The sequence below is a fragment of the Achromobacter agilis genome (assembly GCF_900496965.1).
GTDB classification, from domain to species: domain Bacteria; phylum Pseudomonadota; class Gammaproteobacteria; order Burkholderiales; family Burkholderiaceae_B; genus Achromobacter; species Achromobacter agilis.
In genome coordinates, this window is the sequence record NZ_UFQB01000010.1 from 55,690 (window position 1) to 112,985 (window position 57,296).

The window sequence follows — 57,296 nt, forward strand, 5'->3', positions numbered from 1 at the left end:
GCGGCGGCCAGACGGGACGCCATGGCGCGTTCGCGTTCCCCGGCGGCGGCCGCCTCGCTTCGGGCGGCGGCCAGTTCGGATTCGTGGCGCGCACGGGTTTCCTGGGCGTCGGCGCGCAGCGCCTGCGCACCCTCCTCGGCCCGGCGCCGTTGTTCTTGTTCGTCGGACAGCGCCTTGCGCGCCTGGGCCTGTTGTTGCTGGCTGGCGCTCTGCGCCTCTTCCAGCCGGGCCTGCAAGCGCTTGACCGTGCCGCGCTCGCTATCCAGTTCGTTCAGCCACCGGCGTTCATGGGCGGCGTGGCGGGATTCCAGGGCATCCAGCGCTTGCGCATGCTGGCTGCGCGATGTTTCGGCATCCGCCAGCAGGGCCTGGACGGCGCCGCGGGCGTCCGCGAGCTGCCGTTGCTGCTGTTCCAGCCTTTCGTCGCGCTGGCGCAGCTGCAGTTCGGCCGCCTGCAGGCGTTCCTCGGCGGCCGCCAATTGCGACGTGGCGACCTTGAGCGCCTCTTGCAGGTCCTGCTCGCGCTGCGCCACCCCGGCCTCGCGCAATTGCAGCTGTTCCGCGTCGGCGGCAAGCCTTTCGCCTTCCTGCGCAAGCGCTGCCAAGCGGTCGCGATAGGCCTCGGCCTGTTCGGCCCGAGCCTGGGACAGGGCGGCTTCCCAGAAATGGGCCGCCGCCTGGGCGACGGGGTCCGGGATGGCGGGCGCGGCGGCGAACGCGCCGGGATCCTTGATGCGCGCGCCCAGCGAGCGGAACCAGGTTTCCAGATGCGGGCTGACGGTATTGGGCGAGCCGCGCCCGATCTTCTGGCGCACACGTTCGATCGTGGGCCGGGCGCCCTCGAGCAGCAAGGCGTCGGCGGCGCTCCAGACGTCTGTTTCGGTAATTCCGGTGGCCATGGCCGCACTCCGTCGATTTTTTCGTATCTGTCGGACAATTACCCACGATAATGGAACCTTATCGTGAGTAATTTGATAATCATGTTAGATATCATACAGCATATGTATCTTTAAATATAAATCACAGGTTGAGCCGGAATGTTCGGGTTCGCCTGACGCGAAAAGCCAGAAATGATGCCCCTGACCCTGCAAGCGGCGCTCCCTGCGCTGGATCCCCGAATGCTCGACACCCAGGCGGACGCCGCCGTGCGCGACCTGATGCGAGAAGGCAGTTCCGCCAATACCGCCGCGAGCTACCGCGCCGCGATCCGATACTGGACGGCCTGGTTCGAACTGCGCTATGGCGAGCCCTTCGCCCTGCCCCTCCCCGAAACGGCCGTTATCCAGTTCGTGGTGGACCATGCCCAGCGTTCGACCGAGCACGGATTGAAATGGGAGCTGCCGCTGGCGCTGGACCAGGAACTGGTGCGCCTGAAGGCCAAGGGCAAGCTGGGTCCACCCAGCCTGAACACGCTGCTGCAGCGCCTGTCGGTGCTATCCAAGGCGCACGAATTGCACGGCCACCCCAACCCCTGCCGCGGCGCCCGGATGCGGGAACTGGTGGCCAAGACGCGCCGCGCCTACGCCCGGCGCGGCGTGGCGCCCGCCAAGAAGGTCGCGCTGACGCGCGAACCGCTGCAGGCGCTGCTTGCGACCTGCGACGATTCGCTGCGCGGCGTGCGCGACCGCGCCCTGCTGCTGTTCGCCTGGGCCAGCGGCGGCCGGCGGCGCTCCGAAGTTGCGCGCGCCACCGTCGAGAACACCCCGCGCACCGCCGACGGCTTCCTGTTTTCCCTCGGACAATCAAAGACCAACCAGGCGGGCACAACCCGCGCCAACGACCAGAAGCCCATTGTCGGCATGGCGGCGCAGGCGCTCGATGCCTGGCTGCGCGCCAGCGGCATCGCGCAAGGCCCCCTGTTTCGCCGCGTGCGCCGCGGCGATGTCGTGGGCGAACCGCTGGCCGCCGCCGCCCTGCGCGACATCGTGCAAGAGCGCTGCAAGCTGGCGGGCCTGCAAGGCGACTTTTCGGCGCACAGCCTGCGTTCGGGTTTCGTGACCGAGGCGGGCCGGCAGAACGTGCCGCTGGGCGACACGATGGCCTTGACCGGCCACGCCAGCGTGGCGACCGTCATGGGCTACTTCCGCGCGGGGGCGGCCGCCCAATCGCGGGCCGCCCGCCTGCTGGATGAGCCGGATTCCGGCCCACGTTAAAATTCTGCCCTGCTTCCCCTGCCCCGATCCGGTCCCTTCATGCGAATCCACCTGCGCGGGCTCGTGCTCGCGCTCACCATATTCAGCGCCGTCGTTGCCACCGCCAACGCGCTCTACGCCAGCTATCGCGTCCAGCGCGAACAGCTCATCGCGAACACGCTCGAAGCCAATCGCGTCTACGCGGCCAAGCTCGCGGAGAGCGCCGGCGCGTTCCTGAAGACGGCCCAGCGGCAGCTGGAATACAGCGCCCGGCACCTGGCCGCCCGCTTCGAGGTTCCCGACATCCTGGCCGCCGAGGCCGCGCGCCTGCAGGAGCAGACCGACAGTTTCAACTCGGTTGCGATCATCCGCGCCGACGGCACGGTGCTTGCCGCCTCGCAGAGCCTGCGGGGTTTCGTGGGCACCCGGGTCGACAACGACGGCAGCCGCGCGGCGCTGCAAGCCCGCAAGCCGCTGATCAGCAAGCCCTACGTCTCGCTGTCCGGCAACCTGCTGATCAATGTTTCCCATCCGATCCATGCAGACAATGGACGCTATCTGGGTTATATCGCGGGCACGATATACCTGCGCAGCGAAGGCGCCTTGCACATGCTGCTGGGCAAGCACCATTACCAGGATGGGTCCTATCTCTATGTGGTCGACCAGGAAGGCCGGCTGATCTATCACCAGGACACCGCCCGCATCGGAGAAGACGTCAGGTCCAACCCGGTTGTGACGGCCGTCATGCGGGGCCAGGCGGGCTCGCAACGCCTGGTCAATACGCGGGGCGTGGATATGCTGGCGGGATATGCCAGCGTCCCCTTGAGCGGCTGGGGCGTGATCGCGCAGCGTCCCGCCAAGGCGACGCTGGAGCCGCTGGACGACCTGATCTGGGCACTGGTCAAGTACGCCGCGCCCTTCGCCCTCGCCTTTCTTCTGGCCATCTGGTGGTGCGCGAGCAAGATCTCGCAGCCGCTGTCGCAACTGGCTACCAACGTGGAGCATCAGGAAGTGTCCGTCGCGATGCAGCGGGTCCAGTCCGTGAAGGCCTGGTATTTCGAGGCCCAGCGCCTGAAGCGCGCGGTGATCCGGAGCTTCACGAACCTGCAGGATGAAATCGGCAAGCTGAACCAGGCCAGCATCACCGATCCGCTGACCAGCCTGCACAACCGGCGCGGCCTGCAGGCCGCGGTGGAGCGCCTGGAGGCCGCGCGCGCGCCCTTTGCCGTGGTGGCGCTGGATATCGACCATTTCAAACAGGTCAACGACACCTATGGCCATACGGTCGGCGACGAAGTGATCCGCGGCGTGGCGCAGCTGATGCGCGATTGTTCGCGGCCGTCAGACGTGCTCTGCCGCAATGGCGGTGAGGAGTTCCTGATCCTGCTGCCCGCCGCCAGCAAGAAAGAAGCCGCCAACGTGGCCGAGCGCCTGCGCAAGCGCCTGGAAACGCACCGCCTGCATGGCACGGCGGGCATTACCCTTTCGGCCGGAGTGGCGCAATGGCCATCGGCCGGCCCGGAGGTGCACGCGGCGTTCCGGGCGGCGGACGAAGCGCTCTACGTGGCCAAGCAGCAAGGGCGCAATCGCGTGGTGACGCACGCGGCATAGCCCAGGCGGACACCGCGTTCAGTCCAGCAGCGGCCAGAGTCCGGGCGCGACGCGCGACCACAGGTCCGCGCTCATGGCCTCGGGCCTGCGCGCAGGCAGGCCTGTGCGGCGCTTGAGCTGATCCCCCTTGCAGGCGAACACGATGCGGTGGGCCAGCGAGGTGTCGCTGACTTCGATGACGGACCCGGCAAAGCGCTGCCGGATGCGGCCCAGGTAGCGCCGGTAGTTGAAGTTCAGCGCGTGGAAGTTGCACACCATCAAGCCGCCGGCGGCCAGCGCGCCGAAACAGCCGTCGTAGAACCCATCCGACGTGAGCTGCGCCGGAATGCCGTTGATGTCGTAGCCGTCCACCAGGATCGCGTCGTACTCGTCCTTGTGCTTCTGGATGAGTTCGGCGCCGTCGCCCTGGATCACGGCGAAGCGATCATCGTCGTCGGGCACCAGGAATGAGTCGCGCAAGGCGATGACGTGGGGATTGATCTCGAAGACGTCGATCCGGGCCGACGGCAGGTAGCGATAGCAGAACTTCGCCAGCGACCCTCCGCCCAGCCCGACCATGGCGATCCGGCGGGGTTCGGGATTCAGCAACAGGAATCCCATCATGATGCGCGTGTATTCCAGGTTCAGCGCATAGGGATCCTTGGTCCACATCCGGCTTTGTATTTCGCCGTGCGAGAACATCAAGGACCGCGACGTCGTCGTGGCATAGATGAAGGGTCTGACCGGCTGGCGGCTCGAGGTGCTTTCAGGCATTCCAGGTACTCGCTATCAGGAAGGTCGCGGCCGGGGTGGTCCCGGCGCGCAGACGCAAGCCATCGTCCGGCGCGGCGCGCGGACGGAAACGGCAAAGGACAATGTGCGGAAAAGCAGGACGGCCTCGGACGGCGCGCAAGGTGCGCCGCCGGAGGCCGGTGAGGGAGGCGCCGCGCCCAGATGCGGCGCGGTCAGGCCTTATGCGGAGGAATGCAAGGCTTCGGTGTCTTCGGTGGATTCGACGTCCGCCGGCACGGAGTTGATGTCAGCGTCTTTCTTGGCCTCGGGCGCCTTCCAGTCCAGCGGGGGGATCTCGAAGCGCGATTTCTTGCCGACCAATTGATGAGACATGAGCGTTCTCCCATTCAGAGCGCATGGCTTCCCCCGCACAAGCGCGATACGCAGGATTCAAGCGTGCCTTCGATGCGGTTCCATTGCTGGATACGGGGGGACATACGCGCGGGCGACGCTGGCAAACACGCAGCCGGGAGGTGTGCCCCGGCTGCAGCGAGGCAGCATGATTATGTTGTTTTTGCTGCCAATTGTTGTATTTTAGCATAATTTTGAATGAAATAGCCAGCGGATGCCGTGAATGTGATATCGGCACCCAATTGCCCGCCTGTTTTCTTCCGCTCTTGTCGCGCCACCGCCGTGCTCTGCGCGCGGCTTTTTTGCCTGTCGCAATCGACCCCGCATTGTGTCGCGATCGCCACTGCTGCGGCGGCTGGCGTCCCAATACACTGGTTGCTCCCCCCTACCCCCGGAGACCCATCGTGACTGCGCTACCCATCGAAGGCGGCTGCGACTGCGGCGCCGTCCGCTACCGCCTCTCCAGCCCGCCGATGTTCGTGCATTGCTGCCATTGCACGGTATGCCAGCGGCATTCGGGCACTGCGTTCGCCATGAACGCGCCCATCGAGTCCGACCGTTTGAAGCTGTTGCAAGGCGAGTTGAGCCGGCATCCCGCCGGCAAAACCGCGAACGATGGAGAGACTGTGGTCGTGGTGCGTTGCGCGGCCTGCGTCGGGCTGCTGTGGAGCTACCACCCGGCCTATGGCGAAGCCGTGGCGCTGGTGTATGCGGGCACGCTGGATCGCGCCGCGGACTTCCCGCCCGGCGCGCATTGCTTCGTGCGTTCCAAGCATCCGTGGCTGCGTCTTCCCGACGATGTGCCCGCCGCCGACGAGTTCTATGACATGGATGCCAGTTGGCCCGACGCCAGCAAACAGCGCCTTGAAGCGGCGCTTGCGCATGCCGACCGCAAGCCCTGGATACCGAAGGCCTGAGCCGCCGCCAGGAACCGGTGCGAGGCGCCGCGTGTTCCTAGGGATTTCCCCCGTTTTGTGCAGAAATAATGCGGTCCGGCGTTCCTTCCGAACTGTCTGAAAGCTGAACGGAAGTTTGGATTTCTAGACTCCCGCATTCATTGCACAGTCAGTTTTCGTTCAGACAAACGTCAGTCGAAAGCACAACAACGGGAGGAGAGACCATGCAATCCAAACGCAGCGCCGTGCGGCGCGAGGCGTGGGCCGCGGGCACGATGATCGTGCTGGGCCTGGGCGCTACAGCTGCAGTTCCCGCTGTTCCGCTGGGGTTGAGCCATGGACATACTGAACAATCTGATGCATGGGTTCTCCATTGCCTTCGCGCTGGACAATCTGATGTGGGCTGTTTTCGGCGTCTTCATGGGCAACCTGATCGGCGTGCTGCCCGGCATGGGCGTGCTGGCCGCGATCTCGATCCTGCTGCCGCTCACCTACACCATGCCGCCCACGGCGGCGCTGGTGATGCTTTCGGGCATCTATTACGGCTCGCAGTACGGGGGCGGCATTACGTCCATCATGCTGAACCTGCCCGGCACCGGTCCGACCATCGCCTCGTTCATTTCCTATGCGACGGAAAAGAAGGTGGCGCGCGAGCCGCGCCGGTTCGGCCGCGGCGCGATCGAAGGCATCGCGGGCCCGGAGGCCGCTACCAGCGCTTCTACGCAGACCAGTTTCATCCCGACCATGAGCCTGGGCATCCCCGGCGATCCGGTGATGGCGCTGATGCTGGGCGCGTTGATCATCCACGGCATCCAGCCGGGGCCGTAGATGATGGTGGAGCACGCCGACATGTTCTGGGGGCTGATCGCGAGCTTCTGGGTGGGCAACGTGCTGTTGCTGCTGTTGAACCTGCCGCTGATCGGCATGTGGGTGCGCCTGTTGACCGTGCCGTTCCGCTACCTGTTCCCCGCCGCGCTGTTCTTTGTCTGCGTCGGCGTCTACAGCACGAACAACAACCTGTTCGACGTTGCCATGGTCACGGTGTTCGGCGCGGCCGGCTATGCGCTGATCCGCTTGCGCTTCGAACCGGCGCCGCTGCTATTGGGTTTCGTGCTCGGGCCCATGGTCGAAGAGAACTTCCACCGCGCCCTGCTGCTCTCGCGCGGCGACCTGTCGATCTTCGTGTCGCGGCCGATCAGCCTGGGGTTCATCGCGGCGTGCGCCTGGCTGATCGCCCTGCTGGCGGTATCCGCGGCCAGGCAGCGCAAGGCTCGAGGCGGGCTCAGTTCGGAACCGGCCGCCTGATGATCAGGCGTCGGGATTGAACAATGGGCCGGCGCTGTGGCCGTCGATATGGCCCAGCGGCCGGCCCGGATCGAGCCGGTCGCGCACGCGCTGCTTCAGGATCTTGGCTTCAGGAAAACCGCCGTCGCTCTTGCGGTCCCAGATGAGGTCGCCGTTGTAGGTGATCTGGAACACGCCGCCGGTGCCGGGCTGCAGCACGACTTCGGCCAGGTCGGTCGAAAAGGTGGACAGCAGTTCCTGCGCCATCCAGGCTGCGCGCAGCAACCATTGGCATTGGGTGCAATAGAGGATGACGATGCGGGGTCGGAGGGCGGGCGCGTTCATGCAAGGAATTCTACCTCCCCTTCATGGATAATATCGGGTTTTCCCGGGTTCCCCATGAACCCCGAGCCCTGCCCATGAAGTCTGCATTATCTCCCCGTGGCCAACGCTGGCTGATCGGCCTCCTGATGGGGCTGGTCACGCTCACGCCGATGGGCATCGACATCTACCTCCCCTCGCTTCCCGCCATGGCGGAGGATTTTGGCCGGCCCGTCACCGCGCTCCAGGCCAGCATTACGCTGTTCATCTTCGCCGTGGGCGTGGGCCAGATGCTGATCGGGCCGCTTGCCGACCGCTACGGCCGGCGCCCCGTGGCGCTGGGCGGCGCACTGGCCTATCTGTTGGGCTCGGCGCTCGGCGCGGCCGCCAGCTCGCTGGACGTGTTCTACATCGCACGCGTCATCCAGGGCCTGGGCGCCTGCTCGGCATCGCTCGTTGCCTTCGCCGCGGTGCGCGACTGCTTCAGCCCGGCCGTGGGCGCGCGCGTCTACAGCTATCTGAATGGCGCGTTGTGCACCGTGCCCGCGCTGGCGCCCATGGTGGGCGGCGCGCTGGCGGTGCACGCGGGCTGGCGCAGCACCTTCATCTTCATGGTGGCGTTCGCGCTGGCGCTTGCGGGCCTGCTGGCCGGCCGTTTCGAGGAAACGCGGGCGGCCCCGGCCCGCCCGCAAGGCACGCTGTACAGCCTGCGCCGCTATGCGCCCATCGTGGCGAGCGGACGCTTCCTGTATTTCGCGGCCTTCGGCATGGCCGGCATGGCGATGATCCTCGTCTTCGTGTCGGCGGCCCCGGTGGTGCTGGTGCAGCAGCTGGGCTATTCCGAGCTGGGATTTTCCGCCTGGTTCGGCGGCAACGCGGCCATCAATATCGGCGCCTTCTTCCTCGCGCCCGCCTTCATCGCGCGTTTTGGCCGCCACACCATGGTGCGCGTGGGCATGGCCGCCCTGCTGCTGGCCGCCGCCATGCACCTGGCGGCCTGGCTGTGGCTGCCGCTGTCGGCGTGGATTTTCATGCTGCCGGTCGCCGTGCTGACGGTGGGCTTTTCGCTGGCGCTGGGCTCGGGCCTGAGCCTGGCCCTGGAACCCTTCGCCGAACGCGCGGGTACCGCGGCGGCGGTGTATGGCTTGTTCCAGATGAGCGGATCGGCGCTCATCGCCACGGTCCTGCTCGATAGCGGCATGCCGCCCCAGGCGGCAATGGCGCTGATCGGTGCGGCCGTCGTGGCTCCGCTGCTGTGCCTGTCGGCGGGCATGTCGCGCAAGCTGGCGGCGGGCTGATGCACGCGGCCCGGCCGGTTCCTTTTGATGGGAACAGGCCGTAGTATCCAGGGATACCCCATCCTGGAGGCAATATGAGCATCGAAGAAACGGCGGAACAGCCGATCCTGGCGCGCACCGACGAGGGCGGCGTCGTCACGCTGCGCTTGAACCGGCCCGGCCAATTCAACGCGCTTTCCGAGGCCATGCTGGCTGCCCTGCAGGCCGAGATCGACGCCCTGGCGCGCGACGCCGACGCGCGCTGTGTCGTGCTGGAATCCACGGGCCGGGCATTCTGCGCCGGCCACGACCTACGCGAAATGCGCAGCCAGCCTTCGCTGGATTACTACCGGGAGCTCTTCAGGAAGTGCGGCAGCGTCATGCAGGGATTGCAGGCGCTGCCCGTGCCCGTCATCGCCAAGGTGCGCGGCATCGCCACGGCGGCGGGCTGCCAGCTGGTGGCCAGCTGCGACCTGGCCGTCGCCGCCGACACGGCAACCTTCGCGGTGTCGGGCATCAACGTCGGGCTATTCTGCTCGACGCCCGCGGTGGCCTTGAGCCGCAACGTGTCGGCCAAGCGCGCGTTCGAAATGCTGGTGACGGCAAGGTTCATCGACGCGGCCCAGGCGCAGGACTGGGGCCTGATCAACGACGCCGTGCCGGACACGGCGCTCGACGGACGCGTGCAGGCCCTGGCGGACGACATCCTGGCGAAGAGCCCAAGCGCCATCCGCTACGGCAAGCGTATGTTCTACAAGCAGCGGCAAATGGCGCTGGCCGACGCGTATGACTACGCGGGGGACGTGATGGCCCGCAACATGATGGAGGCCGACGCTTGCGAAGGCATCGATGCTTTCCTGCAGAAGCGCCGGCCGCGCTGGCAGGCGCTAGGCCAGCAGTCCTAGCGCCCATCCGCCTGCGGCGGCGGCCAGCACCACCCACACGGGCGACCAGCGTGCGTAGACCAGCAGCGCGAACAGCAGCAGCGCCAGGGCAAAGTCGGCGCGGCCCAGGATGCCGCTGACCCAGACCGGGTCGTACAGGGCCGACAGCAGGATGCCCACCACGCTGGCGTTTACCCCGGCGATCATGTTGCGCACGGCGGGCCGCAGCCGCAGGCTTTCCCAGAACGGCAGAGCCGCCGCCACCAGCAACGCGCCGGGCAGGAAGATCGCGATCAGCAGCGCCAGCGCGCCCATCCAGCCGGACAAGGGCCCGGACGACATGGCGCCCAGGAACGCGGCGAAGGAAAACAGCGGGCCGGGCATGGCCTGCGCGGCGCCGTAGCCCGCCAGGAAGTCCCCATTGGACACCATGCCGCCGGCCACCGAAGCGGATTCCAGCAGGGGCAGCACTACGTGGCCGCCACCGAATACCAGGGCCCCCGCGCGGTAGAAGCCGGCCAGTTGCGCAGCCAGCGGCTGGCCGCTGAGTGCAGCCCAGGCTGGCAGCACCGCCAGCAGCAGCACGAACAGCGCCAGGGCAAGATAGCCCGCGCGGCGGGACACGCTTTGCTGTTCGGCGGCCAAGGAGGGCCGTGCCGGCACCTGGAGCGCGGCGGCCCCGATGACGGCGCCCAGCAGGATGGCGCCCAGCTGGCCCAGGGCGGTCGGCAGCGCCACGGTGATCAGCGCGGCGGCGATCGCCAGCCCGGCGCGAGGTCGGTCCGGACAGAGCGACCGGCCCATGCCCCATACCGCCTGCGCGATGATGGCGACCGCGGCGACCTTCAGGCCGTGGATGGCGCCGGATCCGGACAGCCAGCCGAATTGCGCCAGCCCCGCCGCGAACAGCACGAGCGCGAACGCGCTGGGCAGCGTGAACGCGATCCAGGCGGTAAGCATGCCCGCCCAGCCGGCGCGCTTGAGCCCGATGGCCATGCCGACCTGGCTGCTGGCCGGTCCGGGCAGGAACTGACAGAGCGCCACCAGATCCGAGTACGCGTAATCGTCGAGCCAACGGCGGCGCTCGACGAATTCATTGCGGAAATAAGCCAGATGCGCCACTGGCCCGCCGAAGGACGTCAGGCCCAGGCGCAGGAAGACCAGGAAAACTTCCAGACAGGAGCCCGGGCCGGACTCGACGCGGGTGGACGCCGCCGACTGGCTGGCGACATGTTCGTCATGGGGAGGAGGCAGCGGCATGGGACTTGGCTTCATCAACAGGCGGGGCATGCAGATCCAGCCCCGCTTCAAAGTTATAGCCGGGCGGCGTTGCAGATTCAACCGTCTGGGCGCCAAACATGGCCCAGATCGAAACACCATTCATGGCACTTCTGCACTAGGCCAACTGCCCGCATCCTGTCGGTTCGCAAGTTCTTGCGGCAACACCGATAGGTAGGAACATGACCCAACGATTGAATTACTTCGACATTTCGCCGGAAATCTCCAAGAAGTACCTGGACTTCAGCATCGCGCTGAAGCAGGCCCCCGCGGTCCGGGAGTTCGGCCATCTGGTCGACATCCGCGCCTCGCAGATCAACGGCTGCGGTTTTTGCCTCGACATGCACGTCAAGCAGGCCAAGATCGCGGGCGAGCGCGAACTGCGCCTGCACCACGTCGCCATTTGGCGCGAATCCACGCTGTTTTCGCCGCGCGAACGCGCCGCCCTCGCCTGGACCGAGGCCGTGACCACTCTGGCCGCGGATGGCGTGCCCGATGATATCTACCGCGCGGTGCGCGAGCAACTGTTGGAGACCGAACTCTCGGACCTGACGCTGCTGATCGTCGGGATCAACGGCTGGAACCGCCTGAACGTGGCATTCCGGACCGTGCCCGGTTCGGCCGATGCCGCCTACGGCCTCGGCAAGGCCGGGCTGCAATAAGCGCGCCCCGCGCGCCGGCCGGCGGCGCTACATCAAGGCCCGGATGCGCAGGCCCAGTTCGCGGGCCTGCGCCTCGGATACGATATTGGTGAAGCTGAGCAGCAGCGCCGATTGCCCGTCCGGCTCCGCGTACCAGCGCGACAGCGCTTCCCCGAACAGCCCCTGCTCCAGCATCCGCGACGCCAGGCGCCGGTCGGCCAGGGGCTCTTCCAGCCGCGCCACCAGGTGCATGCCGCCCGGTTGCGGCTCGATCCGCATGCGCGTCCCGAGCGCGGCCGCCAGGCCCGCGGCGGCGGCGTCGTGCCGCTCCGCGTAGAGCCTGCGCATGCGCTGGATATGGCGGCCGAAATGCCCCTCGGCCATGAACGCGCCCAGGATCGCCTGCGTCAGGCCCGGCGCGCCGCCAGTCAGCCAGCAGATCTGCTCGAAGCGCGCGGCCTGGGCCTCGGGCACCACCAGATAGGCCAGCCGCAGGCCAGGAAACAGCACCTTGCTGAACGTTCCCGCGTACAGCACGCGCCCTTGCGTATCCAGGCTCTTCAAGGCGGGCAAAGGACGGCTGACGTAGCGGTACTCGCCGTCGTAATCGTCCTCCACGATCCAGCTCCCGTTGCGTTCCGCCCAATCCAGCAGCGCCTGCCGCCGCGGCAGCGACAAGGACATACACAGCGGGCTTTGATGGGCGGGCGTCACGACCGCCCCGCGGGCCCGCGGCGCCCGTTCGATGCCTGCGCCCACGACAAGGCCGTCGGAATCCACGGGCACGGGCGCCGGCCGCAGGCGCGCCTGTTCCAGCAGGAACCGCGTCGGCGGATAGCCTGGATCTTCCATCCACACCTGGTCGCCCGGCTGGAACAGGGCCTGCAGGACCAGCCGCATGGTGTGGTTGTAGCCCGATGTGATGAACACCTGCGAAGGCTGGCAATGAATGCCGCGCGCCACTTGCAGGTAGGCCGCCGTCGCGCTGCGCAAGGCCGGCAGCCCGCCGCTGGGCGGATAGGTAAGCGCCGGCGCCTGCAATCCCCGCAATTGCCTGGCCCCGAGCCGAGCCCAGAGCTTGCGCGGAAACGCGTCCAGGGCGGGCAGCCCCATCTGGAAAGGCAGGATGCCCGACGAGCGCGGCCAGGCGAGTTCGTCGCGCACGGGCGCGGTGGACGGCTGCGCGGCCGGCGCGGCAGCCTGCGGCTGCAGGTCGGGCGACACCACCGTGCCGGCCTGCCCGCGCGCCTGGATATAGCCCTCGGAGGCGAGCAGCGAATACGCGACTTCGACCGTGCCCCGCGCCACGCCCAGTTCCTTGGCCAGCGCCCGCGCGGACGGAATGCGGTCGCCCGGCTTGAGGGTGCCGTGGGCGATGGCGCCGCGGAATCGCTCATAGACCTGGCGGTACAAGGGGTCGGCGCCGCCGGCCGGCGGGATCTCGGCAATCGCTTGGATCATGGCATAGTCAAAAATTCATTTTATGGCCCTTCAAATTATGGCATGCGTTGCCTACCATGGCTTCCATGACACACGACAACGACACCCCCCTGCGCCATCTCGAAACACCGGAAGCGCTGCGCGCCTGCCTGCCGCTGATGCGGGAACTGCGGCCCCACCTGACGGACGACGCCGATTTCGTCGAACGCATCGGCCGCATGCGGCATGAACGCTATCGCGTGCTGGCCGCCATGCACGAGGGCCAGGCCGTGGCGCTGGCCGGCTACCGGTTCCAGGAAAACCTGATCTACGGCCGCTTTCTCTACGTGGACGATCTGGTGGTGTCTCCTGCCCGCCGGGGCGAACGCTGGGGCGCGCGGCTGCTGGAGGCCCTGGAGGATCTCGCGCGCGGCGCCGGCTGCACCCAGCTGGTGCTGGACACCGGCCTGGGCAACGCCCTGGCGCAGCGCTTTTATTTCCGGCAAGGTCTGTTGACCCGCGCCATTCGATTCAGCAAGCAACTGGGAACATCCGCAGCATGAGCATCCTACGCATCGTTTGCAGCCCGCGCGGCCGCGCCTCCGAAAGCTATCGCCTGTCGCAATGCATCGTCGACCGGATCGCCGGCGCGGCGCCAGGAAGGCCGCCGGCCGTGATGGACATCGACGCCAACGCCCTGCTCCACGTCGACCCGGACTACGCCGCCGCCTTGAGCTCGCCGCTGGACCCGGCGGCCGCAACGCTCGGCCGCGGCGCGCTGGCCCAGTCGGCGGGCCTGATCCAGTCCCTGCAAGACGCCCGCCACCTTGTCATCGCCACGCCGATGCACAACTTCACCGTGCCTTCTTCCTTGAAGGCCTGGATCGATCACGTCGTGCGGGTGCGCCATACCTTCCGCATCACGCCCGAAGGCAAGATCGGCAACCTCGCCGACCGTCCGGTATATGTCGCGATCTCGTCGGGCGGAGAGTTCTCGGGCGACGGCGCGCAGCGCCAGCCCGACTTCCTGACGCCGTATCTCAGGCACGTGCTGGGCACGATCGGCCTTGCGGACGTGACATTCTTCTCGGTCGAGGGCACTGCGCGCGGCCCCGCCGCGCTCGCAGCGGCGCGCGCGAAGGCCGAGGCCGACATCGCGGCGCACGCGTTCGGCGCACGCGCGATCGCGGCGTAGTACGGGCAGGCCATTGCGCGCTCACCAGGCCGGCCTCATCCCTATGGATACCCCCTTCGTGCAAGCGGATCCGGCCGTTTGCTGGATTTAATCGGGGCGCATTGACACTGCCGAATGGCGGGCACTACGCTTTTTTGCGGAACGCCTTCCTGCTCTGGATTGCGGCCTATTCCGTCATTCCGACTTTCGTGCGGGAGCGTGCCATGACCTTGCATCGACCGGGCCTTTTCGTTGCCGCCGCCCTGGCGCTGTATGCCTTGGCTGCGCCGCGCGCCGACGCCGCTTGCAACGACAAGAAAATAATGGCCATGGCCAAGGACGGGCGTTCGGCGAAAACCATCGCCAAGGCCTGCGGCATGCCCGCCGCCAAGGTGCGCGGCGTGATCGAAGCGCAAGCCGAGGACGACGCGCCGCCGGCCGCTGCCCCGGCTCAGGCCGAGCGAGCGCAACGGACCATCCCCGCGCAACGCCCGGCAAAGACCCAGCAGGCCGAGGCGGCCGACAAGCTGCCGTCCGGCAGCGGCCTCGCGCTCTGCGATTGCCAGGGCTCAGTGCCTTATGGCGACAAGGCGCCGGAACTGCGCTGCCGCAGCGGCACGTCCATCGCGACGCCATGCGCGGGATACTGCCCGCCCAGCGGCATCGCGCCGTGGCGGCGGATATGCAGCTAAGGCCGCGAGCCTGCCGCGCTGCATGGCATTGCACGGCCTCTAGCGGCCGCTGCCGGGCATGAACCACCGGTAATACGCATTGCCGCCGTCGTCGCGCGCGTTCCAGTTCGATATCGGCGCGCAGGCCATCCGCCGCGCCTCGCACTGGCGGCTCGGTCCGCAGGGTTACCCAGGTCGCAAGCAAGGCCCCCGCCGACGGAATGCCCGCGGCCTTGAGCGCCGCGGCGGTATCCGGCTGGCCGTAGCGCGCCTGGATGCGCGCGGCGTCGAGCTCCAGGGGCTGCAGAGATCCGACCAGCAGCATTTCGTGGAGCTCGCTGGTCCACAACTGCGCATGGGGAAAGACGTCGATAAAACTCGCTACCAGCGCGCGCGTGTCCTCTTCGTTCTGGGTGGGCAGCGGCAGCCACTGCGCCACGCTGCCCTGCGGCGCCAGCCGGTTCGCGGCCAGGCGGTAGAAGTCGCGGGAATACAGGTTGACCACGCCCGCGGCGGATGGCGGCGGCGGCTCCAGCGTGATCAGGTCCCAGCGTTCGGCGCTGGCCTGGAGTTCGCGCCGGCCGTCGCGCAGGCGCTTGTCCAGCCCGGGGTCCGTCGCGGCCTGGAACCGCGGGGCGGCGCGCAGCACGGCCGGCAGCATTTCCGCGGGGAAGCGACGCCGAGGGGGCCGCGGTCAGCCTGCCTGGACGGCCCCTTGCTCGATCGGGCTGGCGCGGACCTGGTCAATACGCAAACCCTCGCGGCGGGTCACTTCGAAGCGCCAGTCCCGCCACGCAATCGCATCGCCCGTTTCGGGGATCCGGCCGCCTGCGCGCAACAGGCAGCCAGCCAGGGTGGCGTCCGGGTAGTCGTCGGCCAGCGCGGGCGCTTCCAGCAGGCGCGCGGCTTCACCCACCGCCAGCCGTCCGTCCAGCAGCCACGAACCGTCGGACAGCTGCAAGGCCTCGGAATGGTCTTCCTGATGCTCGGGCAGATCGCCCGCCACCGCGGTCAGCACGTCCATGGGCGTGACCAGGCCTTCGCATACTCCGTGCTCGTCCACCACGATCAGCATGTGATCGCACGAGGCGCGCAGCGCGTCCAGCACCTTGAGCACCGGCATCGTCTCCATGACATAGCGCGGCTCGCGCGCAAGTTCCACCAGGTCGATCGGGCCCGGATTCTGCAGCAGCGGCAGCACGTCCTTGAAATGCAGCACGCCCAGCACGTTGCCCGGCTCGCCCGCGCACAGCGGCAGGCGCGAGTGGCCGGAGCCGAATTTGCGCACGATGGCCTGCGGCGTGTCCGCCACGTCCAGCCAGGTGATGTCGCCGCGCGGCACCATGATGGAACGCACATCCCGTCCGCCGATGGACAGCACCCGCTCGATCATGGTGCTTTCCTCGGGCGCGAACGCGGGTTCGTCGTCCGCGCCGTCGACCAGCGCGACGACTTCGTCCACCTGCCCGCCCGCCTGGCCGGCGGGCTTGGCGCGCAGCAGGCGCAACACGGCCTGCGCCGTGCGCTGCCGGCGTCCCAGGGCATGCGTGCCTTTGGCCCGGTTGCGGCGCGCCAGTTGATTGAACAGTTCGATCAGGATCGAGAAGCCGATGGCGGCATACAGGTAGCCCTTGGGCACATGGAACCCCAGGCCTTCGGCCACCAGGCTGAAACCGATCATCAAGAGCAGGCCCAGGCACAGGATCACGACCGTGGGGTGGCGCGCGACAAACCCCATCAGCGGCCGGCTGGCCAGCATCATGACCGCCATCGCCACCACCACCGCAATCATCATGATGCTCAGGTCCTGCACCATGCCTACCGCGGTAATCACGGAGTCCAGCGAGAACACGGCGTCCAGCACGACGATCTGCAGAATTACCTGCCAGAACACCGCATGCTGCGGCTTATTGCCTGTGTCGTGGGCGGCGCTGCCCTCCACGCGCTCATGCAGTTCCATCGTGCCCTTGAAGAGCAGGAACAGGCCGCCCAGGATCAGGATCAGGTCGCGGCCGGATATCTCCGCGCCCAGCAGCGTGAACAGGGGTTCGGTCAGCGTGACGACCCAGGCGATGCTCGCCAGCAGGCCCAGGCGCATAACCATTGCCAGCGTCAGGCCGATCAAGCGCGCGCGGTTGCGCTGCGCCGGCGGCAGCTTGTCCGCCAGGATGGCGATGAACACCAGGTTGTCGATACCCAGCACAATTTCAAGCACGACCAGCGTCGCCAGGCCGAGCCAGGCGGTGGGGTCGGTCATCCAATCGAAAATCATCAAAGTTCCACGGAAAGCGTGACAGGAGGCGGCGAGACGCCGTCTGGATCCACAGGCAAACGATGCGGCGGGCGCGGCCGCGCAACGGCGGCGGCCCGCGGGGCGGCGAGCGGCGGAGCGCGGCAACCCAGGCGCGGCGTGACCGCCGTGGACAGGAGGGGATCGTTGGACAAGCACGCGGCGCAGGCCGGGGCTTTGCGGGGATGGGGTATTGGGCGCCAGCGGGGTCGCGGCGCCGCCCTAGGTGGGGGGTCTTCGGTCATAGATGGCGGACGGCCCGGGCTGCCGGGGCAGCATTGCGGCGGCGCATCCACCTTGCTCTCTTTCTTACTGGAACCTGAATCTTACCTGAAATCAGTCAGGGACCGCATGAAGGCCCGCCGCAAACCTCATGATTTTGTTGGTATTTACCCTAATGGCCGGTATACTCGCCGCACTTTCAACCCCCTAGAGATCAACGTGGACAACGACGGATGTAGTCGCAACACGACTGCAAGCGCCGCTTGACGCAGGATCCGCGGACCTGATCCGCGCCGGTCCTGCCCAAGCCAGGACCCGGCACCGCGGCCTCGATGCATTCGGCATCCCGGCCGCCAGCCCTTCCCTTACCGCTTACCGACGCGATACGCCGGCATTGCCGCGCGCGTATCCGGCGGGTCCGGCGGCGCATGCATGCGGACCTTCCCCGTGCTCCCCCACCAAGGAGACGATCATGCGCGCCCAGCAATTCCTTTCTTGCCAATTCACCATTGTGAGCCTGTGCCGGCAACACAAGGCCGGCGCCTCCATCGCGGCGCTGGCCGCCTGATCCCCGCCCCGGCAAGGAGAACACAATGAAAAACTTCGAAAGCATCCAGTTCCTGCCGCTGGCCAATACGCTGGTCAGCCTGCTCACCGCCTTCGTCCTGGGCGCCGTCGTCGGATTCGAACGCCAGTTCCGGCAACGCACGGCCGGGCTGCGCACCAACGTGCTGGTCGCGGTGGGCGCGGCGATCTTCGTGGACATGGCGTTTCGGGTGGGCGGCGCGGACGGCGGATCGCGCGTCATCTCCTACGTGGTGTCGGGGGTGGGTTTCCTGGGCGCGGGGGCCATCATGCGCGAAGGCGGCAGCATCCGCGGACTGAACACCGCGGCCACCCTCTGGGGGTCGGCGGCGATCGGCGCCTGCGCCGGCGCGTCGTTGATGCTGGAGGCCGTGGCGGCCACCGCATTCGTGCTTGCGGCCAACACCTTGCTTCGCCCGGTCGTCAGCTACGTCAACCGCCAGCCGGTCGATTCGCAGACGACGGAAGTCACCACGGTCGTACACCTCATCACGAATACGGACCAGCGCCAGGCCGCCATGATGGTGCTGGAGGACGTGCTGGAGTCCGAGCAGCTGCCGCTGTCGGAACTGAAGATCGACCAGTTCGGCGAGAACGAAGTGGAAATCGAGGCGGCCCTCAGCGAGGCCTCCGTGGACGAACTTGACCTGGACCGAGTGGTCGCCAGCATCGCCGCCTCGCCCGCCGTACGCACGGCGTTCTGGGCGGCACGCGCCGTGTGAGTGCATAATAGGCGCCGATCATGCGCCGCCCCTTGAACCCCTACGCCCGGAACACCGCCAGTTTGTGGCTGGTCACGGTGCTGTTCATGCTGAAGGCGCTGGTGCCGCAAGGCTTCATGCCCGCCACCCAGCAAGGCGGCACGTTGATACAGCTGTGCTCGGCCGCTGGCCCGATCTGGGTTGCCGGCCCCGGCAAGCCGGCTGACGCGCCGGACGAGCGCCACGCGGCGCAGGCCGCCAGCTGCCCCACGGGCATGGCGCTGGCGGCGGTCGCTCTGCCGCCTTCTCCGGTCCTGGTGGCCGCGGCCGCGTCCATCATGGCCCATCCGCTGGCGCCGCGCGCGCCGCCGGCCCAGGCCCAGTCTTCCGCCTTCGGCGGGCCCCTGGGGGCCCGCGCCCCGCCCTTCCTCCCGGTATTGCGCTAGGGCCTGTGCAGCGCGCCATGCGGCGCGTGCGGGCCCTGGATCACCGCCGCCTTCCCTGGCGGCAATCCTTGGCTTACCGAGAGCAACCATGTCTTCTACCTTCGCCAGGACGCAACGCGTCCTGAAGCGCCGCGCGGCCGTCTGGACCGCGCTCGCCTTCATGCCCGCGCTGGCTCCCGCGCACGCCCAGAACGCGCCCGTCGCCACGCTGCCCAGCATCTCCGTTTCCGGCGACGCCGATCCCCTTACGCTGCTGGAATCGACCGGTACCGGCACGCTGCTGGGGTTGACGCCCTTCGAAACGCCGGCCAGCATCGACATCATCAGCAATGAACAGCTGCGCGAGCGCGGCGCCGTCACCGTCACCGACGCGATCACCCAGGCCGCCGGGATCAGCGCCATGCGCCACCCGGGCAACGGCGGCTCGTCGCTGTCTTCGCGCGGCTTCACCGATTCCAACTCGGTCGCCCAGCTCTACGACGGGGTGCGCCAGTACGGCGGCGTCGGCCAGACCTTCATCTACGATCCCTGGGCCGTGGACCGCATCGAAGTGCTGCGGGGACCGGCCTCCGTGCTGTACGGCGAAGGCGCCATCGGCGGCGTGGTCAACGTCATTCCGAAGAAGCCCACCCGCGGGCCGATCGAGAACGAGATTCAGGCGACCGTGGGCACGCACGATACCCAGCGCTTCGGCTTCGGCAGCGGCGGCGCGCTGGATGATAAGTGGTCGTACCGGCTGGACGTCAGCGGCAACCACAGCGACGCCGGCATCAGCCTGGGTGGCTCGCGCGACGCCGCCATCACCGCCGCGCTCCGGCTGGACGTGTCGCCCGCGCTGAACTTCACGCTGACGCAGGCCTATGCCTGGCAGGAGCCCACCCGCTATTTCGGCACGCCGCTGGTGGATGGCACGATGGATTACTCGCTGCGCAAGCAGAACTACAACGTGGCCGACAGCAAAATCATCTACCGTGACAGCCGCACGGAGTTGAAAGCGGAGTGGTCGCCCAACCCGGCGGCCCTGGTGCGAAGCCGCGTGTATTACATCGGCAGCGACCGCGACTACCGCGATGTGGAGAACTACGCCTGGGTGCCGGGCGGCATGATCCAGCGCACCGGCTATACCGAGATCGGCCACGACCAGGAACAGGCCGGCGCCATCACCGACGCCACCTTCGACGGCCATCTGCTGGGCCTGGCGAACAAGGTGGCGGTGGGTTTCGAACTGAACCGCGCGTCGCTCAAGCACACCAACAACTCGCCCTATTCCGGGACGTCGCTGGTGGACCCGTATGACGTTGACCACGGACGCTTTATCAACATCGCGGGCACGACGCCGCGTTACCGCAATACCGCCACCCAGTATGCGCTGTTCGCGGAAGACCGGCTGATGCTGACGCCGTCATGGTCGTTGCTGGGCGGCGTGCGCTACGACCACATCGACCTGAAACGGCGCGACCTGGTTGCGGACGAAACCGCCTTCCGCACCACCTTCACCAACGTCGGCTGGCGCATCGGCACGGTCTACGACGTGCTGCCCACCCTGTCCGTCTACGGCCAGTATGCGCAGGCCGCGGACCCTATCGGCAGCCTCCTGCTGCTATCGCCCGCCAACAAGAACTTCGATCTGTCGGAAGGCAAGCAAGTGGAAATCGGCGTCAAGCAGACGTTCTGGGACGACAAGGGGCAATGGACGCTGGCGGCCTACCATATCCGCAAGAACAATCTGGTGACGCGCGACCCGAACGATCCGTCGCTGCGCATCCAGGTCGGCGAGCAGTCCTCGCGGGGCCTGGAAGCCACCCTGGGCGTGGCGCTGTCGCCCGCCTGGCGGCTGGATCTCAACGCCGTGGCGCTGCGGGCGCGCTACGACGATTTCAGCGAATCGGTCAACGGCGTCAGTGTGTCGCGCAACGGGAATGTGCCCACCGACGTGCCCGAACGCGTGGCCAACGCCTGGATCAGCTGGAAGTTCGCGCCCCAGTGGACGGCCAGCGCCGGCCTGCGCTACGTGGGCAAGCGCTACGCGGATGCCGCCAACCGGCTGGAAATGGCGGGCTACACCACCACCAACCTTGCGTTGCTGTGGGAGCCCCGCCGCGATCTGAGCCTGGCCCTGCGCGCGTTCAACGTGTTCGACCGCGAGTACGCGGAAACCGCGTACTACAACCAGACGCAATGGCTGCTGGGCGAAGGCCGGCGCGTAGAGCTGAGCGCGAACTACCGCTTCTGACGCGGGCCGGGGCCGGCCCCAGGATTCAGGCCGCTGCGCGCAGCGCGACAGCGGCCGGATCCCAGCGGCGACCCGGCACGGCGGCCAGCAAGGCCTGCGTATAGGGATGCGCGGGCCGGTTGAACACCTCGGCGCACGGCCCGGCTTCCACCACGCGGCCGTTCTTCATGACGGCGACGTCGTCGCAGACCTGCGCGGCCACCCGAAGGTCGTGGGTGATGAACAGGATGGACAGCCCCAGCTGTTCGCGCAGACGGGCCAACAGGGCCAGCACCTGCGCCTGGACCGAGACGTCCAGCGCGGACACCGGCTCATCCGCGATCAATACTTGCGGCCGCATGGCCAGCGCGCGCGCCAGGCCGATGCGCTGGCGCTGCCCGCCCGAGAACTCATGCGGATAGCGCTGCAAGGCGTCGGGCGACAGGCCGACGAGTTCGAACAATTCCCGCGCGCGCGCCAGCGCCTCGGCGCGCGGCGTCCCATGCACGATCGGCCCGCGCGCCACGATGTCGCCCACGCGCTGGCGGGGATTCAAGGAGCCGTAGGGATCCTGGAACACCATCTGCACGCGCCTGGCATGGGCACGCCGCGCTGCCGCGCCCTTGAACGCCAGGGGTTCCCCGGCCAGCGTGATGCCGCCCGCATCGGGCGGCGCCAGGCCGAGCAAGGCGCGCGCCAGCGTGGACTTGCCCGAGCCGCTTTCCCCGACGATGCCCAGCGTGGCGCCTTGCCGCAAGGCCAGCGTCACGCCGTCCAGCGCCCGGGTCTCGCGGCCCGGGCGGCCCAGCCAGCCGCGCTTCCGGTAGGTCTTGGTCAGGCCTTGCGTGTCCAGGATGATAGGGGTGCCGGCGCCGGGCGCAGGCCTGGCCGTGGCGACGGACAGCGGCGGCACGGCGCCGATCAGGGCGCGCGTGTAGGGATGCCGCGGATGCTCGAGCACCTGCTGCGCGGTTCCGCTTTCCACCAATTCGCCCCGTTGCATCACCGCGACACGATCGGCGATTTCGGCCACCACGCCGAAGTCATGCGTAATGAACAGCACGGCCGTGCCCTTGCGGCGCTGCAGGTCGTGGATGAGGCGCAGGATCTGCGCCTGCGTCGTTACGTCCAGCGCCGTGGTGGGCTCGTCGGCGATCAGCAGCGCCGGTTCCAGCGCCAGCGCCATGGCGATCATGGCCCGCTGGCGCTGCCCGCCGGACAGCTCGTGCGGGTACGCGCCCAGCGCCTGGGCGGGGTCCGGCAGGCGCACCGATTCCAGCAGTTCCAGCGTGCGCCGCCGGATCTCGGCGCGCGGCAGGCGCGCATGGGTGCGGAAAACCTCGCCGATTTGGTCGCCGATCGTACGCAAGGGGTTCAGTGCCGTCATCGGCTCCTGGAAGATCATGCCGATGCGCTTGCCCCGCAGCCGCCGCAGCGCGTCCGGCGGCAGCCGCAGCAGGTCCTGCCCTTCCCACAGCACCTGTCCGGCGCTGGCACGCACGCCTTGCGGCAGCAGCCCGAGAATGGCGCCGGCCGTCAGGGACTTGCCCGACCCGCTTTCACCGACCACGCACAGGATTTCACCGGCGTGCACCGACAGCGATAGCTTGTTGAGCGCGTGGGGCCGGTCCGCGCCGAGCGGCAGGTCCACGGTAAGGTCGTCGATGCGCAGCAATTCGGCCATGAGCGTTCCGCAGGAAAGAGCAGCGGATGATAGGCCCGCGCGCGCGGGCCTGGAAATTCCCATTTCTCATTTGCTCATGCGCTATGCGACGCCCGCGGAAAATCGCCTGGGGCGGCCCGGCGCGTGTTACGCGCGTTTACGTATCGGGCACACGGTTTGCTCCGCTCATTGGAATACGCATTTCCCGGAGCCTCCATGCCCGCCTCGCACTATATAGACGCCACCACGCTGACCGTGCTGACCGTCAATACCCATAAGGGCTTCACCAGCTTCAATCGCCGCTTCATGCTGCATGAACTGCGCGACGCCCTGCGCGCGGCCGGACCGGACATCGTCTTCCTGCAGGAGGTCCTGGGCGAACACCAGGGGCACGCCGAGCGGCATCAATCGTGGCCCGCCCTGTCCCAGTACGAATTCCTGGCCGACACGCTGTGGACGGATTACGCCTACGGCCGCAACGCGGTGTACCCGGCAGGCCACCACGGCAACGCCATCCTGTCGCGCTACCCCATCGAACGCTACGAGAACCACGATGTCAGCGTGAACGGCCATGAACGCCGCGGCCTGTTGCACTGTGTGCTGCGGCCGCCCTCGCTGCGCGCTCCGGTGCACGCCATCTGCGTGCACCTGGGATTGCTGGAACGGCACCGCGGCCGTCAGCTGGCCCGGCTGTGCGAGCTGGTGGTCGATGGCGTGCCGGCCGACGAGCCGCTCCTGATCGCAGGCGACTTCAACGATTGGCGGCTGCGCGCCGACCGCGTGATGCGCGACTGCGGCACGCGCGAGGTCTTTACCTCCAGGCTGGGCCGGCCGGCCCGCACCTTCCCGGCGCGCTGGCCCTTGCTGCGGCTCGACCGCATCTACGTGCGCAGCGTCCGCGACTGGCAGCCGGTGCCGCTGGCCTCTCGCGTCTGGTCGCGCCTGTCCGACCATGTGCCGATCTGCGCGGAGATCGCCCTATGAACCTGCCCTGGCGCGAACACAACCGGTATGCGCTGCTGGAGAACGGCACCGGCTACTTCCCCGCCGTGCTGGAAGCCATCGCCAATGCGCGCAGCGAAGTGCTGGTCGAGACCTTCATCCTGTTCGACGATAGCGTGGGACAGGAGATCCAGCGCGCGTTGATCGAGGCCGCGTGCCGGGGCGTAAGCGTGGACCTGACCGTGGACGGCTATGGTTCCGACGAACTCGGCGAGGCCTTCGTCGGCGCCATGACCGAAAGCGGCATCCGCGTGCATATATTCGATCCGCGCCCGCGGTTCCTGGGCGTGCGGACCAATGTATTCCGCCGCATGCACCGCAAGATCGTCGCCGTGGACCGCCGCTGCGCCTTCGTGGGCGGCATCAACTTCTCGGCGGACCACCTGCCCGATTACGGCCCTGACGCCAAGCAGGACTATGCCGTCCGGATCGAAGGCCCTCTGGCCGCGGACATCGCGGACTACGCCCGCGCCGCGCTGGCGGGCGGCCGCCCGAGGCGCCTGGGCCGGCGGCCCGCGCGTTGGGACCCCATGCCCGCGGGCGACGGCGGCGGCCGCCTGGTCGTGCGCGACAACCAGGAGCACCGGACCGATATCGAGCGCTATTACCGGGCTGGCGTGCGGGCCGCCCGCCACGACGTGCTGATCGCCAACGCCTACTTCTTCCCCGGCTACCAGCTGTTGCATGATCTCGCCAACGCGGCGCGGCGCGGCGTGCGGGTCAGGCTGTTGCTGCAGGGGGAACCCGACGTGCTGGTCGCCCGGCTGGCGGCGACCACGCTGTACGACTATCTCATCGACGCCGGCGTCGAGATCTACGAATACTGCAAACGGCCCCTGCATGGCAAGGTCGCCTGCGCGGACGACGATTGGGCGACGGTGGGCTCCAGCAATCTGGACCCCTTGAGCCTGGCGCTGAACCTGGAAGCGAACGTCGTCGCCCGCGATACGGGGCTCAATGCCGCGCTGCGCCAGAGCCTGGACCGGCTCATCGAACAGGATTGCCAGCGGATCGAACTGCCGGCCGACTCGAATCGGCGACTGCGGCGCCTCTGGATCGGCGTCGTCGTGTTTCACTTCCTGCGCCGCTTTCCGGCGTGGGCCGGCAGCCTGCCCGCCCACAAACCCCGCCTGAGGTCCTTGCCGCCCACGGGAGAAAGGGAGACGGTATGAGAGTATTCCGATCCACGCTGATGCGGACTTTGCGGCATCGCTGGCCCCGGCTCAAACGCGTCTTGCCCGCGCTGGTGCTGATCGTGGTGGCGGGGCTGCTGATCCACTTCGGCCGCGCCGTCGACTGGCCGCAGGTGTGGATCTCCATGCGCGCGATTCCGGCTTCCACCATCGCGCTGGCCGCCGGCCTGGTCGTTGCCGGATACCTGGCCTATGGCGCCATGGACCTGCTCGGTAAACGCTATGCGCGCCATACGCTGCCCTGGCCCAAGGTGCTGGGCGTGGCCATGACGAGCTACGCCTTGAATCTGAATCTTGGGGTGCTGCTCGGCGGCCTGGGCGCGCGCCTGCGCCTGTACGCCCGCCTGGGCTGCCGCAAATCGGTCGCGACCCGGGTCGCGCTGTTTTCGGCCGCATCGAACTGGATCGGCTACGGCTGGCTCGCGGGAGCGTTGTTCGCCTCGGGCGCCGTGCCCGTGCCGGAAAGCTGGGGCGTGGGCTCGGGCGTGCTGCGCCTGGCCGGGGCGGCGCTGCTGGGGCTGGCCGCGGCCTATCTTGCCTTCTGCGCATTGGCGCGCCGCCGGACCTGGACGTGGATGGGCCAGCACGCGGCCCTTCCCAGCGCCCGCATGGCCATCGCGCAAAGCGCCGTGGCGGCAACCTCCTGGGCGCTGATGGGCGCCATCGTCTATGTGCTGCTTCAGGGCAAGGCGAGCTACCCCACCGTACTGGGCGTCTTGCTGTGCACCAGTTTCGCTGCGGTCGTCATCCGCGTGCCCGGCGGCCTGGGCACCACCGAGGCCATCTTCGTCGCGGCGCTGGCGCCGCAGATCCCGGCTCCCGAAGTACTGGGCGCCGCGCTCGTCTACCGCGCGCTCTATGCCTTCGCGCCCCTCTGCCTGGCGCTGTCGGCGTTTCTGCTGGTCGAGTTCCGCCTGCGGCACACACGGCGCCCGGCGCGGGCTCGCGCTGCTCCCGTCAAGCCGGACGATCCGGAAAATCGGAACAATGCCTCGTTCAGGGCGTTGGACTGAGCAGGTCCGACAAAGCGTTTCCCAGCTCTTTCACCGCGCCTGTCACGCCCTCGGCCGCACCCTCCGCGCCCACACCGATCGCATGCGCGAAGCCCTGCGCCACCTGGGCGGAAAAGCCCCGGGTCACCGAGAATTTCGGGTTGTCGAGATTGCCGGACAGCGCGAAATCGAACCGCAGCACGCCTGTGTTGTCCTTCAGGGCCGCCAGCACCGCCTTGCGCGGCAGCGAAAACAGCGAGCCTTCTCCGCCGAACTTGAGGCCGCGCAAGGCCACGGTGCCGGACGCCCGGAGTTCGCGGTCGGCAATGGCGGTGTCCATGTCCAGGTCCATCGCGCCCGCGGCGAGCGATCCCGCGCCATTCTCGGCCAGGTACGGCGCCGCATGCCGGATGCCCATGCCCCGCACCGTGACCTTGATGTCCGCATCCGTGCCGCCCACCACCAGCCAGCCTTGCGCGCGCACCGTGGCCTGGCCGCCGCCCGCGTCGTCGATGCGGCCGCTGAACTCCATATCGCTGCGCGCGCCATCGCCGGGCAAGGCAACCGGCCGCACACTGGCCTGCACGCCGGTGAACGGGATCCGGTGCGCGGGATGGGAGACGGCCCGGTCCACGAATTCCAGGCTGCCATCGCGAAGCACCAGATTCGCGATGCGCAGGGGCGTGCCGCCGCGCGGCCGGCCGTCTTCACGCCCGCCCGTGCGCAATGCGGTCTGCAAGGCGGGCGCGATGCTCAGTTCGCCGCCTTGCTCGCGCACCACCTCGATGTCGAAGCCTTCGACGGCCACGCTCTTGAACACGGCCTCTTGCCGCAGCAGGGCCGACCATTCGGGTTCAAGCACGACGCGGCGCGCGCGCGCGTCCTCCTGGCCCTGCCCGCCGCCCACGATTACGTCCGTCAACACCACGCGGGTGAATCCCACGCTGACGTCGGCCACCTGGCTGCGCGGCCCCAGCATGTTGGCGATGCGCTGCTCCGCAAGGCGGACGGCGGCAAAGGCCAGGACGCCAGCCACCGCCGCCAGCAGCACCAGGACCGCCAGGGCGTTGCCCCAGGGCGACCGGCCGCTCGGCGCGACTGCGTTCATGCTCATCCTGAGCTCCCGAAATGAGAGATGGGGCCGGCCCCTCCGGCCCCGCCCTTGCGTAGCCTTGCGCCCGGCATAACCTGAGCATCGTCCCGGATCCTTCCCGGATCATCAATGGGCAAAAAGGATGAGATGCGTCAGCGGCGCCTATGGTCCGACATCAGGCAGGCGCCGGCCAGCGCACCGATCAGCACTGCACCGGCCACGCTCTTCCAGGCGTTCTCGTGCACGTAGTCGTCGGCGGCGTGGGAGGCGTCCTTGGCGCGGTCCCAGGCAACGCGCTCCCACCCTTTCGCCTGCTCGCGCGCGGCTTCCAGCTGCTGCTGGAGCCGGTCGCGGGCGGATTCGATCTCCGACCCACCATAGCTGGCCGTGCTGCGCAAAAGCGCCTCGGTCCCGGAGATCAGGTCCCGGATCGTGCGCGCGGAACTGTCCGCCGGATGGAACATGTCGCGCAATCTTTCATGCTTGCTCATAGGATCTCCTTGAAAAAATCCGCTTTCCGTTCTGTCCGGCGCGGATGCGCACGGCATCCGCAAGCGGTGTGCCCGCCAGCCGGTCGATGCCGGGAGTCTGTTGCGGGTCCAGGCCGGGCATGGGATTGGGCAGGCTGTCGGGCGGCCAGTGGCCGTGTTTGTCCGTCTTTCTGCCCTCGGGATCGGGCGCTGGATGCTCGGCCGGACTCTGGTCCGGAGCGGGACGGCCGCCCGGCCGGGGTCCGGGCGATGCAGGCGAGGTAGGCTCTGCCATGATGGGCTCCTGAAACAGTACGCAAACCATGGAAATGGCATCGGCGGGCGCTGTCAGCCCGCCCGCCATTGTTTGATCGTAGCGCGCCGCGAGGCGCCGTCGGTGGATCTGCCCTGCCCTGGGCTGCGTCCCCAACAGGCCGATACCGGTGCGGACGGTTCCATGTTCGCGGGGCGGGGTTTCCACCGCCGGCAAATCCTGCACATCGTTTGGAAAAATGACGCTGGCTGGCCTGCTGGCCAACCAGCGCCAACACGCGGGCTGATGGTCCGGCTTGGCGTCGTACAGGCCGTTCAGCAGATGGATCCGTCCGGCCGAAGGCGCCGGTCAGGCCGTTGATCCCCCCGCCGGGACAACCGAAGACCCTTCCGACGCCCCATTGCGACAGCCCAGCAAGCCGCGTGCCCGCTCCCGCATGAGGCCGATACAAAAAGGAACAAAACAGCGCGGCGGTTGGGCACGGCACTTGCGCCTGGAATGGCTTCAGCGGATGCGCCGCTTTTTTCCCGGCGCTTCGCAACCAACCGGGAGCAGGCATGGCGAAGACTAGAACCCTGATAGTGGCGGGCGAGGCATTTCCCCTGGCCAAGACGGGCGGCCTCGGAGACGCCATCACCGGAATGGCCCGGGCGCTTGCGCAGGCCGGCATGCCGCTCACCGTGATGCTGCCGGCCTACCGAGGCGTGCGTGCGCGCCTCGGCCGGGTGCGCGTCGTTGCGTCCTTGCATAACCTTCCCGGCGGCGATGCGCGGTTGCTCGCGGGCCGATGCCCGCAATCCGGCCTGGATTTCCTGCTGCTGGAGAACGACGCGCTTTACGACAGGCCCGGCATCTACCTCGACGAGCAGGGCCGCGAATATGCCGACAGCGCCCTGCGGTATGCGGCGCTGGCCCACGCGGCCGTGCGCGTGGCGGGGGGGCTTCCCGGCATCCTCCGCCCGGACCTGCTGCATGCGCACGATTGGCATGCGGGGCTTGTCCCGCTCTTGCTGCGCGCCCATGGCCTGCGCGACACCCGGAGCATCATGACCATCCATAATCTGGCGTTCCAGGGCCGGTTTCCGATGGCGGTCGCGGCAACCCTGGGCATCCCGGAACGCTACCGCGGCGATGACTGCGCGGCGGCCGGAGGGCAGTTGAACTTCCTGAAGGCCGGCATCCGCTGCGCGGACCGCGTGACGACGGTCAGCCATACCTATGCCCGCGAGATCATGACGCCGGCCTTCGGCTGCGGCCTGGAGGATCTGTTGCGGCGGCGCGCGCAGGATCTGCTGCCCATCCCCAACGGCATCGACACCATGTTGTGGAACCCGGCCAGGGATCCGCACCTGGGCACGCTGCGCTTTTCGTTCCGGGACCTGTCCAACAAGTCGCGCTGCAAGGCCGTCCTGCAGCGCGAGTTCGGCTTGCGCGTGGAGCGCGGCACGACGCTGATGGCCATGGGCAGCCGCCTGACCGAACAGAAAATGGCCGACGTGGCCGTGCAGACGCTGCCCGAGGCGCTGGAACGGTATCCCGACCTGCAGGTCGCGATTCTCGGACAGGGCGACCACCGGCTGGAGCACGACCTGCAAGCGCTGGCGCAGCGCTATCCCGGGCGTTGTGCCGCCCACATCGGCTATGACGAACCGGCGGCCCACCGCCTGCATGCCGGCGCCGACATCCTGCTGCACGCCAGCCGCTTCGAACCCTTCGGCCTGACCCCGCTGTACGCCATGCGTTATGGCGCGCTGCCCATCGGGTCGCGCGTCGGGGGCATGGCCGACACAATAGAAGACCCGGGGCCGGCCGCGCCGCTCTCCGCCATGGCGTCCGCCAATGGCCTGCTGTTCGACGGCGACAGTTCCGACGCCATGGGCGGGGCCATTGCGCGCGCCATGCTGCTGCGCGAACACGCCATGCTGTGGCGGACCATGCAGGGCAATGCGATGCGCGCCGATTTCGGCTGGCGGTCGGCCATCGGCCTGTACGCCCGCCTGTATCGCTCGCTGGCCGTTGCCGGTACCCGGGACGTGGCGCGGGCGCGCGCCGGCCGTGCCATCGGCGCCGCCGCTCTCGGCATCCCGCGGCGGCCGGACACCGCCTTGCCCGCGCCTGTATAAATAAAGAGGACCCGACCGGTGCCGACCACGACTGCCGCCGTCCCCCTCCAGGCGCCGTTGCGCCTGTACCACGCCCGCGGCGGCGCGCAGGGCGTGTCGTCCTCCGGCGCTGCCGAACCGTTGGGCGCCGCCCTCTACGCCCGCCTGCGGCAACGCGGCTTCAACGCCCTGCTGCTGCCCGCGCCCTGGCTGCTGGCGCCGGAAAGCGGCACGCGCGCGCCGCGGGATGCCGACAGCGCGCTGCTCGACGGCGCCACGGCGCCCATCACGCAATGGTTCAGCCGCGTTGCCGCGCAGTTGGCCGAGCAGGGGCTGGCGCTGTATGTAGATATCCTGCTGGACCGGTGCGCGCGCGATGCGGTGGCCGCAACCGCCGGCCCGGACTGGTATCAGACGCCGCCCGGCGACCCCGCCCTCGACCCGCGGCTGCCGGCCGAGGCGCGCCACCTGCGCTATCTGCGCGAAGGGCCGCCGTCCGGATTCCTGGCCGCCTGGACCGGGCGCCTGGAGCGCTGGGCCAGCCACGGCGTGACGGGCTTCGCCTTCCATACCCCGCAATGCCTGCCGGGCGACGATTGGGCGGCGCTGGCAACGAGATTGCGGCGGCACCATCCCGGCTTGCAGCTGCTTGCCTGGGCGGCCGGCCTCACGCCGGCCGCGGTGGACGGCCTGCGCGGCGCCCGCTTCGACGGCCTGTTCTCGTCCCTGCCCTGGTGGAACTTCAAGGCCGAATGGCTTGCCGAAGAGGATGCCCGGCTAAGGGCTGTGGCGCCCGTCATTGCGACTCCGCCTCGATCCGGCACCGCCAGCCCCGCCGAACTGGGCAAGCGCGCCATCTGGACCGCTACGGTATGCGCCGACGGCCTCATGCTGGAAGACGAGGACGAGCGCGTGCTGCCCGATGTCGAGGCCGCCAACCGCTGGTTCGCCGACGCGCGCCCGCAGGGGCCGTTGCGCATGGCCGGCGGACGGGACGGCCGCTGCACCGTCTTGCTGCGCGGCACCGCCGAAGGCGCCACCGCGGCCTTGGCCGTCAATCCCTCCGCCAACGCGGACGCAGAGCTGGATTGGGACGCGCTGGCCCCGATGCTGCCTGCCGCCGACATCGTCCCGCTCGCCCCGCCGGCGGGCGCCACGGCGCCGGGCAATGTCCTGGCGCCAGCCGATTGCGCCTTGTTCCTGCTGGAACCCACGCAGCCGGTGCGTGAACCGTCCCGGCGCCATCGGGCCCGCGCGGACGGAAACGCGAACCCGCGCATCGCGGTCGAGCAGGTCAGCCCCGCCGTGGACGGCGGCGCTTTCGCGGTCAAGTGCATCCCGCATGAACGTGTGTTGGTCAGCGCCGACATCTACACGGACGGCCATGAACAGCTGGCGGCCGAATTGCGTTGGCGCGCGGCCGACGAAATGCGCTGGCACGTTGCGCCGCTCGCGCGCGGCGAGAACGATCGCTGGGAAGCCGCCTTCCGGCCGCGCCGCATCGGCGCCCACGAATTCGTCATCAGCGCGTGGCTGGACGCGTGGCAGACGTTCCGGCACGACCTCGAACTGAAGCATCGGGCCGGCCTGGACGTGCGCCTGGAATTGCAGGAGGGCCAGGACCTGCTGCGCGAGTCGCTGGCGCGGGCGGGCGCCGCGCCGCCGGAGGGCGCAATGCCGGTTCACGACGCGCTGGAGCGGCTGGGCGCGCCGGACCCGGCGCCGCCCGAACCGCCAGCCGCCGAACGGGTCGCCGTCCTGCTGGACGAGAGGCTCGCGCGTTCGATGCGCATGCTGGACGACCGGCCGTTTGAAACCGTCAGCCCCGCCCCTTTTCCGCTCTGGGTCGACCGCTGCCAGGCGCGCTTTGCCAGCTGGTACGAGCTGTTCCCCCGCTCCCAGTCGCCGGAGCCCGGCCGGCATGGCACGTTCGATGACGTCATCACGCGCCTGCCGGACGTGCGCGAGATGGGCTTCGACGTGCTGTACCTGCCGCCTATCCACCCGATCGGCCAGCGCAACCGCAAGGGGCGCAACAACAGCCTGCGCGCCGAGCCGGATGACGTCGGCAGCCCCTATGCCATCGGCGCCGCGGAAGGCGGCCACGAGGCGATCGAACCGCGGCTGGGCTCGCTGGAGGATTTCCTCAGGCTGGTGGACGCCGCCCGCGACCACGGCATGGAAGTGGCGCTGGATTTCGCGATCCAGTGCGCGCCGGACCATCCCTGGCTGTCGCAGCATCCGGACTGGTTCTCGTGGCGGCCGGACGGGTCGCTGCGCTATGCCGAGAATCCGCCCAAGAAATACGAAGACATCGTCAACGTCGCATTCTATGGAGCGCCGCCCCGGCGCGCGCGCAAGCTTGCCCTGTGGCGCGCGCTGCGCGACCTCGTGCTCTTCTGGGCGCGGCACGGCGTGCGCATCTTCCGGGTCGACAACCCCCACACCAAGCCGCTGCCCTTCTGGCAATGGATGATCGCGGACGTCCATGCCGAGCATCCGGACGTGATATTCCTGTCCGAAGCCTTCACGCGGCCGAAGATGATGTACCGGCTTGCCAAGATCGGCTTCAGCCAGTCGTATACCTACTTTACCTGGCGCAACGACAAGGCCGAGCTCGCCGCCTACTTGCAGGAGCTGTCGTCGCCTCCCGTCGCGGACTTCTTCCGCCCGCACTTCTTCGTCAACACGCCCGACATCAATCCCTACTTTCTGCAGACCTCCGGGCGGCCGGGCTTCCTGATCCGCGCCGCCCTCGCTGCGCTGGGATCGGGGCTGTGGGGCGTCTACAGCGGCTTCGAACTGTGCGAGGCAGCGCCGCTGCCGGGCAAGGAGGAATACCTGGACGCCGAGAAGTACGAACTGCGGCAGCGCGACTGGCACGCGCCGGGCAACATCCGCGCAGAGATTGCCCGCCTGAACCAGATCCGGCGCGCCAATCCCGCCCTGCAAGACCACCGCGGCCTGACGGTCGTGGACAGCGGCAATGACCGCGTGCTGGCGTTCTGCAAAAGCACGCCGGGCCACGGCAATGCCGTGCTGGCCGTCATCAGCCTGGACCCGTTCCAGCCCCAGGCGGCGCGCGTCGGCCTGCCCCACCGGCTCTTCGGCCAGCCGGACGAGGGCGAGCTCGTGGCCGAAGACCTGCTGGAGGCCGGCCTAGAGACCTGGCAGGGCAAGGCCCGCGCCATGACGCTGCATCCCGATCAACCCTATCGCGTGTGGCGCCTGTCGCTGCGCGGATGACACGCCACGCTTTGCCATGATCAGTGAAACCCAGCCCCTTCAGGACGACGGCCTCTGGTACAAGGATGCGGTTATCTACCAGCTGCACGTCAAGTCCTTCTTCGATTCCAACGACGATGGCGTCGGCGACCTGCCCGGCCTGGTCTCCAGGCTGGACTACATCGCCAACCTGGGCGTCAACACGATCTGGCTGCTGCCCTTTTACCCTTCGCCGCGCCGCGACGACGGCTACGACATCGCCGACTACCGGGGCGTGCACCCCGACTACGGCACCGTGGCCGACGTGCGCAAGCTGATCCGGGCGGCGCATGCGCGCGGCCTGCGCGTCATTACCGAACTGGTGGTGAACCATACGTCCGACCAGCATCCGTGGTTCCAGCGCGCCCGCGCGGCCAAGCCTGGGTCGGCGGCGCGCAACTTCTATGTCTGGTCCGACAACGACAAGGCCTACGCAGACACCCGCATCATCTTCTGCGATACCGAGAAGTCCAACTGGACCTGGGACCCTGTCGCGAACGCCTACTTCTGGCACCGCTTCTATTCCCACCAGCCTGACCTGAACTACGACAACCCGCAGGTGCTGAAGGAAGTGCTGTCCGTCATGCGGTACTGGCTGGACATGGGCGTGGACGGGCTGCGCCTGGACGCCGTGCCCTACCTGGTGGAACGGGAAGGCACCAACAACGAGAACCTGCCCGAAACACACGAAGTGCTCAAGCAGATACGGGCGGTGATCGATGCGGAGTATCCGCAGTGCCTGCTGCTGGCCGAAGCCAATCAATGGCCTGAAGACGCCCAGGAGTACTTCGGCGCGGGCGACGAATGCCATATGTCGTTCCATTTCCCCCTGATGCCGCGCATGTACATGGCGATCGCGCAGGAAGACCGCTTTCCCATCACCGACATCATCCGGCAAACGCCGGACATTCCCGCGTCGTGCCAATGGGCGATCTTCCTGCGCAACCACGACGAACTGACGCTGGAGATGGTGACCAGCCGCGAACGCGACTACCTGTGGAACGTGTATGCGGCCGATCCGCGCGCCCGCATCAACCTGGGCATCCGCCGGCGGCTGGCGCCGTTGCTGGAGCGCGACCGCCGCCGCGTCGAACTGATGAACAGCTTGCTGCTATCGATGCCCGGCACGCCCGTGCTGTACTACGGCGATGAACTGGGCATGGGCGACAACGTGCATCTTGGCGACCGCGACGGCGTGCGCACGCCGATGCAGTGGTCCCCGGACCGCAACGGCGGGTTCTCGCGCGCGGATCCCGAGCGGCTGCCGCTGCCGGTGCTGATGGGCCCTCTGTACGGCTACGAGGCCGTCAACGTCGAGGCGCAGCAGCGCGACCCGCATTCGCTGTTGAACTGGACCCGCCGCCTGCTGGCCCAGCGGCGCCAGAGCCACGCCTTCGGTCGGGGCGCGCTGCGCTTCATCTTCGCCGGCAACCGCAAGATCCTGGCCTACCTGCGCACCTGGCAGGACACGACCATTCTTTGCGTGGCGAATCTTTCCAGCGCGGCGCAGCCGGTAGAGCTGCCCCTGCAGGAGTTCGCCGGACGCGTGCCCGTCGAGATGCTGGGCGGCACGCCGTTTCCGGCGATCGGCGAACTGCCCTATCTGCTGACCCTGCCGCCCTACGCGTTCTACTGGATGGACCTGAGCGCGAATGCCGCCCCGCCCGATTGGCACGCCACCGCGCCGGCCCAGATGCCCGAACTGATCACGCTGGTGCTGCGGACCCGCGGCGGCGCCGCGCTGACCGATGCTTCGCGCGAAATGCTGGAGCGCGACATCCTGCCGCAGTACCTGGCGCGCCAGCGCTGGTACCCGGCAAGCGAGCCGCCCACCCGCGCGCGCCTGGCATACGCCACGCCGTTCGCCGTGGCTGAGGGTGAATACTACTGGGCCGAAGTCGAACCCCAGGACGGCGTCACCGGCATGCGGGCTCAGGCGCCCTTCGTGCTGGCCTGGGACGAAAGCGCGCCCGTCCAGTACGCCATCGCCCGGGTCCGGCGCGGCGCCGAGGTCGGCGTGCTGGCCGACGCCTTCCTGCAACCCGGCTTCGTCCGCGGCGTTCTCAAGGCGCTGCAGGCCGGCACGGAACTGGACGGCCGCGGCGCCGGCAAGCCCGGCGACAAGCCCGGCAATATCCGCTTCCTGCCTGAACAAGGCCTGGCGGACCTGGACATTGCCGACGATGCCGAGCTGCGCTGGTTGACGGCGGAGCAATCCAACAGTTCGGTCATCGTCGGCGGGCAGCTCATCCTGAAGCTGATCCGCGCGGTGCGGGCCGGCGCTACGCCCGAGGCGGAGATGACCCGCTATCTCACGCGCGCGGGGTACGCCAACGTGCCGCCGCTGCTGGGCGAAGTGCAGCGCGAAGACGCGGACGGCGCGATCCATACCCTGGCGATCGCTCACCGCTACGTCGCCAATGAAGGCGACGCCTGGAACTGGACGCTGGACACTCTGAAGCGCACCCTGGCCAACGCGCTGCTGGTCGGGCAGGATCCGGAGGAATTCGAGCAGGGATTGCAAGGCTACGCGGTGATGGCGGCAACCATCGGCGCGCGCCTGGCGGAGATGCACGCCGTGCTGGCGCAACCCACCGACAATCCGGCCTTCCGGCCCCGCCGCGCGAGCCAGGCGGACGCCGAGGCGCGCGCCCGGCACGTCCAGCGCCTGCTGGACCGGGCGCAACAGGACCTGCGCACGCACTACGATCAGCTGGAAGCGCCCTCGCGCGCTTGCGCGGAATGGTACTTCGAGCATCACGCCCGGCTGGCGGCGCGCGTCGCGGCCATGGCGCAGGCCGAGGCCGGCGTGCTGTGCCTGCGCACGCACGGCGACTTCCACCTGGGACAGGTGCTGGTGGCGCAGGCAGACGCTTACTTCATCGATTTCGAGGGGGAGCCCGCAAGCGGACTGCGCGCGCGCCGGGCGCTGGCCTCCCCCTACCGGGACGTGGCGGGCATGTTGCGCTCATTCGATTACGCCGCCGCATCCATGGCGCGCAGCGATGCCATCGGCGGCGGGCCCACGGATGCCAACGCCGGCGCCAGCGAAGCGCCGGGCGCGCCGGCCGCCGCCGAGCTGCGCGACGCGCTGCTGGCGCGCTTCCGGATGCGCGCGGCCGAGGCCTTTCTGCAAGGCTACCGCGACGCCCGCCCCTCGGCCCTGATTCCCCCCGAGGACCAAGAGGCTTCGCTCTTGGCGCTGGCCCAATTGGAGAAGGCCGCCTACGAAGTGAGCTACGAAGCGGCGCACCGCCCCGGCTGGATCTCGATTCCCCTGTGCGCCCTGACCGAACTGGCGCGCCATCTCCTGCTGTCGGCCGCGATCGACGCGGAAGGAAAATCGCCATGAGCCAGGACGCCCGGACCCATACTGACAATACGCGCGGCTTTCTGGATGCGGCCACCCTGACGGCACTGGCCGCTGGCCTGCATGGGGATCCCTTTGCGGTTCTGGGACCGCATCCGGAAGGGGTGCGCGTATACGCGCCGGGCGCGCTCGGCGTCGAGGCGCTGGACCGCGATGGAACGCGCGCGCCGTTGCGCGAGCAGGCCCAAGGCTTGTTTGTCGGGCAGGTGCCCCACGCGCGCCCCGGGGATGGCGCCTCGTACCGGCTCGCCATCCGCTGGCCCGCCGCGGAGCAGTTGACCGCCGATCCTTATGCCTTCGGCCCCCTGCTGGACGAGGACACGCTAAGCGGGCTCGCCGACGGATCCTGGCGCTGCGCGGGCGAGGCGCTGGGCGCGCGGCTGGCCGAAGCGGACGGCGTGCCCGGCCTGCGCTGCACCGTGTGGGCGCCGAATGCAAAGCGCGTGGCGGTGGTGGGCGATTTCAATGGCTGGGACGGCCGTCGCCATGGCATGCGCCTGCGCCACCGCGCCGGTGTCTGGGAGATCTTCATTCCCGGCGTCCAGCCCGGCGAGCGCTACAAGTTCGCGGTCACCGACGCCGCCGGCCGCCAGCAGTTGAAGGCCGATCCCATGGCGCGCCGCAGCGAAGCGCCGCCGGCCACGGCATCCGTCGTGGATCAATGCGCCCCATACCCCTGGAAGGACAAGGCATGGATGCAGGAACGCCACAAACGCCACTCGCCCGCCGCACCGCTCTCGATCTACGAAGTGCACGCCGGATCCTGGGCCGCGCCCGGCGCAGGCGCCTGCCTTTGGGACCAGCTGGCCGACAAGCTGCCCGCCTACGCGCGCGCCATGGGATTCAGCCATGTGGAACTCATGCCCATCATGGAGCACCCATTCGGCGGCTCCTGGGGCTACCAGCCTTTGGGCATGTTCGCGCCTACCGCCCGCTATGGGCCGCCCGCCGCGTTCGCGCGCTTCGTCGACCGCTGCCACGACGCCGCTATCGGCGTCATCCTGGACTGGGTGCCCGCGCATTTTCCCGACGATCCGCACGGGCTGGCCCGTTTCGACGGGACCGCGCTGTATGAATACGAGGATCCGCGCGAAGGCTATCACCCGGACTGGCATACCCTGGTCTACAACCTGGGCCGCACCGAGGTCAAGGCGTTCATGATCGCCAGCGCCCTGCACTGGCTGCGGCACTTCCATATCGACGGCCTGCGCGTGGATGCCGTGGCCTCCATGTTGTATCGCGACTACAGCCGCCAGCCGGGGCAATGGATCCCCAACCGCTACGGCGGGCGCGAGAACCTGGAAGCCGTGCAATTCCTGCAAGCACTGAACGGCGCCGTGCGCGACGAATTTCCCGACGCCATCATGGTGGCCGAGGAGTCCACCGCGTGGCCGGGCGTGACCACGCCCGTAGCAGATGGCGGGCTCGGCTTCCATTACAAGTGGAACATGGGCTGGATGCACGACACGCTGCGCTATCTGGCGCACGATCCGGTGCATCGCAAGCATCACCATCACGACATGACCTTCGGCATGGTCTACGCTTACAGCGAACGCTTCATCCTGCCGCTCTCGCACGACGAGGTCGTTCATGGCAAAGGCGCGCTGCTATCCAAGATGCCCGGCGACAAGCCCGCGCAACTGGCCACTCTGCGCGCCTACCTGGCCTTCATGTGGGCGCATCCCGGCAAGAAGCTGCTCTTCATGGGCGGGGAACTGGCGCAGCCCGCCGAATGGAACCATGACGCCGCGCTGGACTGGAATCTGCTCGACCACCCTGGGCATCGCGGCGTGCAACGGCTCGTCGCCGATCTGAATGGCTTGTATCAGGCCCTGCCGGCCCTGCACGCGCGGGACTCGGATCCCGCGGGATTCGCCTGGGCGGTCCTCGACGACCGCGACAATAGCGTCGTTGCATTCGTGCGAAGCGACGGGCATGCGCACGTGCTGGCCGTTTCGAACTTCACGCCGGTCGTGCGCCACGGCTACCGCATCGGCGTTCCCCGCCCCGGCTCCTGGGCCGAGAAACTCAACACCGACGCGGCGGACTACGGCGGCGGCGGCCATGGCAACCAGGGCGGCGCCCGCACGCAGGACCTGCCCGCGCACGGCCAGCCCCAGGCCTTGTCCCTGACCCTTCCGCCGCTGGCCACCCTCTTTCTTTTGCACGAAGGCTGACTGCCCATGGACCCGAACCCATCGATGCGCATCCAGGGAGGCCAGCCGTATCCCCTCGGCGCGGCCAGTGACGGGCTGGGCGTGAATTTCGCCGTGTTCTCGGCCAACGCCACGCGGATCGAACTCTGCCTGTTCGACACCAAGGGCCGCAAGGAACTGCGCCGTTTCGACCTGCCCGAATGCACGGACGAGATCTGGCACGGCTACCTGCCGGACGCCTCCCCCGGATTGGTCTACGGGTATCGCGCCCACGGCCCGTACGACCCCCGCAATGGCCACCGCTTCAACCCGCACAAGCTGCTGCTGGACCCCTACGCCCGCCAACTGGCGGGTCCGCTGCGCTGGAGCGACGCGCTCTTCGGCTATCGCATGAACCACGCCCGCGGCGACCTGAGCTTCGACCGGCGCGACAGCGCGCCTGCCATGCCAAAGGCAATCGTGCCTGAGGAAGCGCCTTTCACCTGGGGCAACAGCAGGCCGCCCGCCACGCCTTGGGGCGACACCGTTATCTATGAAGCGCACGTGCGGGGCGCATCCATGCAGCGGGAAGACCTGCGGCCGCCGCTGCGGGGTACTTGCTCGGCGCTGGCCGATCCGCGCTTCATCGAGCACCTCCAGCGCCTGGGGGTGACCACGCTGGAACTGCTGCCCGTCCATGCCTTCCTGCAAGACCGCTTCCTGACGGAGCGCGGATTGCGCAATTATTGGGGCTACAGCACGCTGTCGTACTTCGCGCCCGAGCCCGCCTACCTGCAGCACAACCCGAACGAACTGCGCCAGGCGATCCGCCGGCTGCACGGGGCCGGCATCGAGGTCCTTCTCGACGTGGTCTACAACCACACCTGCGAAGGCAACGAAATGGGGCCGACGCTGTCCTGGCGCGGGCTGGACAACGCCAGCTACTACCGCCTCGTGCCGGGCGACGAACGCCACTACATCAACGACACGGGCTGCGGCAACACGGTCAACCTCTCCCATCCGCGCGTGCTGCAGATGGTCACGGATTCCCTGCGCTATTGGGCGGCATCCTACGGCGTGGATGGCTTCCGCTTCGACCTGGGCGTGACGCTGGGCCGCGAAGGCACCGGCTACGACCCAGGATCGGGGTTCTTCGACGCCCTCCTGCAGGATCCCGCCCTGGCCCGGCTGAAGCTGATTTCCGAACCCTGGGATGTCGGCCCGGACGGCTACCAGCTGGGCAATCATCCGCCCGGCTTCGCGGAATGGAACGACAGATTCCGCGACACCGTACGCCGCTACTGGCGCGGCGACGACGGCATGCGCGGCGACATGGCCGCCCGCCTGTGCGGCTCGCGGGACCTGTTCGACCGCCGCCATCGGCGCCCCTGGGCGACAGTCAACTACATCGCGTCGCATGACGGTTTCACCCTGGCCGACATCGCCGCCTACGACGGCAGCCACAACGAGGCCAACGGCGAAGGCGGCAACGACGGGCATGCTGAGAACTACAGCCACAACTGGGGAGAGGAAGGCCCCACGCAAGACCCCGTCATCTTGGAGACGCGGGCGCGGGTCCGGCGCGCCATGCTTGCCTGCGTATTCCTGTCGGACGGCACCCCCATGCTGTTGGCGGGGGACGAGTTCGGCAACAGCCAGGCAGGCAACAACAACGCCTACTGCCAGGACAATCCGGTGTCATGGCTGGACTGGACGCAGGCCCAGCGTGACGCCGGCCGCGCATTGAGCCATTACGTGGCCCGGCTATCCGCGCTGCGCCGCGCCCATCCCAGCGTGCGCGCGGCCCGTTACGGGGATGCAAGCCACGAACCCAGCCCCGGTGTCGCGGTCATCGCGTGGTTCGACGCGGACGGCGCGCCGCTGGACGAAGCCGCCTGGGCGTCTGAACAGGAACGCGCGCTGACCTTGCGCCGCGCCGCCCTGCGCGAGGACGGCAGCGCCGATGTAACCCTGCTGATGCTGAACCCGGGCCGCGAGCCGGTGGCGTTCCAGTTGCCCGCGCCCGCGGCCGCCTGGATCCGCGAGCTGGATTCCGCCGCCTCGGCGCCCGCGGCCCCGCTGGCCGCACCGTCTGTCACGGTCGCCGCGCACAGCGTAGTGCTGCTGGCCGCCGGGCCCTTGTCCGGAGACGCGCCATGACCCGGCCCTGGTCCGCCGGCGCCGTGCCTCTGGAAAGCGGCGTCACCCGATTTCGCCTTTGGGCCCCGTCCGCGCTCGCCGGCCTGGCGCTGGAGGTCGACGGCCATCCGCCCATCCCGCTGCGCCCCGGACCCGACGGCTACGCCCAGGCCGACGTCGATTGCCCTCCGGGCGCCCGCTACCGCTACCGGCTCGATGCACAAACCACGGTACCCGACCCCGCCTCGCGGCTGCAGGATGACGACGTACACGGCGACAGCATCGTCGTCGCGCCGGACGCCTACCCGTGGCGCCATCCCGATTGGACCGGCCGCCCCTGGGAAGACAGCGTGCTCTATGAAACGCACGCAGGCCTGGAAGGCGGCTTCGCGGGGCTGGAGGCCCGCCTGCCTGAACTCGCGGCGCTGGGCATCACCCTGCTCGAGCTCATGCCGATTGCCGATTTCCCCGGGGCGCGCAATTGGGGTTACGACGGCGTGCTGCCCTATGCGCCGGACACTGCCTACGGCACGCCCGAGGACCTGAAACGGCTGATCGACGCCGCGCACGGCCTGGGCATGGGCGTGATGCTGGACGTGGTCTACAACCATTTCGGCCCCGACGGCAACTACCTGCCGCGCTATGCCGCGCCGTTCTTCCGGCAGGACATCGGCACGCCCTGGGGCGATGCCATCGACTTCCGCCAGGCCGCGGTCAGCCAGTTCTTCAAGGACAACGCGGTGTACTGGCTGACCGAGTACCGCTTCGACGGCCTGCGGCTCGACGCCGTCCATGCAATCGCCGGGCCCGAATGGCTGCACGAGCTGGCGGCCGACGTGCGCGAACGCGTGCCGGCCACGCGCCGCGTGCACCTGGTCCTGGAGAACGACGACAATCGCGCCAGTCTGCTTCGGGGCGACTACGACGCGCAATGGAACGATGATGCCCACCATGTGCTGCACCATCTGCTGACGGGCGAAACGCAGGGCTACTACGCCGACTACCTCGACCGGCCCGCGCAGGCGTTGGCGCGCTGCCTCGCGGAGGGCTGGCTGTATCAGGGACAGGTATCGCGCTATCGCGGCGGACGCCCACGCGGCGAAGCCAGCGCGGGGTTGCCTCCCGCCGCCTTCGTACTCTTTCTGCAGAATCACGACCAGACCGGAAACCGCGCCTCGGGCGAGCGTCTGGCCACCCTGGTGGACGAACCCGCCCGGCTCCGGGCCGCGGTCGCGCTTCAATTGCTGGCGCCGCAGATTCCCCTGATCTTCACGGGCGAGGAATACGGCTCGCGCACGCCCTTCCTCTACTTCACCAGCCACGCCGACCCCGCCTTGGCCCAGGCCGTGCGCGACGGCCGGCGGCGCGAGTTCGCGCGCTTCGCGTCGTTTGCAGGTGATGACGCTGCCGCCCGTCTGCGCGATCCCAACGACCCTGCCACCTACGACGCGAGCCGGCCCCGCGCCGGCCAGGATGCCCAGGCCTGGCTGCGTGACTACACCCTTCTGCTGGGATTGCGCGCCCGCCTGATCGCGCCCAGGCTGGCCGGCGCCGTCAGCCTGGGCGCCACCGCCGTCGGGGAACGCGCCGTCTTCGCGCGCTGGGAGCTGGCCGGCGGCGCGCGGCTTTCCGTCTATGCCAACCTGGGACCGGAACGCCAGCCTGTGCCCCCGTCCGTGCTGGCCGGCGCGGGCAGCCGCGCCGCCCTGTTGTTCGAATCCCGGGCCGGCGGCCACGATGCCCTGGCTCGGCGCGAACTCTGCGGCGACACTACGGTATGGCTGCTGGAGGAGCCGGCATGACCTCGTCCGCCCTGCAAGATCCCGGCCTGTCGCAGCTCGCGGCCAGGGCGGGCATCGCGGAACGCTGGACCGATGCGCGCCGGCGCCCGCAACGCGTCTGCCCCGATACGTTGCGGGCGTTGCTGGCCGGCCTGGGCCTGCCCGCCGCCAACGCGCGCGACATACGCGAGAGCATCCGGCGCATGGCGGAAGACGCCTCGCGCCTTCCGCCGCTGCTCGCCGCCCGCGGCGGCGCGGCGCTGGCCCTGCCGTCTTCCGTGCACGGTGCGTATCAGATCAGTTGCGAGTCCGGCCGTGTCATCGAAGGGGTTGCCGAGCCCGGCGCGCCGGGCGCGCGACCGATACTGGCCATGCCCGAGGAACCCGGCTATCACGCGCTGTCCTTTTCATCCGGCCAGACCGCGGTGCTGGCCGCCGCGCCGCGCCGGGCGCCGAGCCTCGCCGACCTGACGGGACAGGCCGCGCCCCGTTGCTGGGGACTGTGCGCGCAGGTCTACAGCCTGAGGCGAACGGCCAGCCCCGGACGCCTGGGGCCGGACGAGGCATTCGGCGATTTCGGCGCGCTGAGCGAACTGGCCGCGTGCGCCGCCGCGCAGGGCGCGGATGCGCTGGCCATCAGCCCGGTGCACGCGATGTACGCTGCGCAGCCCGGCCGTTGCAGCCCCTACGCGCCGTCCAGCCGGCTGTTCCTGAACACGCTCTATGCGAACCCGGCCGCCGTCCTGGGCGCGGCGGCGCTGAGCCGGGCCCAGGTCGAGGAGCCGGGCGGTGCGGGCGGCGCCGGCTGGATAGACTGGCCTCGCGCGGGCACGCACCGCCAACGCCTGCTGCGCGCGCTGCATCGCCAGTTCCGGACCGTGGCGGCCGCCGACCTGCGCGAACGCTACGCGCGGTTCTGCGCCGAACAGGGCCCGGCCTTGCGGGACCATGCGGTGTTCGAAGCCCTGCATGCCGTGCGCGGCGGGGATGCGTCGCCCTGGACGCAGTGGCCGGTGCAATGGCGGAACCCGGAATCGGCCAGCGTGCGGCGTTTCGCCCGGCAGCATGCCTACGAGGTGGACTTCCATCAATTCGCGCAATGGCTCGCCGCGGAAAGCCTTGCCGCCGCGCACGCGGCCGGCCGCGAGGCCGGGATGCGGATTGGTCTGATCGCCGATCTCGCCGTCGGCGACAGCCCCGACGGCAGCCACGCATGGAGCCGCCAGGCCGACCTGATGCCGCGCGTCGCCATCGGCGCGCCGCCGGACATCCATAATCCGCTGGGGCAGAACTGGAGTCTGACCGCCTTTTCGCCGCGCGCGCTCGCCGCCGGCGGATACGCCGCCTTCATCGACATGCTGCGCGCGGCGCTGGCGCAGGCCGGCGGCTTGCGCATCGACCACATCCTCGGCATGGCGCGGCTGTGGCTGGTGCCGGACGGCGCGCCGCCCTCCGGCGGCGCCTACCTGCGCTATCCGATGGAGGCGCTGCTCGCGTTGACCGCGCTGGAGGCATGGCGCCACCGCGCGCTCGTCATCGGCGAAAACCTGGGCACCGTGCCTGAAGGGTTCAACCAGGCGCTCGCGGACCACGGCATCCTGGGCATGAACGTGCTGTGGTTCATGCGGCAGGCGCGCGGCCCCGCGTCCGGCGAGGCCGCGGCTGCCTTACCCGAAGGGCCCGCCGACTTCGCCGCTCCGGACGCCTGGCCGGCCGATTCCGCCGCGATGACGAGCACCCACGATCTACCCACCCTGCGCGGCTGGTGGGCGGGCCGCGACATCGATTGGCGAGCCAAACTCGGGCTGCTGGGTCCGGATGACAGCGAAGCGGCGCTGCGCCGCGACCGCGCGGCCGATCGCATCCTGCTGTCGCAAGCCCTTGGCGGCGACGCCCGCGCACCCGCCTCGGAACCGCCGCTGGCGGACCTACTTCGCTTTGTGTCCGCCACCCCCTGCCCGCTCCTGCTCGTCCCCATGGAAGACCTGGCCGGCGCGATCGAGCAGCCGAACCTGCCCGGCACGATCGACGCCCATCCGAACTGGCGCCAGCGCCTGCCCCTGGACAATCAGGCCTGTTTCGCCGAGCCGGCCTCGTGCGCGCGGCTGGACGCGATACGGGGCGGCCGGGGCCGGCCATGAACGCACCGCGCGCCACCGCCCGGCTGCAATTGCATGCCGGCTTCACGCTGGACGAAGCGCGCGCCCGCGTGGATTACTACGCGGATCTGGGCATCAGCCATCTCTATCTATCGCCTATTACCCGCGCCCGCGCCGGCTCCACCCACGGCTATGACGTGATCGACCACGGCGCCGTCAATCCGGAACTGGGCGGCGAGCCCGCCCTGGAGCGCCTTGCACGGGCGGCGCGGCGGCGCGGCCTGGGGCTCATCGCCGACATCGTCCCCAACCACATGGCCGCGCATCCGGCGAATGCGTGGTGGCGCGACGTGCTGGCCCTGGGCCAGGCCAGCTCCTATGCCCGCTACTTCGACATCGACTGGTCCGCGCCCGACCCGGCGTTGCGAGGCAAGGTGCTGCTGCCGGTCCTGCCGGATCCATACGGCGATGCGCTGGCGCGCGGCGATATCCGCCTGCGCCAGGATCTTGAAAGCGCTGCGTTCGAGCTGGAGGTGTCCGGCGCGCGCTATCCCATTGCCCCGTCATCGATTCCCCGCGGGTACGGCGGCCAGGCGCTGCTGCGGCTCCATGACCCCTACACGGAAGGCGGCCGCGAACGCCTGCACGGCCTGCTCGAGCGGCAGCACTACCGGCTGGCGTGGTGGCGTACCGCGCCCGACCAGATCAATTGGCGCCGCTTCTTCGAGATCAGCGAACTCGTAGGGGTGCGGGTGGAAGACGAAGCGGTATTCGACGACGTCCATGCCCTGGTCCTGCGGCTATACGCGCAAGGCATACTGGATGGTTTCCGGATCGACCACATCGACGGGCTGGCTGCGCCCGGCGCCTACCTGCGGCGCCTCAACCAGCGCCTGGCGCAGGCGGGCGCCGCCCGGCCGGCCGCCTGCGCGCAGCCTTGCGCCTATGTGGTGGCGGAGAAGATCCTGGCAGCCGGCGAAAAGCCCGACCCGCGCTGGCGGATCGACGGCACGACCGGCTATGACTTCATGGACCAGATCGGCGCGCTGCTGCACGCGCCTGCGGCCGAGGCCCCGCTGCGCGGGTTCTGGCAGGCCTTGACCGGCGATATGCGCACGCCTCGAGAACAGCTGGAAGCCGCCCGCCGCCTGATGCTGTCGCGGCACTTTCCCGCCGACCGGCTGGCCTTGGTGCGCAGCCTGGAGCAGGTCGCGCAGCTGGACGAACGCACCCGGGACTGGAGCGCGGCCGCCATCGACCGGGCGCTGTCCGCCATGCTGACCGCTTTCCCCGCCTACCGGACCTATGCCGAAGACGGCGGCCGGGGCGAAGCCGACCACGATGTATGCCGCAAGGCTTTGCAACGCGCGATGGTCCTGCTCGATGCCCGGCCCGGCACTGCGGACGCCGCGCTGCTCGAACAACTGGATCGATGGCTGGATGGCGTGGACCAGCCCGGACAGCAGGCGCAGGCCCGCGAAGCGCGCTCGCAGGCGTTGCACCGGTTCCAGCAACTGACGCCGCCGCTGGCCGCCAAATCGCTGGAAGACACGCTGCTGTACCGCTATGGGCCGCTGCTGTCCCGCAATGAGGTAGGCGCGTCGCCCGATGGCTTCGCGCTGACCGCCGACGCCTTCCGGGAAAAAACCGACGCGCGCGCCCGTACGCATCCGCGCGCCATGCTGGCCACGGCCACGCACGACCATAAACGCGGCGAAGACGTCCGGGCCCGGCTGGCGGTCCTGAGCGAAATGCCGGAGCTATGGCGGGATACCGCCCTGCGCTGGATCCTGGCGCTGCCTGCCGGCGACGCGCCCACGCTAGCGGACCGCTATCTGCTCGTGCAGACGCTGGCCGGCGCATGGCCGGCCGACTGGGGCGCGGGCCGCGCCGCGCCGCCCGGCGACAGGCTCGCGCAATGGCTCGCGCGCGTCTCGCAATGGCAGCTGAAAGCCCTCCGGGAAGCCAAGCTGCACACGAACTGGACCGATCCCGATCCCGCTTACGAGGCCGCCGCCGAAGGCCTGCTCGGTTTCCTGCTGTCCGATCCGGCCGGCCGCGGACTGCTGGGCGAGATCGCCGCCTTCGCGTCGGCGCTGGCGCCGGCGGGCATGATCAACAGCCTCACGCAGACCCTGCTGCGCAACACGCTGCCCGGCATTCCGGATCTCTATCAAGGCACGGAACTCTGGGATTTCAGCCTGGTCGATCCGGACAACCGCCGTCCCGTCGATTACCGGCTGCGCGAGGCGCTGCTGCGTCAGACGCGCGCTGCCGGGGCCATCGACCTGTCGGACCGCGCCTGGCGCTCCGGGGCGGTAAAGCAGGCGCTGATCCAGCGGCTGCTGGCGGCCCGCTCGCGTCTGCCCGCGCTGTTCGCGCAGGGTGATTGCAAGGCCGTGCCGGCCCTGGGTTCGCAGGCCGGACATGTGCTCGCCTGGTTGCGCCGGCACGCGGGCCAGAGCGCCCTGATCGTCGCGCCCCACCTGTGGGCGCGCGGGTTGGCAGGTTATGCAAGCGGCCGCGCCGGCGAGGCCCGCGCCCAATGGGCCGATACGGCCCTGCGGCTGCCCTCGCCCCTGGCCAGCGGCGCCTGGCACGACGCGACGGACGGGCGGCGGCTGCGCCTGCGGCCGGATGGCAGCCTGCCCCTGGCGGAGATATTGCGCGACATGCCGGTGGCGCTGTGCCTGTCGGTCCGCGATTGACGAACCCGGCCGCCAGCCCTCGTTCCTGCATGCGCAAGCGGCCCTGTCCACGCCCCGGAGCGGACGCGAACAGGACCAGGAAAGCCGCGATCCCGTCACCGGCGGGAACCGCGGTGCGGGGCGTCAGCGCGGCATCTTGCTTTGCTGCCCCGGCGCCTGGCCGGGCGCTTGGCGGTCCTTATCGACCTGCTGGTTGCTCTGGCCGGGTTGTTGGCCCGGCTGCCGGCGATCCCTGGGGTCTTCCTGGGCCTGTTGTTTCTGGGGCTGCTTCTGCTGGTCTGGCTGGTTCTGCGTGGACATTGCTAGTCTCCTGGTAAGCGGAAACATTCCGCTGGACTAGCCAGAGCAACCCTCGTGCCCAAGCCTGCGCGGGGCGCAGCGCAGCCGCAAGGCGCCCAAGGCGTCGGGGATGGCGGGGGGCAAATCGGTAAAGGGCGGATCCGCCCTGTAAATCCTGCGCTGCCGGGCTTACTGGGTGGTGACGTGGCGCGAGCGGCGCGGCGCGGCGGCTTCCTGCTTGACGTCTTCGTACACGTCCAGCCAGGGCGAAGCGTAGGGCGCGGACGCGGCCAGCGGATCGCCCTGGTCGCGCTGCGTGCGCAGGCGCATCATCAGTTCGTCCAGCGGCATCGGGCGGCCCAGCGCGAACCCTTGCCCGTAACGGCAGCCGGCGGCGCGCAGCGCGGGAATGTCCGCCATGTTCTCCACGCCTTCGGCCACCACGCGGCGGCCGAGGCGGTTCGCCAGTTCGGCGGCGGTGCGCAGCACTTCGAACGCCACGGCGCTGCGCCGCATGCGAGTGACGAAATACTGGTCGATCTTCACCTCGGAGAGCGGAATCGCCGACAACAGTTTCAAGGAAGCGTGCCCGGTGCCGAAATCGTCCAGGCTCACTTCGCAGCCGGCATTCTCGAGCTTGAGCAGCGACGCCCTCAGCACGTCGAGCTCGCGGATGGGCTGGTCTTCGGTCAGCTCCACCCGCACCAGCGAGGCCGGCAGTTCCGCGGCAAGAATACGTCCGAGCAGGAAATCCACCGCCCGCTCGTCCGACAGCGTGGACGCGGGCGCGTTGATGGCCACCGGCACCGCGATACCAGCGCGCCGCAGGGTGAGCAGCATGTCGATCACCCGCAGGCTGACGCGTTCGAAAAGAATTTTGTCCAGGCCCAGCCGATTGACCACGGGGATGAACTCGCTGGGCATGATGATGCCCAGCCTGGCGTGCTGCCAGCGTGCCAACGCTTCGGCCGATACGATCCGGCCGGTCAATAGGTCCACCTGCGGCTGCAACAGCATGCGCAGGCCATCCTTGCCTGTAACCATGGCTGCGATCTCGTCGTCGCTCGCCATCGAGCTTCTGGAAGCCTCGTGATTCGACGTCATGTCGACGCTCCTTGGGTACCCCTGGGCGAAGCCTGCGCTGTCCGGGCGCAGAAGAGGCACATTGGACGTGAGCATTCCCAGTTACAAGGATTTTTATGCGATTTCGCGCATTTGTTCCAGGCAAATTTGCACATTTGACGCGGCAAAGTCACAGAGATGTAACCATGCGTGTTCGTGCCTGCCCGAACCCGCGTGGCGGGCACCGTTGCCGATCTCCGGCAAGACGCCTTGTCGACATGGTAGGGTTTGCCTCTACCGCGCTCCGGGCGCTCTTTTCCTGCATTCCTGTTTCGCGTGACGAATCCGATTTCCCGCTGGCGCGCCTCCCTGCGCAACGTCCTGTGGCTGGACGCCCTGCAAGCCGCCGCCATCAGTGCGGCCCCGGTCATCCTGGCGGTGCTGGCCCATGAGCCCCGACTGGGCTGGACCGCCATCGCCGCGTTCTGGGCCTGCTTCGGCGATCCGGGCGGGCCGCTGCGCCAGCGCGCCGGCGCCATGCTCGCGCTGGGCCTGATCGGCGCGCTGTTCGGCTTCCTGGCCAGCGCCAGCGCCAGTCATCTTTGGTTGCTATTGCCCTTGACCTTTGTGTGCTGCACGTTCGGCGGCCTGCTCCGGGTGCTGGGCCCGGCGGCGGCCATCGTCGGCACCCTGCTGTCGGCCGGCTTCGTCGTCGCGGCGGAACTTCCCACCGCCACCCTGGCGGAGAGCCTGTCATATACCCTGTTCTTCCTGGCGGGTGCGGTTTGGGCCATCCTGATGACGGCCCTGGTCTGGCGGCGGCGCCCCTGGAAGGACGCGACGCTGGCCGTCGCGCACTGCTACCGCGGCCTGGCGGACTTTGCCGCGGCGCTGGCCCATTTGTATTCCGGCCTGGCGCCCGCCGCAGGCCCCCAGGACTGGACCGCCGTCACACGGCCGCAGCGCAGCGCCCAGCGCGCCGCGCTGGAGGCCGCGCGGGTGCGCATCCGCGAAGTGCAGGACACGCGCCCTTCCCGCCAGTCTCGCTCGCACCAGCTGCTCTACCTGCTGGACAGCGCGGAGGATAGTTTCATCGCGCTGGTGGCGGCCGCCGACCTGCTGGAATCCAACGCGCCGCGCTGGCTCGGCCGCAGCGCGGGCGCGCATCTTTCGCACGCGCTGCACCGCTATGCCGCCGTGTGCAACGCCATCGCCAGCACGTCAGACGTCAACGACGCCAGGCAGGCGGAATGCCTGCGCGAACGGCTGGCGCACTACACCGCCGGCCTGCACGAACTGCGCGGCAGCGCTCTGGCCCACGCGCCAGATCTCGCCAGCATGGCGCCCGTGCTGGACCGCCTGCAGCAGACCGCGCAAGCCGTCGCGCAATCGATCTTCGACCACGGCCATGCGCCCGCCGCGCCGGCCCGCGAACGCCTGGCGGAACATCCCGCGCGCAACGCCTGGCGCACGCTGCGGCAGAATCTGCGGTTCGAGTCCGACGCCTTCCGCCACGCCTTGCGCGTGGGCATCGGCGCCACCATCGCTGTCGCGCTGTCCAAGACTTTCGCCGTCAACCACGGCTACTGGATGTCCCTGACGCTGGTCTTCATCCTGCAGCCCTACTTCGCGACCACCTGGCAGCGCACCGTCGAGCGCGTCCTGGGCAGTGTGGCCGGCGCCATCGGCGCCTCCCTGCTGGGCCTGCTGCTCAGCACGCCGCTGTCCGTGGCGCTGGCGGTGCTGCCCATCGCCCTGGGCACGTTCGCCGCCCGCACCATCCACTATGCGCTGTTCACCTTCTTCCTGACCTCCCAGTTCGTGCTGGTCACCCACATCCAGCAGCCGGAAATCTACGAGCCCACGCTGGCCGCGCTGCGCGCCTTCAACAGCGTTCTGGGCGGCATCCTGGCGCTGCTGGTGGGCTTTCTGGTCTGGCCCGAAAAAGAGCCTCGCCAGTTGGCCGGCGCCCTGGCGCGCGCACTGGAGCGCCACGCCGCCTACGCCCAGGCCCTAGCCCGGCGCAAGGCCGGCGACAGCGGCGCGCCGGACGTCGTGGGCCTGCGCCGCGAAGCCTGCTTGTCCGCCGACAATGCGCAGGCATCGCTGCAGCGCTTGCAACAAAATCCGGTACATCGTGACCGCAACGTCGATACGGCGGTAAATTTGCTTAACGCCATGCGGCGCATCACGGCGGCGGGCACGGTGCTGGAAATCCAGCCGCCGCTGCCGGCGGATACGCCCGCGGCGGCCGCGCTGCGCGGCTATGGCCAGGCGCTGGCGAGCGCGCTGCATCCGCAGGGGCAGGCGCCGGAGCCGGACGCGCGGCCCTTGGCCTTGCCGGCGTCCATTTCCCGGGCCAGCCCCGACCTGGCCGGGCCGCTGGACCGCATCGCGCAGCAGGCGCGCCAGATACGGCAGCTGCGCGAACGCGTGGAACGCGCGCCACCCGCGCAATAAGGCCGGTATTTGCGCGGCATCCAGGAAACTGGCGGCGGCTTGATACGCATCAAGGGCCGTCTTTGTGGAACGAGCAACGATGTCAGTATCGGACGCCAAACCCAAGGAGGCCTATATGTACCGCCGTATTTCTGTCCACCTGGACCACGGATTCGACTGCAAGCGCCGCATCGACGCCGCGCTTGCCCTGGCCAAGCGCCACAAGGCCGAACTGGTCGGCATCTATGCCAACGCCGCGCCGCCGCAGTACTACTACGGCGAGTCCGTGCTGATGTCGCGCGCAACGGCCGTCATGAAGGAAATCCAGACGCAAAGCCGCGACGCGGTGCAGAACGGCTTCCTGGCCGCCGCCGCCGCTTCCGACGTGCCGGCCGTCGTGCGCACCGGGGAGTCCTCGCCCAGCGCCACCGTCGCGCTGCTGGGCCGCACCAGCGACCTGATCATCGTCAGCCAGGAGAACCGCCAGGACGTCGAGGCTGCCCACGAAATCGAGTTCGTCGAACAGACGCTGCTGACCGCCGGCCGGCCGGTCCTGGCGTTGCCGTCCAGCGGGGAGTTTTCCGTCATCGGCGACCGCGTGCTGTGCTGCTGGGACGGCAGCCGCGAGGCCGCCCGCGCGCTGGCCGACGCCGCGCCCATCCTGCGCCTGGCCTCGCACATGATCGTTCTAACCATGGACGAAGGCGAATCCAACGGCAAGGGCGAGCTGCCGTTCGAGGATCTGGCCAGCTATTGCGTGGCCCAGGGCATGCCGGCCCCCGAGCACGTCCGCCGCGACGTCAAGGGCGTTGGCGTGGGCAGCACCATCCTGAACGCCGTGGCCGACTACAGCGCCGACCTGCTGGTCATGGGCGCCTATGGCCACAGCAAGCTGCGCCAGTGGGCGCTGGGCGGCGCCACCGCGTCCATCCTGAAGAGCATGACCGTGCCGGTCATGTTCTCCCACTAGCGTCCTGAGGCGCCCGGCTAGCCTGCCGCGAGCCGGGCGGCCCCTGCCGCCGCGACCGGCGTCAGGACGGGCTTGCCGGCGAAATGCGCGCTGGCGTTGTCCAGGAACAGCATGACCGTGGCGTCCACGGCTTCCGGCGAACGGCCGGCGCTGTGCGGCGTCAGCACGACGTTGTCGAGCCGCTTGAGCGCGTCCGGGACCGCCGGTTCGCCGTCCACCACATCCAGACCAGCGCCCGCAATGCGGTTGGCGGCCAGCGCCGAGATCAGCGCTGCCGTGTCGACCACGCTGCCGCGCGCGATATTGATCAGATAACCGCCTGGGCCCAATGCCTGCAGCACGTCCGCGTCCACCAGATGCCGCGTGGCCGCGCCGCCGGGCGTGGCCACCACCAGGAAATCCGATTCGGCAGCCAGCGCGCGCGGGTTGTCGAAATAGCGGTATCCGGTTTCGGGCCGCGCGCGCCGGTTGTAATAACCGATCTGCATGCCGAAGCCGTTGGCGCCGCGCTTGGCGATCTCGAGGCCGATCGTGCCCAGGCCCAGGATGCCCAGGCGCTTGCCCGTGATCTGCGGCCCCATGAAGCCGCTCCAATGCCCCTGGCGCACCCAGGCGTCGGCCTGCGGAAGGCGGCGCGCCGCGCCCAGCAGCAGCGCCATCGCGTGGTCGGCCACCGCCACCGCGTTGGCGCCGGGGCCGTTCGTGACCACGATGCCGCGCGCGGCGGCCGCCGCGAGATCGATGTTCTCGTACCCGACGCCCAGCGAACAGATCATTTCAAGTTTGGGAAGCGCCGCGATCTCATTCGCGTAGAGCCCGGTAGCGCCGCGCGTCAGCACGATGCGGATCTCATCCGCGTGATCGCGGATCGCGCGGGCGCGCGATTCGTCGGTGGGTGCATAAATGGGGCGGAAACCGCGCGTTTCGAATACCGGCAGGTAATCCTGCACGCTTTCTATCAGGATAAGCAGAGGGATGGTCATGGTCGGGAATGCCGCGGGCGGCGGAGCTGCGCAAAAACCCGGGCATCTTACGCTGCGCCTTCCCTGCGCGCCACCCGGCCGCTCGCGTACCGGCCGGCAAGCGGCCAGTATGCGGCCCCGGCCTCGACCGCAGCGCTACAGGCGTCCCGTCAGCAACATCACGATCAGAATGATCAGCAGGATGCCCAGGATGCCGCTGGGGTAGTAGCCCCAGCCCCGGCTGTGCGGCCAGGCGGGCACCGCGCCCAAGAGCAGCAGGATAAGGACGATCAGCAGAATGGTCGACATGGCGACTCCTCGTTATTTATCGATTCGAATTCTTCATTGGCAGGCAGGCGTCGCGTCCCGGGGCGGGATGATGTCCTTGCCCGGCGGCGATAGCGGGGGCAGGTCGACGTCCGGTTCGTCGGTGTCGGGATCCACGGGCAGGTCGCCCGGCGGCGAGCCCGGCGGGATCGGATCCGGTTTGGGTGGAACGTGCAGGGAGATGGCAGGTTGCATGGCGGCCTCCGGTTGTGAATCCTGGCCATCTGCAGCAAGTGCCGTTCCCGGCGCCCGGCGGCTCGCTGGCCGCGAGCGGCTTCGTCCTGTATGGAGGGGTCTGGTTTACCCGGCATGCGCGGAACGTCGACGGGACCGCGCGGCGGCAGTATCTTAGCGTTGTCATCCGGCTGCTTGCGCGGGAACCGCAACTCACAAGGAGATGCAATGCGAGACCCAAATTTCCAGCAATGTGTGCAAGCCTGCTATGAATGCGCCATTGCTTGCGATGTATGCGCCGCAATGTGCCTGGAGGACGATCCCGCCCGCATGAAACATTGCATCGGCCTGTGCACCGATTGCGCGGCGGTCTGCAGGCTGTGCGCGGCGATGCTGGCGCGCGACGGCGAGTTTTCTACCGCGCTCTGCACGTTGTGCGCGCTCGTCTGCGAATCCTGCGCGCGCGAATGTTCGGCGCACGGCGCGCAGCATTGCCAGATCTGCGCGGGCGCCTGCCTGAGCTGCACGCTGGCATGCCGCGACATGCTCGAACCGTAATGCACGACTTGCCGCGCGGCCGCCCGGGCCGGCCCGCGCAGGCGCACTTCCAGCCCGACCGTCAGGAGCTTTCGATGGCTACAACGAACACCCCCCTGCCCTCCGACTTCCCCGAGAACGGCCCGGACAACAGCGGCATGCGCCGCCGCGGGCGGCACCCGGAGTCCTGGATCGACGAACTCGAGGCCACGCTCAACGACAAGGACGCCACCGACCTGGAAGCGCTCCGGTCCAGATTGTCGGAGCAGTTGCGGGCCACCCGCCGCAGCCTGCGCGACGCCTCCGACAACGCGAGCGACCTCATGCGCGAAACCATCGACTGCACCGAGGAGTACATCCACGCCCGGCCGTGGCAGGCGATCGGGCTCGTCGCCGGCGCGGCCTTTCTGTTCGGCGTCGTGGTCGGCCGCCAGTAGACGCGCTTGGGGGCTGGCTCCGCCGGGCACGCATCTTGCTGGCCAGTACGTCCCCGACAACTGGAGCCGGCCATGGCGCGAATCATCTGGAAAGGCGCGATCTCGTTCGGCCTGGTGCACGTGCCGATCGTGGTCCATGCCGCCACGCGGCCGCACCGGCTGGATTTCGACTGGATAGACCGCCGCGACAATGCGCCCGTCGGCTACCAGCGCATCAACAAGCGCACCGGCAAGGCCATCGCCTCGGAGGACATCGTCAAGGGGTACGAGTACGAGAAAGGCGAATACGTCTATATGAACGATGAAGACTTCAAGCGCGCCAACGTCGCCGCCACGCAGACCGTGGAGATCCAAGGCTTCGTGGACGCCGCGGAAGTTCCCATCTATTACTACGACACGCCCTATTACCTTGCGCCGGACCGCCGCGGCGAGAAGGGATATGCCCTGCTGCGCGAAGTGCTCAGGCGGGCCGGCAAACTGGGTCTGGCGCGCGTCGTCCTGCATACCCGCCAGTACCTGTGCGCGCTGCTGCCGCAGGGCGACGCCCTGATGCTCATCACCCTGCGCTACGCCGACGAGATGCGCTCCGCGCAAGACCTGGACCTGCCCGGCGGCAAGGCGGACGCTCCCGCCGCGCGCGAACGCGACATGGCGATGCGGCTCGTGGACGATATGACCGTCCCCTGGGACCCGGCGGCCTACCGCGACGACTACCGCGAAGACCTGCTGAAAGCGATCGGCAAGAAGGTCAAGGCAGGCAAAACCCACGAGCTGAGCGAACCCGACGCGAAACGGCCTCGCGAATCCGCCAAGGTGATCGACCTGATGGCCTTGCTTAAACAGAGCGTCGAAGAACGCGGCGCTGCCAGGAAGCCCCCCGCCAGGCAACGGCCGGCCGCCAAGAAAACCTCCGCCCGCAAATCCGCCGCGCCGGCCAAACGCAAGGCCGCATAGGGAGGCGCCATGAGCGGACCGCTATCCCGGTACCGAGAGAAACGCGACTTCACCGGCACCCGCGAACCCGCGGGCAAGGCGCCCAAGGCCCGCGCCGGCACCGCGCTGTCCTTCGTGGTCCAGCGTCACGAGGCCCGTGCCCTGCATTACGATTTCCGGCTGGAGCTCGATGGCGTGCTGGTGAGCTGGGCGGTGCCCAAGGGGCCGAGCCGCGATCCGGATGTGAAGCGCCTGGCGATCAGGGTGGAGGATCATCCGGTCGAATACGGAAAATTCGAAGGCGACATTCCGAAGGGCCACTATGGCGCGGGGCATGTGGACATCTGGGACTGCGGAACCTGGACGCCGGATGGCGACCCCAGGCACGGGCTCGCCCGGGGCCATCTGCGCTTTACCCTGAACGGCGGTACCCTCAAAGGCGCCTGGGCATTGCTGCGGCTGGGCAAGGAAGGCAAGCAATGGCTGCTGCGCAAGCTGGATGACGGCGCCATCGTGGAAGGCGACGACGCCGAGGCCCCCGCGAGCCAGGCGGCGGGCCGTCGCGCGCCGCTGCCGGCGACCCTGGAGCCGCAACTCGCCACCCTGGTCGACGCCCCGCCGCAAGGCCCCGGCTGGTCGTATGAGGTCAAGTACGACGGCTATCGCATTCTGTGCCGCTTCAAGCAGGGACGCGCTCGCCTCGTCAGCCGCAACGGCAAGGACTGGACCGGCCGCATGGCGGTCCTGGCGCAGGCCTTGAGCGCGCTGGACCTGCCCGACGGCTGGATGGACGGCGAAGTGGTTTGCCTGGACGAACGCGGCGTCTCCGATTTCCAGCTGTTGCAGAACGCCCTGGACGGCCGGACCGCCGAGCTGTCCTTCATGGCGTTCGACCTGCCCTACTGGGACGGCGCCGATCTGCGCGCCCTGCCCTTGTCCGAGCGGCAGTCGCGGCTGGAAGCGGTGCTGGCCGCTATGCCCGAAGCCGGCCCCTTGCTGATGACCCAGCGCCTCGAAGTAGCCGACGGCACCGAAGGCCGCGCGGCCTGGTCCGAGGCCTGCCGGCTGAGCCTGGAAGGGCTGATCTGCAAGCGCCTCGATTCGCGCTACACCGCGGGCCGCGGCACCGCCTGGCTGAAACTCAAGTGCCGGCCCCGGCAGGAATACGTGATCGGCGGCTACACCGCGCCCGGCGGTTCGCGCAAGCACTTCGGCGCGCTGCTGGTGGGCCTGCGCAAAGGCAGGAAACTGGAATACGCGGGCCGGGTCGGCACGGGCTTCAGCGCCGCCACCCTGTCATCGCTCCACAAAAAACTGAGCGCGCTGGAAACCGATGCCAGCCCCTTCGACGCCGAACTGCCGGGCCCCGGCCGCGATGGCCGGAGCGCGGGCGGGATCCATTGGGTCAAGCCGCAGCTGGTCGCGGAAATCCACTATGCCAGCCTGACCCGGGACAAGCTGCTGCGCCAGGCATCGTTCGTCGGGCTGCGCGACGACAAGCCCGCCAGCGAAGTCAGCGGCGAGGCGGCCGTGGCGCCGGCCGATTCGGACGCCACCGCGAACGGCAAGGTGGGCAAAACGCGCATCACCCACCCCGCGCGCGTGATCATCCATGACCCCGACACCACCAAGCTCGACCTGGCGCGCTACTACGAATCGGCCGGCCGCCTGATCCTGCCGCACCTGCAAGGCCGGCGCATTGCGCTGCTACGCTGTCCGGATGGC

The 57,296-nt window shown here is 68.9% G+C and carries 46 protein-coding genes and 3 pseudogenes (2 of these 49 only partly in view); 30 read left to right on the top strand and 19 right to left on the bottom strand.

Annotated features, from left to right (window positions below):
• Positions 1-899 carry the 5' portion of a DNA-binding protein gene (locus AGI3411_RS13810; RefSeq protein ID WP_129527937.1) on the bottom strand. 136 nt of this gene lie to the left of the window's left edge, so the window shows 899 of its 1,035 coding nt (coding positions 1-899); the start codon lies at positions 897-899; the stop codon falls past the left edge of the window.
• 174 nt (positions 900-1,073) lie between these two features.
• On the opposite strand from AGI3411_RS13810, the gene AGI3411_RS13815 reads away from it, so the two are divergent.
• Together AGI3411_RS13815 and AGI3411_RS13820 are read left to right on the top strand one after the other, a co-directional pair.
• Complete coding sequence (locus tag AGI3411_RS13815) at positions 1,074-2,153, top strand: tyrosine-type recombinase/integrase (RefSeq protein ID WP_129528041.1); 1,080 nt, start codon at positions 1,074-1,076, stop codon at positions 2,151-2,153.
• Between the two features lie 39 nt (positions 2,154-2,192).
• Positions 2,193-3,743, top strand: a complete 1,551-nt coding sequence (locus AGI3411_RS13820) for a sensor domain-containing diguanylate cyclase (RefSeq protein WP_129527938.1) — start codon at positions 2,193-2,195, stop codon at positions 3,741-3,743.
• Positions 3,744-3,761: 18 nt separating this feature from the next.
• Here the strand turns inward: AGI3411_RS13820 and AGI3411_RS13825 are convergent, their stop codons facing one another.
• Together AGI3411_RS13825 and AGI3411_RS30105 are read right to left on the bottom strand one after the other, a co-directional pair.
• Positions 3,762-4,496: a spermine/spermidine synthase domain-containing protein gene (locus AGI3411_RS13825; protein WP_129527939.1), complete on the bottom strand. Its 735-nt coding sequence runs from the start codon at positions 4,494-4,496 to the stop codon at positions 3,762-3,764.
• Between the two features lie 198 nt (positions 4,497-4,694).
• Positions 4,695-4,847 (bottom strand): hypothetical protein, encoded by a 153-nt coding sequence (locus AGI3411_RS30105; RefSeq protein ID WP_165359171.1) that lies wholly within the window; start codon positions 4,845-4,847, stop codon positions 4,695-4,697.
• A gap of 422 nt (positions 4,848-5,269) precedes the next feature.
• Between AGI3411_RS30105 and AGI3411_RS13830 the strand changes: the two genes are divergently transcribed.
• Together AGI3411_RS13830 and AGI3411_RS13840 are read left to right on the top strand one after the other, a co-directional pair.
• Positions 5,270-5,782: a GFA family protein gene (locus AGI3411_RS13830; protein WP_244240352.1), complete on the top strand. Its 513-nt coding sequence runs from the start codon at positions 5,270-5,272 to the stop codon at positions 5,780-5,782.
• 315 nt (positions 5,783-6,097) lie between these two features.
• Positions 6,098-7,066: pseudogene (locus AGI3411_RS13840) on the top strand (tripartite tricarboxylate transporter permease).
• A gap of 3 nt (positions 7,067-7,069) precedes the next feature.
• Here the strand turns inward: AGI3411_RS13840 and AGI3411_RS13845 are convergent.
• On the bottom strand, positions 7,070-7,390 hold the full coding sequence (locus AGI3411_RS13845; RefSeq protein WP_129527940.1) for an Rdx family protein: 321 nt from the start codon (positions 7,388-7,390) through the stop codon (positions 7,070-7,072).
• 74 nt (positions 7,391-7,464) lie between these two features.
• Between AGI3411_RS13845 and AGI3411_RS13850 the strand changes: the two genes are divergently transcribed.
• Both AGI3411_RS13850 and AGI3411_RS13855 read left to right on the top strand, forming a co-directional pair.
• Positions 7,465-8,664 carry a multidrug effflux MFS transporter gene (locus AGI3411_RS13850; protein WP_129527941.1) on the top strand — a complete coding sequence of 400 codons (1,200 nt, stop codon included), beginning with the start codon at positions 7,465-7,467 and terminating at the stop codon, positions 8,662-8,664.
• Between the two features lie 74 nt (positions 8,665-8,738).
• Positions 8,739-9,548, top strand: a complete 810-nt coding sequence (locus AGI3411_RS13855) for an enoyl-CoA hydratase (protein ID WP_129527942.1) — start codon at positions 8,739-8,741, stop codon at positions 9,546-9,548.
• Here the strand turns inward: AGI3411_RS13855 and chrA are convergent.
• Complete coding sequence (gene chrA, locus AGI3411_RS13860; protein ID WP_129527943.1) at positions 9,531-10,787, bottom strand: chromate efflux transporter; 1,257 nt, start codon at positions 10,785-10,787, stop codon at positions 9,531-9,533. The two genes, AGI3411_RS13855 and chrA, sit on opposite strands and share 18 nt — an antisense overlap.
• Positions 10,765-10,911: a hypothetical protein gene (locus AGI3411_RS30110; protein WP_165359172.1), complete on the bottom strand. Its 147-nt coding sequence runs from the start codon at positions 10,909-10,911 to the stop codon at positions 10,765-10,767. Before AGI3411_RS30110 ends, chrA begins: the two co-directional genes overlap by 23 nt.
• A 76-nt stretch (positions 10,912-10,987) precedes the next feature.
• Between AGI3411_RS30110 and AGI3411_RS13865 the strand changes: the two genes are divergently transcribed.
• Positions 10,988-11,467: a carboxymuconolactone decarboxylase family protein gene (locus tag AGI3411_RS13865; RefSeq protein WP_129527944.1), complete on the top strand. Its 480-nt coding sequence runs from the start codon at positions 10,988-10,990 to the stop codon at positions 11,465-11,467.
• Positions 11,468-11,494: 27 nt separating this feature from the next.
• On the opposite strand, the gene pdxR is transcribed toward AGI3411_RS13865, so the two are convergent.
• Positions 11,495-12,907, bottom strand: a complete 1,413-nt coding sequence (gene pdxR / locus AGI3411_RS13870; protein WP_129527945.1) for a MocR-like pyridoxine biosynthesis transcription factor PdxR — start codon at positions 12,905-12,907, stop codon at positions 11,495-11,497.
• A 65-nt stretch (positions 12,908-12,972) separates the two neighbouring features.
• Here pdxR and AGI3411_RS13875 point away from each other — a divergent pair, with 65 nt between their 5' ends.
• The 3 genes from AGI3411_RS13875 (at position 12,973) to AGI3411_RS13885 (ending at position 14,731) form a co-directional block, all read left to right on the top strand.
• The gene (locus tag AGI3411_RS13875) at positions 12,973-13,428 is read left to right on the top strand and encodes a GNAT family N-acetyltransferase (RefSeq protein ID WP_129528043.1); all 456 of its coding nucleotides are present in this window, start codon (positions 12,973-12,975) and stop codon (positions 13,426-13,428) included.
• Entirely contained in the window at positions 13,425-14,060 is a 636-nt protein-coding gene (locus AGI3411_RS13880; protein ID WP_129527946.1) for an FMN-dependent NADH-azoreductase, read from the top strand. The genes AGI3411_RS13875 and AGI3411_RS13880 overlap by 4 nt, the downstream gene beginning before the upstream one ends.
• Positions 14,061-14,263: 203 nt before the next feature.
• Positions 14,264-14,731, top strand: coding sequence for a hypothetical protein (locus tag AGI3411_RS13885; RefSeq protein WP_129527947.1), 468 nt, complete (start codon positions 14,264-14,266; stop codon positions 14,729-14,731).
• Between the two features lie 157 nt (positions 14,732-14,888).
• Here AGI3411_RS13885 and AGI3411_RS30380 read toward each other — a convergent pair.
• Both AGI3411_RS30380 and AGI3411_RS13895 read right to left on the bottom strand, forming a co-directional pair.
• Positions 14,889-15,389 (bottom strand): annotated as a pseudogene (locus tag AGI3411_RS30380) (spermidine synthase); the annotation flags it as partial.
• A gap of 15 nt (positions 15,390-15,404) precedes the next feature.
• Positions 15,405-16,982: a TerC family protein gene (locus AGI3411_RS13895; protein WP_129527948.1), complete on the bottom strand. Its 1,578-nt coding sequence runs from the start codon at positions 16,980-16,982 to the stop codon at positions 15,405-15,407.
• 833 nt (positions 16,983-17,815) lie between these two features.
• On the opposite strand from AGI3411_RS13895, the gene AGI3411_RS13900 reads away from it, so the two are divergent.
• From AGI3411_RS13900 to AGI3411_RS13910, 3 genes are all read left to right on the top strand, one after another.
• Complete coding sequence (locus AGI3411_RS13900; protein ID WP_129527949.1) at positions 17,816-18,529, top strand: MgtC/SapB family protein; 714 nt, start codon at positions 17,816-17,818, stop codon at positions 18,527-18,529.
• A gap of 20 nt (positions 18,530-18,549) precedes the next feature.
• A complete protein-coding gene (locus AGI3411_RS13905) occupies positions 18,550-18,954 on the top strand; it encodes a DUF2946 family protein (protein WP_129527950.1) in 405 nt (134 codons plus the stop codon).
• A gap of 88 nt (positions 18,955-19,042) precedes the next feature.
• On the top strand, positions 19,043-21,187 hold the full coding sequence (locus tag AGI3411_RS13910) for a TonB-dependent receptor (RefSeq protein WP_129527951.1): 2,145 nt from the start codon (positions 19,043-19,045) through the stop codon (positions 21,185-21,187).
• Positions 21,188-21,212: 25 nt separating this feature from the next.
• On the opposite strand, the gene AGI3411_RS13915 is transcribed toward AGI3411_RS13910, so the two are convergent.
• Positions 21,213-22,850, bottom strand: coding sequence for an ABC transporter ATP-binding protein (locus AGI3411_RS13915; RefSeq protein WP_129527952.1), 1,638 nt, complete (start codon positions 22,848-22,850; stop codon positions 21,213-21,215).
• Positions 22,851-23,045: 195 nt separating this feature from the next.
• Here AGI3411_RS13915 and AGI3411_RS13920 point away from each other — a divergent pair, with 195 nt between their 5' ends.
• The 3 genes from AGI3411_RS13920 to AGI3411_RS13930 are packed head-to-tail and all read left to right on the top strand — an operon-like array spanning position 23,046 to position 26,037.
• Entirely contained in the window at positions 23,046-23,813 is a 768-nt protein-coding gene (locus tag AGI3411_RS13920; RefSeq protein WP_129527953.1) for an endonuclease/exonuclease/phosphatase family protein, read from the top strand.
• Positions 23,810-25,003 (top strand): cardiolipin synthase ClsB, encoded by a 1,194-nt coding sequence (gene clsB, locus AGI3411_RS13925; RefSeq protein WP_129527954.1) that lies wholly within the window; start codon positions 23,810-23,812, stop codon positions 25,001-25,003. Before AGI3411_RS13920 ends, clsB begins: the two co-directional genes overlap by 4 nt.
• Positions 25,000-26,037: a lysylphosphatidylglycerol synthase domain-containing protein gene (locus AGI3411_RS13930; RefSeq protein WP_129527955.1), complete on the top strand. Its 1,038-nt coding sequence runs from the start codon at positions 25,000-25,002 to the stop codon at positions 26,035-26,037. The genes clsB and AGI3411_RS13930 overlap by 4 nt, the downstream gene beginning before the upstream one ends.
• Here the strand turns inward: AGI3411_RS13930 and AGI3411_RS13935 are convergent.
• The 4 genes and pseudogenes from AGI3411_RS13935 to AGI3411_RS30385 all read right to left on the bottom strand — a co-directional run.
• On the bottom strand, positions 26,021-27,130 hold the full coding sequence (locus AGI3411_RS13935) for a DUF748 domain-containing protein (RefSeq protein ID WP_129527956.1): 1,110 nt from the start codon (positions 27,128-27,130) through the stop codon (positions 26,021-26,023). The genes AGI3411_RS13930 and AGI3411_RS13935 overlap by 17 nt on opposite strands.
• Before the next feature lie 131 nt (positions 27,131-27,261).
• Positions 27,262-27,600, bottom strand: a complete 339-nt coding sequence (locus AGI3411_RS13940) for an ElaB/YgaM/YqjD family protein (RefSeq protein WP_129527957.1) — start codon at positions 27,598-27,600, stop codon at positions 27,262-27,264.
• On the bottom strand, positions 27,587-27,874 hold the full coding sequence (locus tag AGI3411_RS13945) for a hypothetical protein (protein ID WP_244240358.1): 288 nt from the start codon (positions 27,872-27,874) through the stop codon (positions 27,587-27,589). Before AGI3411_RS13945 ends, AGI3411_RS13940 begins: the two co-directional genes overlap by 14 nt.
• Positions 27,875-28,009: 135 nt before the next feature.
• Positions 28,010-28,304 (bottom strand): annotated as a pseudogene (locus tag AGI3411_RS30385) (hypothetical protein); the annotation flags it as partial.
• Positions 28,305-28,410: 106 nt separating this feature from the next.
• On the opposite strand from AGI3411_RS30385, the gene glgA reads away from it, so the two are divergent.
• Genes glgA through treY form a run of 8 tightly spaced genes read left to right on the top strand, consistent with a single transcriptional unit; the run spans position 28,411 to position 47,451 of the window.
• On the top strand, positions 28,411-29,976 hold the full coding sequence (glgA, locus tag AGI3411_RS13955; protein ID WP_129527958.1) for a glycogen synthase GlgA: 1,566 nt from the start codon (positions 28,411-28,413) through the stop codon (positions 29,974-29,976).
• An 18-nt stretch (positions 29,977-29,994) separates the two neighbouring features.
• Positions 29,995-33,201 (top strand): alpha-1,4-glucan--maltose-1-phosphate maltosyltransferase, encoded by a 3,207-nt coding sequence (locus AGI3411_RS13960; protein ID WP_129527959.1) that lies wholly within the window; start codon positions 29,995-29,997, stop codon positions 33,199-33,201.
• Between the two features lie 16 nt (positions 33,202-33,217).
• Complete coding sequence (treS, locus tag AGI3411_RS13965; protein WP_129527960.1) at positions 33,218-36,571, top strand: maltose alpha-D-glucosyltransferase; 3,354 nt, start codon at positions 33,218-33,220, stop codon at positions 36,569-36,571.
• Entirely contained in the window at positions 36,568-38,766 is a 2,199-nt protein-coding gene (glgB, locus tag AGI3411_RS13970) for a 1,4-alpha-glucan branching protein GlgB (RefSeq protein ID WP_129527961.1), read from the top strand. Before treS ends, glgB begins: the two co-directional genes overlap by 4 nt.
• Before the next feature lie 6 nt (positions 38,767-38,772).
• Positions 38,773-40,884 (top strand): glycogen debranching protein GlgX, encoded by a 2,112-nt coding sequence (gene glgX / locus AGI3411_RS13975; RefSeq protein WP_129527962.1) that lies wholly within the window; start codon positions 38,773-38,775, stop codon positions 40,882-40,884.
• Entirely contained in the window at positions 40,881-42,665 is a 1,785-nt protein-coding gene (gene treZ, locus AGI3411_RS13980; RefSeq protein WP_129527963.1) for a malto-oligosyltrehalose trehalohydrolase, read from the top strand. Before glgX ends, treZ begins: the two co-directional genes overlap by 4 nt.
• Positions 42,662-44,785, top strand: coding sequence for a 4-alpha-glucanotransferase (gene malQ / locus AGI3411_RS13985; RefSeq protein ID WP_129527964.1), 2,124 nt, complete (start codon positions 42,662-42,664; stop codon positions 44,783-44,785). Before treZ ends, malQ begins: the two co-directional genes overlap by 4 nt.
• Complete coding sequence (gene treY, locus AGI3411_RS13990; protein WP_129527965.1) at positions 44,782-47,451, top strand: malto-oligosyltrehalose synthase; 2,670 nt, start codon at positions 44,782-44,784, stop codon at positions 47,449-47,451. Before malQ ends, treY begins: the two co-directional genes overlap by 4 nt.
• Before the next feature lie 123 nt (positions 47,452-47,574).
• On the opposite strand, the gene AGI3411_RS30115 is transcribed toward treY, so the two are convergent.
• Both AGI3411_RS30115 and AGI3411_RS13995 read right to left on the bottom strand, forming a co-directional pair.
• Positions 47,575-47,751, bottom strand: coding sequence for a hypothetical protein (locus tag AGI3411_RS30115; protein WP_165359173.1), 177 nt, complete (start codon positions 47,749-47,751; stop codon positions 47,575-47,577).
• 168 nt (positions 47,752-47,919) lie between these two features.
• A complete protein-coding gene (locus AGI3411_RS13995; RefSeq protein ID WP_129527966.1) occupies positions 47,920-48,834 on the bottom strand; it encodes an EAL domain-containing protein in 915 nt (304 codons plus the stop codon).
• A 294-nt stretch (positions 48,835-49,128) separates the two neighbouring features.
• Here AGI3411_RS13995 and AGI3411_RS14000 point away from each other — a divergent pair, with 294 nt between their 5' ends.
• Together AGI3411_RS14000 and AGI3411_RS14005 are read left to right on the top strand one after the other, a co-directional pair.
• Positions 49,129-51,252, top strand: a complete 2,124-nt coding sequence (locus AGI3411_RS14000; RefSeq protein WP_129527967.1) for an FUSC family protein — start codon at positions 49,129-49,131, stop codon at positions 51,250-51,252.
• 115 nt (positions 51,253-51,367) lie between these two features.
• Positions 51,368-52,201: a universal stress protein gene (locus AGI3411_RS14005; RefSeq protein WP_129528044.1), complete on the top strand. Its 834-nt coding sequence runs from the start codon at positions 51,368-51,370 to the stop codon at positions 52,199-52,201.
• A 17-nt stretch (positions 52,202-52,218) separates the two neighbouring features.
• On the opposite strand, the gene AGI3411_RS14010 is transcribed toward AGI3411_RS14005, so the two are convergent.
• The 3 genes from AGI3411_RS14010 to AGI3411_RS14020 all read right to left on the bottom strand — a co-directional run bounded on the left by AGI3411_RS14010 (position 52,219) and on the right by AGI3411_RS14020 (position 53,685).
• A complete protein-coding gene (locus AGI3411_RS14010) occupies positions 52,219-53,184 on the bottom strand; it encodes a 2-hydroxyacid dehydrogenase (RefSeq protein WP_129527968.1) in 966 nt (321 codons plus the stop codon).
• Between the two features lie 135 nt (positions 53,185-53,319).
• Positions 53,320-53,472, bottom strand: coding sequence for a DUF3309 family protein (locus AGI3411_RS14015; protein ID WP_129527969.1), 153 nt, complete (start codon positions 53,470-53,472; stop codon positions 53,320-53,322).
• Between the two features lie 33 nt (positions 53,473-53,505).
• A complete protein-coding gene (locus tag AGI3411_RS14020) occupies positions 53,506-53,685 on the bottom strand; it encodes a hypothetical protein (RefSeq protein ID WP_129527970.1) in 180 nt (59 codons plus the stop codon).
• Positions 53,686-53,892: 207 nt separating this feature from the next.
• Here AGI3411_RS14020 and AGI3411_RS14025 point away from each other — a divergent pair, with 207 nt between their 5' ends.
• From AGI3411_RS14025 to ligD, 4 genes are all read left to right on the top strand, one after another.
• Positions 53,893-54,222: a four-helix bundle copper-binding protein gene (locus AGI3411_RS14025; protein WP_129527971.1), complete on the top strand. Its 330-nt coding sequence runs from the start codon at positions 53,893-53,895 to the stop codon at positions 54,220-54,222.
• Positions 54,223-54,296: 74 nt separating this feature from the next.
• Complete coding sequence (locus AGI3411_RS14030; protein WP_129527972.1) at positions 54,297-54,638, top strand: ElaB/YgaM/YqjD family protein; 342 nt, start codon at positions 54,297-54,299, stop codon at positions 54,636-54,638.
• 72 nt (positions 54,639-54,710) lie between these two features.
• A complete protein-coding gene (gene ku, locus AGI3411_RS14035; protein ID WP_129527973.1) occupies positions 54,711-55,592 on the top strand; it encodes a non-homologous end joining protein Ku in 882 nt (293 codons plus the stop codon).
• Positions 55,593-55,601: 9 nt separating this feature from the next.
• On the top strand, positions 55,602-57,296 hold the 5' portion of the coding sequence (gene ligD / locus AGI3411_RS14040) for a DNA ligase D (protein ID WP_129527974.1). Its footprint extends 705 nt past the window's final position; the window shows 1,695 of its 2,400 coding nt (coding positions 1-1,695); it begins with the start codon at positions 55,602-55,604; the stop codon falls past the right edge of the window.

Coding starts and splice junctions, on each gene's coding strand:
- clsB (WP_129527954.1), top strand. CDS start 23,810: ATGAACCTGCCCTGGCGCGAACACAACCGGTATGCGCTGCTGGAGAAC.
- AGI3411_RS13880 (WP_129527946.1), top strand. CDS start 13,425: ATGAGCATCCTACGCATCGTTTGCAGCCCGCGCGGCCGCGCCTCCGAA.
- AGI3411_RS30115 (WP_165359173.1), bottom strand. CDS start 47,751: ATGTCCACGCAGAACCAGCCAGACCAGCAGAAGCAGCCCCAGAAACAA.
- AGI3411_RS13905 (WP_129527950.1), top strand. CDS start 18,550: ATGCGCCGCCCCTTGAACCCCTACGCCCGGAACACCGCCAGTTTGTGG.
- AGI3411_RS14010 (WP_129527968.1), bottom strand. CDS start 53,184: ATGACCATCCCTCTGCTTATCCTGATAGAAAGCGTGCAGGATTACCTG.
- AGI3411_RS13930 (WP_129527955.1), top strand. CDS start 25,000: ATGAGAGTATTCCGATCCACGCTGATGCGGACTTTGCGGCATCGCTGG.
- treZ (WP_129527963.1), top strand. CDS start 40,881: ATGACCCGGCCCTGGTCCGCCGGCGCCGTGCCTCTGGAAAGCGGCGTC.
- AGI3411_RS13820 (WP_129527938.1), top strand. CDS start 2,193: ATGCGAATCCACCTGCGCGGGCTCGTGCTCGCGCTCACCATATTCAGC.
- AGI3411_RS13910 (WP_129527951.1), top strand. CDS start 19,043: ATGTCTTCTACCTTCGCCAGGACGCAACGCGTCCTGAAGCGCCGCGCG.
- AGI3411_RS13865 (WP_129527944.1), top strand. CDS start 10,988: ATGACCCAACGATTGAATTACTTCGACATTTCGCCGGAAATCTCCAAG.
- glgB (WP_129527961.1), top strand. CDS start 36,568: ATGAGCCAGGACGCCCGGACCCATACTGACAATACGCGCGGCTTTCTG.
- AGI3411_RS14030 (WP_129527972.1), top strand. CDS start 54,297: ATGGCTACAACGAACACCCCCCTGCCCTCCGACTTCCCCGAGAACGGC.
- AGI3411_RS13900 (WP_129527949.1), top strand. CDS start 17,816: ATGAAAAACTTCGAAAGCATCCAGTTCCTGCCGCTGGCCAATACGCTG.
- AGI3411_RS13895 (WP_129527948.1), bottom strand. CDS start 16,982: ATGATTTTCGATTGGATGACCGACCCCACCGCCTGGCTCGGCCTGGCG.
- AGI3411_RS13855 (WP_129527942.1), top strand. CDS start 8,739: ATGAGCATCGAAGAAACGGCGGAACAGCCGATCCTGGCGCGCACCGAC.
- AGI3411_RS13825 (WP_129527939.1), bottom strand. CDS start 4,496: ATGCCTGAAAGCACCTCGAGCCGCCAGCCGGTCAGACCCTTCATCTAT.
- ku (WP_129527973.1), top strand. CDS start 54,711: ATGGCGCGAATCATCTGGAAAGGCGCGATCTCGTTCGGCCTGGTGCAC.
- AGI3411_RS13945 (WP_244240358.1), bottom strand. CDS start 27,874: ATGGCAGAGCCTACCTCGCCTGCATCGCCCGGACCCCGGCCGGGCGGC.
- AGI3411_RS13940 (WP_129527957.1), bottom strand. CDS start 27,600: ATGAGCAAGCATGAAAGATTGCGCGACATGTTCCATCCGGCGGACAGT.
- AGI3411_RS30110 (WP_165359172.1), bottom strand. CDS start 10,911: ATGAATGGTGTTTCGATCTGGGCCATGTTTGGCGCCCAGACGGTTGAA.
- glgX (WP_129527962.1), top strand. CDS start 38,773: ATGGACCCGAACCCATCGATGCGCATCCAGGGAGGCCAGCCGTATCCC.
- AGI3411_RS13845 (WP_129527940.1), bottom strand. CDS start 7,390: ATGAACGCGCCCGCCCTCCGACCCCGCATCGTCATCCTCTATTGCACC.
- chrA (WP_129527943.1), bottom strand. CDS start 10,787: ATGCCGCTGCCTCCTCCCCATGACGAACATGTCGCCAGCCAGTCGGCG.
- AGI3411_RS13850 (WP_129527941.1), top strand. CDS start 7,465: ATGAAGTCTGCATTATCTCCCCGTGGCCAACGCTGGCTGATCGGCCTC.
- AGI3411_RS13995 (WP_129527966.1), bottom strand. CDS start 48,834: ATGACGTCGAATCACGAGGCTTCCAGAAGCTCGATGGCGAGCGACGAC.
- malQ (WP_129527964.1), top strand. CDS start 42,662: ATGACCTCGTCCGCCCTGCAAGATCCCGGCCTGTCGCAGCTCGCGGCC.
- treS (WP_129527960.1), top strand. CDS start 33,218: ATGATCAGTGAAACCCAGCCCCTTCAGGACGACGGCCTCTGGTACAAG.
- AGI3411_RS14015 (WP_129527969.1), bottom strand. CDS start 53,472: ATGTCGACCATTCTGCTGATCGTCCTTATCCTGCTGCTCTTGGGCGCG.
- pdxR (WP_129527945.1), bottom strand. CDS start 12,907: ATGATCCAAGCGATTGCCGAGATCCCGCCGGCCGGCGGCGCCGACCCC.
- AGI3411_RS13815 (WP_129528041.1), top strand. CDS start 1,074: ATGCCCCTGACCCTGCAAGCGGCGCTCCCTGCGCTGGATCCCCGAATG.
- AGI3411_RS13915 (WP_129527952.1), bottom strand. CDS start 22,850: ATGGCCGAATTGCTGCGCATCGACGACCTTACCGTGGACCTGCCGCTC.
- AGI3411_RS14005 (WP_129528044.1), top strand. CDS start 51,368: ATGTACCGCCGTATTTCTGTCCACCTGGACCACGGATTCGACTGCAAG.
- AGI3411_RS30105 (WP_165359171.1), bottom strand. CDS start 4,847: ATGTCTCATCAATTGGTCGGCAAGAAATCGCGCTTCGAGATCCCCCCG.
- AGI3411_RS13875 (WP_129528043.1), top strand. CDS start 12,973: ATGACACACGACAACGACACCCCCCTGCGCCATCTCGAAACACCGGAA.
- AGI3411_RS14020 (WP_129527970.1), bottom strand. CDS start 53,685: ATGCAACCTGCCATCTCCCTGCACGTTCCACCCAAACCGGATCCGATC.
- AGI3411_RS13885 (WP_129527947.1), top strand. CDS start 14,264: ATGACCTTGCATCGACCGGGCCTTTTCGTTGCCGCCGCCCTGGCGCTG.
- AGI3411_RS14025 (WP_129527971.1), top strand. CDS start 53,893: ATGCGAGACCCAAATTTCCAGCAATGTGTGCAAGCCTGCTATGAATGC.
- AGI3411_RS13935 (WP_129527956.1), bottom strand. CDS start 27,130: ATGAGCATGAACGCAGTCGCGCCGAGCGGCCGGTCGCCCTGGGGCAAC.
- glgA (WP_129527958.1), top strand. CDS start 28,411: ATGGCGAAGACTAGAACCCTGATAGTGGCGGGCGAGGCATTTCCCCTG.
- AGI3411_RS13920 (WP_129527953.1), top strand. CDS start 23,046: ATGCCCGCCTCGCACTATATAGACGCCACCACGCTGACCGTGCTGACC.
- treY (WP_129527965.1), top strand. CDS start 44,782: ATGAACGCACCGCGCGCCACCGCCCGGCTGCAATTGCATGCCGGCTTC.